Raw genomic sequence first — 57,671 nt, 5'->3', positions numbered from 1 at the left:
TTTCTCTTGTAACACACGATACGTCCACTGCTCTTCCCCGAATTCGAGAGCGATGGCATCGGGTGACTTTCTCACCTGCGCTTCAAACCGTTCAGTGATGAGAAGCGGGCCTGCAGGCTGATCTGTTTTGCCGCTCCATTCATAGAGCAGTTGATGCTTCTCTTTTTCTGGCAGGTAATTCATTTGTCTAATCGGCTGTGCTGGATTTTCACAAATACGCTCAAGCAGCTGCTCGTAGTACCGAAGGAACCGGTCCATCGTATCGTCAGAAAATAAGTCCACATCATACTCCAGTTTTAGTTGAAGACCCTCCGCTCCTTCAAAAACAAACAGGGATAGATCGAATTTGGCGGTATCGTTATCTTCAATGGCTAAAACAGATGTCGCCTCCCCCATCGGAGAAGCCTCAAGAGGAAGATTTTGCAAAACGAACATGACCTGAAACAGCGGCTGTTTGCCAGCCTCACGTACAATATTCAGCTCATCTACGACCATCTCAAACGGCACATCCTGATGCGCATAAGCGCCCATTGTTGTTTCTTTCACCCGTTCTAATAGGTCAGTGAAAGCAGGATTCCCGCTATGATCGATCCGAAGTGCCAGCGTATTGACGAAAAATCCGATGAGATGCTCCATCTCCGTCCGATTTCTCCCAGCAATGACTGACCCAATCACAAACTCATCCTGTGAAGACAAACGGTGCAGCAAGGTAGAAAAGGCGGTCAGTAGCGTCATATAAAGGGTGCTGTCTGTTTTTTTAGAAAGAGCTGCCAGCTGCTCAGACAGCGACTTCGACAGGTGGTATTTTTTCGTTTTTCCCTTGTAGGATTGAACGGCTGGCCGCGGGTAGTCATACGGCAAAACCAAATCTTCTACAGGGACAGCAAATTGCTCCTTCCAATAGGAAACCTGCTTTTGGAGCGTCTCTCCAGTCAAATACTCCTTCTGCCATAGGGCGTAATCCGCATATTGTATTGGCAGCGGCGAAAGATCAGGCTCTCTCTTGTCAATCATCGCTGTATACCATTCAGACAGCTCTCTTGCGGCAATCCCAACCGACCAGCCATCTGACACAATGTGATGAATGGACATTAGCAACAAATGATCTGTGTCCGACAACCGAATTAGTTTTACCCGAAAGAGCGGATCATGCTCTAAGCGGAAAGCTGTGCTTGCCTCTCTTTTTGCCCACTCAGCCGCTTTTTGTTCTTTTTCTTCCTGTGACGTCAGATCTGATAGATCCACCACTTCAAGCTCTGGAAGGGTCATATGCTCATGGATGATCTGCACCGGTTCATCGCCGTTCATGGTAAAGGAAGTTCTAAGCGCCTCATGCCTTTGCACCATTTGCTGTAGACTGCGCTGAAGCACCTTCACATCTAAAGATCCATTCACCCGAAAGGAAATTGTATTATTGTAAAATGGCAGATCAGGCTGTAATTGATAGAGAAACCACTGTCTTTGCTGGGCATAGGACATCGGAATCTTCTGACCCTTTGCCATTTTCCGCACCTGTACCGCTTCATCCACTTTTGCATGCGAATCGATCCATGCCGCTAATTCCCCAAGTCTCGTATGCTCAAAAAGAACAGCGAGAGGCACATCAAACCCCATTTTTTGTCTCACCGCAGACAGCATTTGCGTCGCCTTGAGTGAATGACCCCCGAGTAGAAAGAAATGATCACCACAGCTGATATTTGAGACATCAAGCAGTTCGGACCAAATGCTTGCCAAAAGTTTCTCCGTCTCCGTTTGAGGCGCTCTGTCCTCGGCTTCCTGGCCACTTTCCTCAATGAGTGCTTTAAAATGCGCTTCATCCGGCATGCCATCCTCTGATTCTTTCCAATATTCCTCAGGAAATAGATGGACGGAATATTCACCAGATAGATGAGACTGCAAAGACGTATAAATGGACTGATACAGCCGTTCTTCAATGGCTTTTGTTTTGTCGGTTTTGAAAAAGACATACACGGCTTTCTCTGTTCGGCTCTTCGCATGGAGCATCTCTTGAATGTCCTGCTTCGACCGATCTAATCCCATATAAATGAGAGGTGCATCTGTCATCAAACATGCCAGCATCGTCTGCAAGCCTGCCCGCTTCGGAATCGGAAGATAGCCTCTTTCTTTTAACATGCCTTTGATCATCGAACCCTCGCTCATGCCGATCTCATCCCACATGCTAAAGCTAAAGCAGTACGGCTTCACGGTAGAAGTCAGCCTCTGATAATGAGCAAATTGTTCAACGAAATCATTGGCAGCGCAATAAGCGCCTACGGTCATCCCGCCCTTTAACGTTCGTGCTGATGAGCTAGAAAGAAATAAGACATTCTGCCGTTTAGAAGCCGCTTCATGAAGCGCAATCGTGCCATATACCTTTGCTTCGTACATCGCATGTAAGGACGCAGACGACATGTCCGCAAGCAGCTCTTCTTGAATGATGCCAGCGAAATGAATCACACCATGCAGCCTTTTTCCATGAGCCACCTCTTGTCTCGAGATAAGGGCTTCAAGGGCTTTTGCATCCGTCAAGTCCACTTCTTCATAATGAACAGTGCCGCCGCGTTTTTCCGCTTGTTTCTCAAGTGAGGTCAATACGTCTTGCTGCTCCGCACTTAAAGCTTCTCGTGCCTTTCTTCCAAGCAGCACAAGATGCGCGTGATAGGATGTTAGAAGATGTTCACTTAGCATCCGTCCTATTCCGCCAAGCCCGCCCGTCATCACGTAAAGCCCGGATGATTCAAATGGCGGTTTTTTCCTCTTTTGTTCACTTTCCAGATGAAGCGGCGCTATAAGAGGAATATAACGAACACCTTCACGATAAGCAGCGACATGCTGACTTGTGCCATGGATGAGCTCTGTCATGATCGCCGATACATGAGAATGACCAACCGATTCTGTGAGAGAAAAATCAAGACATCGCACCTTGATAAACGGCCATTCATGCTGAACAGCTGTCATCAATCCCGCTGTTGTTGCTTTTTCCACATGATGTACTTTGTCTTCTGGCAAATTCATCGCATGAGCGGAGACAAAGGTCATCTCTACAGGTTCCTCATAGGCGGCGATCGCTTTTGTTACATACAATGCACTCATGCTGCCAGCTTTCTGTGCTTCCTTCGCTATTTCCGCCTGTAATGTGTCTTTCTTGTTTGTGTAGTTCCAAAGGTGAATGATTTGTTTCACCGAAACGCCATACGAACGGAGCGTCTCAAAGAGTTGTTCGTAGTCTGACGGCCGATTCGGGTGGATGATGAAGTGAGTGGGTGTGAGTTGTGTGAATGCTTGACCCGGTTCAACCGTGATATAGGTTTGTTCATGGTTTGAGAGGAATTTCAATTGATCTGCCAGCCCTAACTCATCTGCAAAGATCACCATGTCCCCTTCTGTTTGCTTTTCCGTTTCATGAAGCGGAGCGGGTGTCCACTTCTTTTGATAACTCCAATCAGGCAAGGTGTGTTCATTTTCAAGTCTGATGTCCAGTTCCTTGATGATTTCGTCGAATTCACCTTCCTGCCACCTTGTCTTGAGCTGTGCCCTTTCTATTTTTCCAGAGCTTGTTTTCGGAAAGGCATGCTTCTGGACAGGAATAATCCTTGATGCATAAAGACCCATTTTTGTCGCAATATGGGTTTTAATGTGCTGGCTAGCCCTCATAATATAAGCAGGCTCATACAGCTTCGGTGTAAAAAAGAGAATCAGTTCATCGGATGCAGATGCCTCCATCCGAACGGAGCAAGCTGCCACAAAGCTTGTTTCTACGCCGGGTACTTCCTCTGCCATGGCTTCAATTTCATAGTTGTGATAATTTTTCCCGTTGATGATGATCATGTCTTTTTCTCTACCGGTTAATGTCAGTCTTCCTTCATGCAGAAAACCTAAATCACCCGTGTGGAACCAGCCCTCTGTTTGAAAAACCTCTTGATTCGCTTCGTCATTCTTGTAATAGCCCTTCATTGTCGTCGGCCCTTTGATTTGCACGCTGCCAATATGATCTTCGGGAAGAAGCTCATGCTCATGGTTGACGATACGAATCGTGATACCCGGAATCGGTTTCCCGAGCTCTGTAAAGCTGACGGTTCCAGTTTCGCGTGCCTCTGCTGGTCTTAGCTGCTCTGTCAGCGATGTTTCCTCAAAGGTCAGAACCCCGCTGTTTTCATCTCCCCGCTCAATCGCAAAAGAGAAGACAACGGCTGATGAGATTTCTGACATGCCGAAAGCTGGTCTGATGACGTCTCCTTTTAAGCCGTGCGGTGCGAGCAGGTGTAAAAACCGGTGAATCGTCTTCGGCACAACCGCTTCTGCCCCATTGATCATACAAGTCATAGCAGAAAGATCCCACGATCCCGAAGAGATTTCTTTCTCATAATCATTGATCATCGCAAATGCGAAGTTAGGTGCCCATGTCTTCGTTGCACGATAACGGTCCATCCAGTCAAGCCAGCGCAGCGGCTGAGCGATGAAGTCATCTGTTCTTGCTCGAATTTGCTCACAGCCTGTGTACACATTGACAAGATGGAACATGACAATGCCGCCAATATGATCTAATGGCATCCAGTCTAACGAGACATCCTCTTGTGTAAACCCATTGGCTGCCACTGTTCCTTTGACATTCGCCAGCACACTTCTATGAGAATGCTCTACGCATTTAGGCATCCCCGTACTTCCAGACGTTAAGATAAAAAAGACGGAATCATCGGGCGTGACTGGGTGTGCTTCTAGATCTCTATCTAAAGTAAGCATTGGTTCAACGGCTGCCACACGTAATTGATCTGTATGCCACAGTAAAGCCAAGCCTTGCACCTCATCAATCAGCGAGTCATCCGTGAGAATGAGCGGATGCTCCAGCAGGTCCCAAGCGTGATGAAGCTTCTTCACTGAGGCATTCATTTCCCGATAGGTCGGGGCTGCCGACACAAGTGTTGGGACAAATCCGCCTAACACACATGCCCAAAAAGCCGTGACCATCGCATGATTCGATGAAAATTGAAAGAACACAGGATCTCCTGGCTCAAGCCCTAGTGCCCTTAAACCCGTCAACACCCGCTCGGCATCCTCCTTTAACTGCGCGTAGGATTGCGTGAGCTCGTTTTCACTATTGATGATATAAGTCAGCCCATTTGTTGTTTTGGCTGCCTCAGTTAGAGCGTCCTGCAAGGTTTGAGCTCCTGCACGAACATCTATATCCCCTCCATAGGAAATGGCTGGGGGCATGTCCGCTAAAGCAGGTGAAGCCATTTGCGTTTGTATCCATTCAGTTGCGGCCTCCTGCTCCATGTGTTGGTCTAGAAATAAATGAGAGAGGTGATATGGCCGTGGTCGAATGGTTTTTTCACGAGAAAAAACAGCGAAGCGTTCGATTTCGTTGGTTTGTAAAATGGTTTTCTGTACATCTTGTAAAATCGTATCCATTGATTCATGTACATTCGATTGATTAATGGTTGATGGTTTCATATGAGTTCCTTCCCTTTTTTGTCAGGCAGGGCTGCCAATGTGCACCCCTGCCTCATCTAAAGTTCACAAGACTGTTTCTCTATTTTTATGATGGACTATTTCTTTAATTAGCTGTGCATTTCGGGCGGCACATTCTTTGTTTTTGAACATGTCGGCGTGCTGACCATAGCCTTGATATTGTCGATAAGCGCCGGTCGTCGCAGTTTCCCAATGTTCCATCCATTCTGGTATCGCAATGTTTTCTTCGGATTGGATGAAATCAATGTTTGCTTGTATCTCTCCTTGGTTCACCCCCTTAACAAAAGTTTCATAGTAAGCCCTCGTTTTTTGAGCAAGCGCGTCTTGAATGAGCTCCGCTTGGGCAAGTTCGCTTTGCTTCGACTGATGGACGATCGCTGCAATATCGTCATCAATGGATCGTCCTTCTAAATCACTTTCTCCTATTTTCTTATAGGAATCGATCATGATGACTTTTTCGACGGTCCGCCCTGCTTGTTCGAGCGATTGAACAAGCTCAAAGGCTAGGTAGCACCCGCCAGAGTAACCCATCAAAGTCAGCGGTCCTTCAGGCTGAAGGTGCTGGATATGCTGAACGTATTGCGTGATTCGGTGATCAGCTTCAATAAAGTCAAAGGCGATCAAACGAACACCATCGAGCGTTTTTGCGGCTTCCTGATAGATAAAGCCATAGCCTGGTAATGGCGGTAGAGCAAAGACTGTTGGCGTTTGAGATTCATTGAATACAAGATAGCCGGCTGCTTCCTGATCCTGCTGTTGAATATAACGGCTGATTGCTTCAATGGTAGGCGTCTCAAACAGCAAGTGAATAGGCACCTGAACATCGAATTCCTTCGACATCTTGGATAAAAGCGACATCGCTTTTAATGAATGCCCGCCAAGCTCAAAGAAATGGTCATCTGTGCTGATATCTTCTCGTTCAAGCACTTCCCGCCACATCACAAGTAGCTTTTGTTCTACCTCATTTACCGGAAGCTTCACATGACGGTTTCCTTGAGGCAACGCTGGCTTTGGCAGCTGACGTTTATCAACCTTTCCATTTGGCGTAAGTGGTATTTTCTCAAGTCTGATCAGGTCATGAGGCTGCATGTAAGCCGGAAGTTTTTCCTTCAGCCCTGATTTGATCACATCCAGTTTATCCTTCCACTCCTCCTCACACGTCATATAGGCGAGCAGCCTTGTATGCTGCGTGTTATGCTGATCAGCTATAAGAGCCGCTTGTTTTACACCTGGATGCATGAGAAGGTGGGCTTCAATTTCTGACAGCTCAATTCGGTGACCGCGAATTTTCACCTGATCATCCACTCTGCCTGCATACTCAATCAAACCGTCCGTTCGAAAATAAGCCAAGTCTCCTGTACGATACAGCCTTTCTCCCGCAGCAAATGGATGCGCGATAAAGGCTTGTTTTGTCAGATCAGGACGATTCAAATACCCCTTCGCAAGCCCTTTGCCGCTCAGACAAAGCTCTCCGACCATTCCAATCGGCTGAAGCTGCCTGTGCTGACTCAATATATAAGCACCCGTCTGGTTGAGCGGCTTTCCGATTGGAATCGAACGGGCTTCCATCGGCAGAGCCTCATCGACTGGATAATAAGTGGCGAATACTGTTGATTCGGTTGGGCCATAGACATTGATGAGTCTGCCTTTCCCCATGACAGCAAAGGCTTTCCTCACATGCTGTACCGATGCTCGCTCTCCTCCGAATAGCACCTTGCGCACACTACGCATCCAGTCGGTTTCTTCATCAACAAGGAGATTAAATAATGCCGTTGGAACAAACATGACAGAAATGTTTTCCCTTTTAATCAATCCCGTCAGCTCGCCCATGTTTAAAATGGTCTCTTTTTTCGGCAAGACAAGCTTCGCTCCGTTTAAAAGTGCGCCATACACATCAAATGTAAAGCCATCAAATACGCTGTTGGATAATGACAGCAGTGTATCTGTTTCTGAAATGGTTAAGTAGTTTGTATTTTTGACCACCCGGGCAATATTGGAATGGGTCGTCATGATGCCTTTTGGCTGACCTGTTGTACCAGACGTATACATGATGTAAGCCGTATCGTGTAAGCCTGCTTCAAGCGGCAGATTCTCTGAGCTCATCAGTGAAATTTCTTGATCATCTGCAAACAGATACTTTCCATCAAACGCAAGTCCCTTCACTTGACCGATAAAGGATGAGTGAGTCAGTAGATGCGTTGCCCCGCTGTCTTTAAGCATGTATTGAATGCGGCTTTCTGGATACTCGGGATCAATTGGCACATAGATTGCACCTGCTTTTAAGACAGCAAGTAGACTGACAATCAGTTCAGGCGTGCGGCCCGCTAAAATGGCGATGACCGTTTGATGCGTGACCCCATTTTTTTGCAAATGTCTTGCCAATCGGTTAGCTTGTTCATTCAGCTCCGCATATGTCATCGTGTGCTCACCTGCTGATAATGCGACCGCATTCGGCTGTTTGCGGACATTATGCTCAAACCATTTCGACAAATATAGCTGGTCATGCTCAAGCTCGGGCGCATTCCATTCCTCAAGAATCAGCTGCTTTTCCTGTTTCGTGACAAGTGTAAGTGTATGAACCGATTGATCAGGATGCTTGATCGCCTCGCTCATCAATAAACTCAGCTGCTCCTTTAACCGTTGAACAAATTGAGGATCAAATGCTTTTTTGTTAAAGGCCAGCTTCAATTGCAATTGTTCTCCTGGTGATGCCAGCAAATTGAGATCATAGTTCGATTTTTCATACACATTCATGTTTTCCACAGTAAATCCTAACCGCGCCTCTTGCTCGTCCTTCTTTGCGGCTGGGACATTTTCAAACACGACAATATGATCAATGAGTGGCTGATGCCCTGTCTTTGCCTGAATATCATAAATCGGAATATATTGATGCGGCTCGGCTGCAAGGGACTGCTGCTGCGTTTCTGACAGAAGAGAACGGAATGTCATGTCATCTGTCAGCTGAATTCTTCTTGGGATGACATTGATGAACAAGCCAACCATTCTGTCAACACCAGCCAAATCTGCCGGACGCCCCGACACAACCGTGCCAAACAGCACATCATTTGAACGCTGATATCTGCTCAGCAGAATTGACCAGACCGATTGCAGCACACTGCTTAACGTTGCATTTTGCTGGAACGCTAACTCTGATAAAGCAGCTGTTTCTCCCTTGCTCATCGACCATTCCAATTCGCCTAATTCATGTTCATTCGTTTGCTTTCTCTGTTCTTTAAAGGTAGATTGCCCATCAAACCCGGCTAATGATTGCTGCCAATATTGAAGTGATGCTTGTTTATCTTGTTTTTCAAGCCATTGAATATATTCTTTGTACGGTTTAACCGGTTCCAGTTTGTAAGGGATGTCATGTAAAAGGGCATGATAAATCGCAAATAACTCCTGCACCACAAGCCCAAAGCACCAGCCATCAAGAAGGATATGATGATAGCTCCATATCCAGCGATAGCTGGCAGGGCCCGTTTGGAAAACAGTTGCCCGCATGAGAGCATCCTTCGAAAGGTCAAATCCTCTCAGGCGATCCTGTTGTTTAAATGTCTCAAGACGTACAAGCTGTTCGTCTTCAGAAAGATTCTGCATGTCCACCACATCAAGCGTAAAAGGACGTTTCTTCAGCACAACTTGGACAGGGCGCTTCACTTTTTCGTGGAGAAATACGGTACGAAAAATATCGTACCGCTCCACGATGACATTCATGCTTTTCTCAAGTAAGTCATGACGCAGTGTGCCCTTTACGTTCATATCCATTTGCTCTACATAAAAGCCCTTTTCTTGGTGATGGAGGGTATGAAACAGCATGCCTTCTTGCATCGGTGACAAATAATACATGTCTTGAACTTGATCCCTTTTAAATGAACTCATCTATTTCATCCTCCCTTCCCGTTTTTATGACTGATCTCATGTTGTTAGGTCAATTTCTCCTCAAGCATGTCAAATATATCGTCCATTTCATCCATTTCAAGGTCACCAGCAGAGAAATCACTTGGCGTAAATTCTCGTTCGTGCTGCGCTAAACAATGAGTCATGATGGATTGGATTTTTTCTTTTAGCAATGCCATGAACTGCTGTATCGTTTGTTCTTCATATTCATCTGTACAATAGGAACACGACATCATGAATCGATTATGTTGAACAAGACCACTGAGATTCAGCTTATAGACAGCTTCTGAATCAGGGCTTGCTTGTCGTCCCATATCATAGGCGGACGGTCTAAAGAGTTCTGTCGTCACTTCCTGATCAATCTGCCCCAGATAGTTCAAGCTGATTTCAGGCTGTACATGCTGTCCTGACGATTCGGTGGCTGTGAGGTATTTTAAAATCCCGTAGCCGATCCCTTTATTCGGGACACGCCGCAGCATCTCTTTCGTTCCTTTAATAGCCTCAGCTACGGTCTGATCCGGCTTTGCTTTCAGTACGACTGGGTACATACTCGTAAACCATCCAACCGTGCGGGAGACATCCAGCCCTGATAAAATATCCTCTCTTCCATGACCTTCAAGCTGCACATGTACATGGGATTCACCTGTCCACTCCTGAACGGCAAGACCGAGCGCACATAGAAGAATATCGTTCATTTCCGTTGTGTACGGTAGATGAATGTCTGTTAAAAGATGCTCGGTTTCAGACTCTGAAAGCTGCATCTGTACTGCTTTTGTTTGAGCCACTTTTCTTTTCGTTACTTCATGATCAACAGGTAAAGTGGTCATTGGCGTCCTGTCAATCTCATTCCAGTACTCACTTTGGCTTTTTAACGGCTTGGACTGTGCGTATCGTTCGATCGCCTCTGCCCATTCTTTAAAGGAGTGGGTTTTAGGCGGTAGGACGAGCGTTTGTCCTAGGGCTGCCTGTTGATAAAGAGACATAAAGTCCTCTAGTAAAATTCGGCATGAGACACCATCAATCACAAGATGGTGTGTCACGATAAGTAAGTGATCGCCATCTTTTGCACGGAAACAGATCACTTTCATGAGCGGACCTGTTTCGAGGTTCAGCTGACGCTGATACTCGTTGGCATAGGTGGAAATGGCTTTTTTCACGTCGTGCTCTTTAGAGACATCATGAGAAATAACCGCAATCGGTTCAGTGAGCTCCCGCTGATTGTATTGCAGGATGCCGCCATCCTCTTGCCTGTATACCATGCGCAGTGCATCATGATGTGAAAGTAATTTTTGCATCACTTGTTCTGTCATCAAAAGGTCAAATCCATTTAGCGCATGAAGCATCATCGAGAGATTCCAATGATGCTGGTCAGTGAATGTTCGTTCAAAGAACCAGCGTTGAATTGGAGTCAACATGACTTCCCCTTCAACCGATGATTGGTCGGCTGTCAGTTGATCAGCTTCTTCGATATATGGGCGCAGCTCGGCAATGGTTGGATACTGGAATAATAGCTTCATATCGAGCTTCCAGCCCGCTTGTGTGAGTCTGCTTGCCATTTGAATGCCTTTAATCGAATCTCCGCCAAGGAAGAAGAAGTGATCGTGAATGCCGACTTGGTTGACGCCAAGCACGTCTTCCCAAATGCCGCATAGTAGTGTTTCCACTTCGTCTCTTGGCGCTTCGTATGCTGTTTGGTTCGCTTCCATATCAGGTGCTGGCAATGCTTTCAGATCGACTTTGCCATTTGCCGTCATCGGCAGTTGGTCTAGCTTGATGATCCATGAAGGCACCATATAGTCTGGCAACGTTCGTTTTAGACTTTCTTTTAGGTCGGTCGTTTCTTCATCTGTGATGACGTAAGCGGCAAGGGCATCCTGTTCACTGGCATCTTTGACCGTTGTCACAACTGCTTCTTTGACTTCTGCCAGCGCAAGGAGCTGCGCCTCAATTTCTGACAGCTCAATCCGGAAGCCGCGGATGTTGACCTGATGGTCTTTTCTGCCGAGATAGATTAGCTCGCCATCCTCTGTCCATTTCACTAAGTCGCCTGTCAGGTACATACGCTCACCTGGATAAAATGGATCTGGGACAAAGCTTTTCTCTGTTTCCTCCGGAAGATTCCAGTACCCTCTTGCCAGTCCTTTTCCTGCGATCACAAGCTCACCCGGTACGCCTGGCGGCGAGAGGTCATATAACGAACCCATAATGTAAAAACGGGTATTGGCAATCGCTGTTCCGATCGGAAGCGTGCCTTGATCTGGATCGATGATCCCGCTTGTCGCCACGACGGTGTTTTCTGTCGGACCGTAGTTATTCACGAGTTGATATGGAACTGGTTTTACCTGTTTCAGCTTGTCTCCTCCTGTTAGTAAGTAACGCAAGGAGTGATTGTCCATCGACATAAACTGCTCGCATAGCTGAGTTGGCAGGAATGCAATGGTGATATTTTCGTCATTGAAATACGCATTGAGCTTGATCATATCGAGACGAATCGCTTCATCAATGATGTGCAGCTCTGCGCCGGCAATCCATGTCGGGAACATTTCCCAAATAGAGGCATCAAAGCCAAAGCCGGCATATTTGGCGGTTCGATCCGCATTTGTCACTTGAAAGGCATCATTGTGCCAGAACGCAAGATTCACAAGGGACTGGTGCTCGACCATGACACCCTTCGGCTGTCCTGTCGTTCCCGATGTGTAAATCATATAGGCGAGATCTGTTGGTTTGACATGAACCTGAATTTCTTGCGCTTCGCCTTCTACGGCATCTTCTATCAACAGGACATGACCTGCAAAGGAAGTTGGTGCAGTTAATCCTTTTTGCATGAGAAGAACCTCTGCCCCGCAGTCTTCCAGCATGTAGGCAATACGCTGATCCGGATAATCCGCATCAATTGGAACGAATGTCGCACCTGTCTTGAGGACGCCAAGGACGGCTGCCGTCATGTCAAGGGACGGACGGGTGAGAATGCCGACGCGGTCTCCTCTTTTTATGCCGTTTGAGATGAGCCTTGAAGCGACTGTATTTGCCCGATTGTTCAGTTCCTCATACGTCCAGCTCGTTCCGCGGAAGGTCGCCGCTTTTTGATGAGGTGTCTGGTATGCCTTAGCCTCAATCAGTGCATGAACCGTTTGATCTGACGGTACATGTAGCACAGGGCCTGACCATTCATTGATCAGCTCTTGTTTTTCCTCTTCATTTAAGATCGAAAGCGATGAAATTGGTTCATTTAGCTTCGCCAGCATCTCGTCTATGATTTGTTCATAATATCGACCCCAACGCTGAATGGTCTTCTTTTTAAACAGCGCCGTTGCATATTCAAAGCGTAAGCCCACTTTGTTCTTTTCTTCGAATATACCGAGCGTTACATCAAATTTTGCATGAACTGTCTCTTGCTGTTTTTGCGAAAGCTTGAGTCCATTTAGTTTCGGTAACGTCATATCACGGTCATCCGTTGTCAGCATGACACTAAACAATGGGTTGCGGCTAGTGTCTTTCGGAAGATCTAACTGTGCTACCAATTCCTCAAACGGAAATTCTTGATGTTCATAGGCTGATAGACTTCGATCTTTCATTTTTTCAAGCAATTGTGCTGTCGTTTCCTCGAGCTGCACTTCATGTCGAAGAGCCAGTGTATTCACAAACATGCCTGGAACCCGTTCGATTGAAGCATGTGTACGTCCTGCTGTGACAGCGCCTATAACGATATCTGTCTGCCCAGTTAATTTGGAAAGGAAAATAGCAAATGCCGTTTGCATGACCATGTTCATGCTTACACCTTTTTCAGCCATGAGTGCTTTAATGGTCTGCACCTTCTCAAGAGATAACCATCTATCGACTCGGTCTCCTTCAAATGACTGGACATGAGGGCGCGGAAAATCAAGTGGCAGTGCCAAATCTTCAGGTGGCTCTGCGTATTGCTCCAGCCAATATTGACGCTGTTTCTGGAGCAGCGCTTGCTGCTTTTCTTCCTGCTGCCACACCGCATAATCCTTGTAGTGCAGCTGAACTGGCGGTAACGTCTTTTTCTCATACAGCTCTGCCAATTCTTGAATGAGCAGACTGCGTGTGACACCATCTGCGATGATATGGTGCATATCCATCATGAACACATATTTTTCTTCAGAAAGCTTCGCCACCTTTGCCCTCATTAATGGTGCTTGATGTAATGAGAATGGGGTGATGAATGCGTCTATGACAGGTTGCTCATGACCTTTCTCTACTTCAACAACCTCTAACGTAAACGGCACTCGGCGATACACTTTTTGAACGGGTACGCCGTCAATTTCTACAAAGGCAGTCCGCAATGATTCATGTCGTTCGATCAAGGCTTGCAGTGCTTCTTCTAGCTGCTTTACATCTAGACTGCCTTCCATCATCAATACGGCAGGCATATGGTAAGTCACCGCTTCTGGATGCAGCTGCTGCAACACATACATCCGCTTTTGAGCAGAAGAGACAGGATAGAAATCTTGCTTCTCCGCCGGCTGAATGGATGTCATGTCCGAGGAACCCACTTCTTCTAAATAAGCTGCCATTGCGCGTATCGTTGGCTTTTCAAAAAGGGCTTTGAGCGGCACATGCTTGTTCAGCTTGGCTTGCATTTTTGAAATGAGCACCATGCCTTTGAGGGAATGACCTCCCAATTCAAAGAAGTGATCATGCACACCTATTTGTTCAACCGCAAGTACTTCTGACCAAATATCGCAAAGCGTCTGCTCAAGTGCCGTTTTTGGTGCTACATGCACCGCGCGATTCATATGCACCTCGTGCGGAAGCGGCAGAGACTTCGCATCTACCTTTCCGTTTTGCGCGAGCGGGATGTGGTCGACTTTGACAAAGTACGTTGGGATCATATAATCCGGCAGTGTCTCCGCAAGCTTTTCTCTAAACGTCAGTGTTCCAATCGGTTCAGGCGCCTTGTAATAGAGTGCAAGCTCTGGTAAACGGGACATATGAAGTACTTTGACATACACCTCTTGAATGGATAATCGTGCACGTGCGGCATGCTCAATTTCCTGCTTCTCAATACGATAGCCGCGGATTTTCACCTGATCATCTATTCTTCCGAGAAATTCAATGTCTCCATTTGCCTGCTGTCTGACCAAATCTCCTGTACGATACATCCGCTCTTCAGAAAAATACGGATTTTCTAGAAAACGCTCTGCCGTTAATTCAGGCTGATTCAAATACCCTCTCGATACGCCTTCTCCTGATATATAAAGCTCTCCAGGTGCGCCATAAGGGACGAGGCGCTGCTGACGATTGAGTACGAGCGCTCTTGTATGAGCAATTGGCTGCCCGATCACAGAGCGATCCTTGAGTGTGCCTAGCTCTTGTTTTGTGATCAGCTTGGTCACAGTTCCAATGGTTGTCTCTGTCGGGCCGTAGTGGTTCATCACAGCCACACATGGATGCTGCTCCATAAATGTCTCAACGTCCTCAGAGACAATCGATTCTCCTCCAAGTATGACAAGGCGTAAAGCGTTAAATGCATGATCCTTCGAATCTGCCATCATATGAAATAAGGATGGTGTCATTTTGATATAAGTCAGCTCTTGTTCATCAATTAAACGCATGAGTCGTACCGGGTCTGTATACACATCTTCACGAGGCACATACAGGGTTCCTCCTGCCTTTAAGACAGGGAAAATGCTTGTGTAACCAAGATCATATGCATAAGAAGAAAGCAGTGCCGTCCGATCGCATTCTTGCAATGTCACCTCATTTGTGAGCCAGTTAACGTAGTGTGATAGATTACGATGCGTGAGCTGAACACCCTTCGGTTTTCCTGTTGTCCCAGATGTGTAAATCACATACGCAAGTTGATTGGCTGATGCTTCCGGTAAATCTAGCGTGCGGCTTTGAAGTACTGCTTTTTCAACCTGCACGACCTGAATCGACTTGTGATGTTGATAGGCCCCTGCAAGAGACTCATTTGTTACGATCACTTGTGCACCTGAATCTTCTAATGTGTAGTTGATACGTTCCGCAGGGAAGGCCGGATCAATTGGCACAAATGCACCTCCTGCTTTCATCACACCAAGCATTGAAACGATGACATAGACAGAGCGATCAAGAATCAGCGCTACAGTCTTTTCTTTCTCGACGCCGCGTATCTTCAGTTCACTGCCAAGCGCATTTGACATGTCTTCCAGCTCGCCGTAAGTGAGCTTCCGTTGATCATCCATCACCGCAATGGCATCTGGTGTTTCCTTTGCCTGACGTGAAAATTGGACGTGGAAAGGCTCATGATGATTTGTTTGCACTTCGTCTTTTTTCTCCAACCGCTCTATTTGCTCATGCTGTTCAAGAATAGGGAGCAAGCCGATCTGTTCCTCCGGGTGTTGGACCGCTTCATGAATAATCGCCAGAAGATGCGTTCCAAATCTGCGGACCGTCTCTTCTTTAAATAACGCCGCTGCATAGTCAAAGCTCAGCTTTAATGCTCCCTCTCGTTCAAATGCTTCTAGAGACAAATCAAATTTGACTGAGTGATGCTGTATGGCATAAGGCGAAATGTGCAGGTCGCCGAGCTTTAGCGCGGGAACCTCCATGTTCTGCATGTTAAATGACACGCTAAAGAGCGGGCTTCGGGTTGTATCACGATCTAACGGAAGACGTGCAATTAACTCTTCAAGCGGATAGCTTTGATGAGCAAAAGCATCAACACTCGTTTCTTTTATTTCTTCAAGCAGCTGTAAAAATGTCTTTGTTTGCTCTGGTTTTCCGCGCATCGCAACGGTGTTGATAAACATCCCCGGCATGTCCTGTATATCAGGATGTGTCCGTCCTGCAACAGGGGAACCAACGATGATATCTTCCTGACCGCTATAGGTGGCAAGCAGCACCTGAAAAGCAGATAACAAGAACATGTACATGGTCGTATCTGTTTTCTGAAGCAGGTCATGAATCCGCTGAGTCGTCGCTTGATCACAGCCAAACATGAATCGTTCTCCTGAAAAATCACGTTCCGCTGGACGCGAGAAATCAGTTGGCAGCTCTAATACTGGCAAGGCTCCTTCGAATTGCTTCAGCCAATAGGCTTCATGCTCCTTCTGTTTCTCCGTCTCTTCTTCACTTAACTGCCAGACAGCGTAATCTTTATAATGAATGGCTCTTTCTGCAAGAGCTTCGCCATCATAGGCCTTCGCCAAATCTTGTATGAACGTCTTCATGGAGCTGCCATCTGTAATGAGATGATGTGCTTCCAAGACGAGAAGATGACGGTTTTCACTGATCTTCAACAACTGGGCTCGTAATAAAGGCGCAGCTGTTAAATCAAATGGTGATTGATGTTCAGAAAGAAATGCCTCCGCCTCTTCTTCCTTGATATCATGAACAGGAAGGTCAAATGCCGTCCATTCATTCACTCTTTGAACAATGTCTTCTCCATTCATATGAAAACTCGTTCTTAGAATTTCGTGCGTTTGGATCAACTGATCGAACGCTGATTTGAGCCGCTGATATTCGAGTGTTCCTTCAAGCGTTAAGACGATTGGAATATGATAATTCGTGCTGTCTGGTTCAAGTGTCTGCAAAATGTATAAACGGCGCTGAGCTGGTGATACCGGATACTCGTCCGCCTGCTCTGCTGGTAAAATCGGATGCCCCATTTCTTCTTGACCATCCTGATCGATATATGCCGCTAATGAACGAATCGTCGGCTTCTCAAAAATCACTTGAATCGGCATTTCCTTTTGAAACACCTCTTGAATCTTCGCAGACATCATCATCGCTTTAAGAGAGTGCCCGCCAGCCATGAAGAAATGTTCATCTACTCCTACCGTTTTTCCAAGAAGCTCCTCCCAAATTTGAGCGAGTGCCTTTTCTGTCTCCGTCTCAGGCGGAATGATTTCCTTTTTCTCCTGAGACGCTTCGTCCGGCTTTGGTAAAGCTTTTCGATCTACCTTGCCGTTCGATGTGAGCGTAAAAGCATCCAGCTTCATCACATGGTGCGGCACCATATAAGCTGGGAGCTCTTGATTAAATAAATCTCGCACTTCTTCTTCTGTCATTGTCCCTGTGAAGTAAGCGGTGATTTCCTTTTCATCTGAGGAAAACGAATGGACAAGCACAACCGCATCATCTATGCCCGCTTTTTGCTGAAGCACTGATTCAATTTCACCAAGCTCAATACGGAAGCCTCGAATTTTCACCTGATCATCTGTCCGGCCGAGGAATTCGATTTGGCCATCCGCGCCATACCGAGCCAAATCCCCTGTTCGATACAAACGGCCTGACGGCTTAAAAGGATTTGCCATGAATACTTGATTGGTCAAATCTGGACGATGGAGATACCCTCTTGCGACACCATCCCCGCCAACATACAGCTCTCCTGGCGCTCCAATTGGCTGCAATCGTTGATCATCATCTAAAATATAAGCCGACGAATGGTTAATCGGCTGGCCAATTGGAATTGGACCCGTTTCATCTCCTCTTACTTCGTAAATGGTCGAGATGGTTGTATTTTCTGTTGGACCATAGGCATTCAGCAAAACAAGTGCTGGATGATGCTGTTTCACAAGCTCCGCACTCTTCACATTGATCACGTCACCGCCTGTAATTAATGTGGTTAATCCTTTGAACATTTGTGGCCGCTGCTGAGCGAGCTGATTAAATAATCCAGTCGTTAAAAAGAGCGTCGTGATCTGATGTGTTTGGATAAATTGTTCAAATCGATGAATATCCAATAAAGTATCGCGGTCAACAGGATACAGCGTCGCCCCACCCAGCAGCGTGGTAAAGATTTCAAAGGTAATGGCGTCAAAGCTGACGGCCCCTGTATGAGCCATACGATCCGACTTATTCAAGCCTAATTTCTCCTGAGAGCAAGCCAATCTCACAATATGCTGATGCTCAATTTGAACCCCTTTTGGCTGTCCAGTTGATCCCGATGTATACATGATATACGCCAAGTGAGATGGAGACGTCCTGACTGATACATCCATGTGTGAGTGATGAGGCTGACTCGTCACATGTACAGCCTTGATCTGTTCATCAACTGGCGGCTGACTATCAGCATGAAGCAAAATGGATGCGCCACTGTCCTCAAGCATAAATCGGATTCTTTCTTCAGGCTGCGAAGGATCAATCGGCACATAAGCTGCCCCTGCGTGCAGAACTGCTAAAATGGCAATCACCGCATCAGCTGATCGGTTCATATACACTGCAACAGCATCTCCTGGCTGTACGCCTTTCTCAATAAGACTGCCAGCTAAACGACTGATTTCTTGTCCGAGCTCCTCGTACGTGAATGTTTGATCGCCTTCAACTAATGCCAGATGGTCAGGCTGCGCCTTCACACGTTCATTGAGCAGCTCAGGAATAGACAGATGCTTCGGATAATCTCGCTCCGTCTGATTCCACGCTTTGATCTGCTGCTTCTCCTCTTCCGTGATACACGTCACGTCCTGAAGGCGTACTTCAGGGTTTTGGATGATTTGCTTCATGAGATTGGTTAGATGTTTCGATATGTTTTCAATGATCTTTTCTTCAAAAGCTATGGCGTTGTATTTGATTTTCAATGTCCATGTTTCACCTGGATACACAAGGATATTTAGGTCGAAATTCGTTTGTTCAAATCCGTCCTTTACATCAATGGAAAAACCAAGACGTGCAGACATGGTGTCACCAGACAGCTCCTGATCTAAAGGATAGTTCTCAAACCCAACCAAATGATCAAAAAGCTGCCCTCCAGCAGCTGTCTTCTGCTGAATGTCATAAAGCGGCATAAAATTATAGTTTTCCGCTTCCAGTGCGTGCTGCTGAACCTTTTGAAACAGCTGTTTAAACGTCTGTTTCTGATCCAATGTCACTCGAACGGGTATCGTATTGATAAACAGCCCTGCCATGCGCTCAATTCCAGATACACTTGGAGGTCTGCCCGATACAACGGTGCCGAATGTGACGTCATCAGCTGCATGATAGGTGCCTAAAAGAACAGACCAGACAGCCTGAAACAGGTTCGGGGCTGTCACTTGGCATTGTCTTGCTACATTTTGAATGGCTTGTACCGTTTGAGCATCCCATGTAAACGTCCATTCCTGATGGTCGTATTGTCCGTTCGCTTCTTTTTGCTGCAGCAGCCCTTGATTCTGAACCGCTCCATCTAGACGCTCCTGCCAATAGCTTTCCGCTTCTTGTTTATTTTGCTTTCCAAGCCACTGGATATAATCTGCATAAGGCTTACCCTGTGAGCGATCCGGCGTTCGACCGTTCCGAAAAGATTCATAGTAATGAAACAGTTTTTTCATTAAAACACCCATGGACCAACCATCCATGATGATGTGATGGTTGCTCCAAATTAGATGCCAATTTGTTTCATTTAGTTGAAAAACAGCGACCTTCAATAACAGATCATTTGTTAAATGAAATCCTTGCTTTCTCACTTGTTTTTTATATTGATCCAATACCTTTTGCTGCTCTTGATGATTCAGATGTGATAGATCCTCTCGATACACATCGAGATGACGTTCAGCAAGTACAACCTGACGAGGCTTTTGTAATTGTTGATAAACAAAGGCTGTACGGAGAATGTCATATGTCCGTATGAGCTCATTGAGACTTTTTTCAAAAAGAGCGTGATCAAATTCTCCGCTTATTCCAAGCTCAAGCTGTGTGAAATAAGAGGAGGAATTAGGGTCTAGCATGGCATGATACAGCATGCCCTCCTGCATGGGTGTTAAAGGATATACCTTTTGAATCTTCTGCTTGCTCATATGTCCACCTCTTCGTTTGCTTAAAATATATCCATTAGCTTTTCAAGTTCATCCATCGTGAGATCTTCATCCCCTACATCACTAGGTGTCATCTGGGTTTCCTCCTGTGATACGCAATGTGAGATCAGCGCCTTCACATTCTTTTCAAGAAGGTCCTTGACTTGTTCCATCGTACGTTCTTCAAATTCAAGATGATGATAAGAAATCGTCACATGGAGCATGGCTTGTTCGACGAAACCAACAATATCAAGTGCATGAGGTTTCTCTGATTCAGGACTCAGCGATTGTCCTGGATGCCACGTTGAGCGGCTTAACTCGCCGCTGATCTGTTCATCAAACTGACCAAGATAGTTAAAGCTGATATGTGGCGCGAGTTCAAATGAGATATCGTCCTTCATCTTGTCAGGGGTTAAATATTTTAATATGCCATAGCCGACTCCCTTGTTCGGGATGTGCCTGAGTTCCTCTTTTAAATGCTTGATCTGATAAGAAAGATCGTCTGCATGCGACATATCCAGTAACACAGGATACATACTTGTAAACCAGCCAATCGTCCGTGATACATTGACCGCAGGGAGGATGTTCTCTCTTCCGTGTCCTTCAAGATGAATAAAGTGTCTGTCTTCACCAGTCCACTCTTTCATGGACAATCCGAGTGCTGTCAGCAAAATATCATTGATGTCTGTTTGATATGCTTCATGTACATCTGTCAGCAGACTGCGCGTTTCCTCCTCAGACAATGTAAAACGAATGGTCTGTGTATGAAGCATCCGCTGATCCTCCGTCACATGATCCTTTTGAAGCGGTGTAACAGAATGCGCAAGTACCTTTTTCCAATAAGCTCTTTCCGACAGCAACTCATCTGACATCGCGTATTCCGTCAGCTTCTGGGCATATTCTTGGAAAGAGTGTGTTTTTTCAGGAAGTGTCAGGATTTCCCCGCGCTTCGACTGTTCATAAAGAGCCATAAAATCTTCAAGGAAAATACGCCATGACACACCATCGATGACAAGATGATGTACAGCGAGCAGTAAATGATCCCCTTGATCCGTTCGGAAAATGGCTGGCTTTACTAAAGGTCCTTCCGCTAGCGATATACTCGCCTGCACTTCATTTGCCAGGTTTTCTACCTGCTGGATTTGCTGCGACAGTTCCCCTTGTACTTCTACCACATCAACAGCCACCAAGTTTTCTTCGATTTTTCGATGACGCTGGATTACACGTCCTTCTTCAAGCGAATACACCATTCGCAAGGCATCATGATGAATCATGAGCTGCTCCAACACTTGCTGAACGATGGTTTCATCCAAGCCATTTGGCGCTTGGAGCATAACTGATTGGTTCCAATGATGCTGACTCGTAAAGTTTCGTTCGAAGAACCAGCGCTGAATCGGTGTGAAAATGACTTCTCCTTCGACTGGTGATTGGTCGGCTGACAGTTGATCAGCTTCTTCGATATATGGACGGAGCTCGGCAATGGTTGGGTACTGGAACAAGAGCTTCATATCAAGCTTCCAGCCCGCTTGTGTGAGTCTGCTTGCCATTTGAATGCCTTTAATCGAATCTCCCCCAAGGAAGAAGAAGTGATCGTGAATGCCGACTTGGCTGACGCCAAGCACGTCTTCCCAAATGCCGCATAGTAGTGTTTCGACTTCGTCTCTTGGCGCTTCGTATGCTGTTTGGTTCGCTTCCATATCAGGTGCTGGCAATGCTTTCAGATCGACTTTGCCATTTGCCGTCATCGGCAGTTGGTCTAGCTTGATGATCCATGAAGGCACCATATAGTCTGGCAACGTTCGTTTTAGACTTTCTTTTAGGTCGGTCGTTTCTTCATCTGTGATGACGTAAGCGGCAAGGGCATCCTGTTCACTGGCATCTTTGACCGTTGTCACAACTGCTTCTTTGACTGAATTCAGTTCAAGAAGCTGAGCTTCAATTTCTGACAGCTCAATCCGGAAGCCGCGGATGTTGACCTGATGGTCTTTTCTGCCGAGATAGATTAGCTCGCCATCCTCTGTCCATTTCACTAAATCGCCTGTCAGGTACATACGCTCACCTGGATAAAATGGATCTGGGACAAAGCTTTTCTCTGTTTCCTCCGGAAGATTCCAGTACCCTCTTGCCAGTCCTTTTCCTGCGATCACAAGCTCACCCGGTACGCCTGGCGGCGAGAGGTCATATAACGAACCCATAATGTAAAAACGGGTATTGGCAATCGCTGTTCCGATCGGAAGCGTGCCTTGATCTGGATCGATGATCCCGCTTGTCGCCACGACGGTGTTTTCTGTCGGACCGTAGTTATTCACGAGTTGATATGGAACAGGCTTTACCTGTTTCAGCTTGTCTCCGCCTGTTAGTAAGTAACGCAAGGAGTGATTGTCCATCGACATAAACTGCTCGCATAGCTGAGTTGGCAGGAATGCAATGGTGATATTTTCGTCATTGAAATACGCATTGAGCTTGATCATATCGAGACGAATCGCTTCATCAATGATGTGCAGCTCTGCGCCGGCGATCCATGTCGGGAACATTTCCCAAATGGAAGCGTCAAAGCCAAAGCCGGCATATTTGGCGGTTCGATCCGCATTTGTCACTTGGAAGGCATCATTGTGCCAGAACGCAAGATTGACAAGAGAATGGTGCTCAACCATGACACCCTTCGGCTGTCCTGTCGTTCCAGATGTGTAAATCATATAGGCGAGATCTGTTGGTTTGACATGAACCTGAATTTCTTGCGCTTCGCCTTCTAACTCATCCTCTATCAACAGGACATGACCTGCAAAGGAAGTTGGTGCAGTTAATCCTTTTTGCATGAGAAGCACCTCTGCCCTGCAGTCTTCCAGCATGTAGGCAATGCGCTGATCCGGATAATCCGCATCAATTGGAACGAATGTCGCACCTGACTTCAGGACGCCAAGGACGGCTGCCGTCATGTCAAGGGACGGACGGGTGAGAATGCCGACGCGGTCTCCTCTTTTTATGCCGTTTGAGATGAGCCTTGAAGCGACTGTATTTGCCCGATTGTTCAGTTCCTCATACGTCCAGCTCGTTCCGCAGAAGGTCGCCGCTTTTTGATGAGGTGCTTCAAATGCCTTAGCCTCGATCAGTTCATGAACCGTTTGATCTGACGGAACGTCTAGGACAGGACCTGACCATTCGTTGAGCATTTTTTGCTGCTGCTTCGATGATAATAGCTGCATTTGATCTAGCGATTGATCTGGCGCTGATACCATTTGTTCCAATAAATGAAGGAAAAACTCCTTCCACTTTTCAATCGACGACTGTTGAAAGATAGAAGAATTAAAATCGAACACAAGCTCAATGTGATCAGCCGATTCGTTTCCAGTTAAGGTCAAATCAAATTTGGCGATATTCTCTTCGAATGGCTCCGGAACAATATGAAGTCCATCCATCGTTAAATTACGGATATCCGCATTTTCCATCGAGAACACCACATCAAAGATTGGATGACGGCTAGTGTCTCGAACCGCTTGTACTCGGTCTACCAATTCTTCAAATGGGTACAACTGATGCTCATTTGCCTCTAACACAAGCTGATGAACATTTGACGCAAATTCTGCGGCTGTCAGATGTCCTGCTGGCTTTGTTCTAAGTGCCAGCGTGTTCACAAACATACCAATGACAGATTGAATATCAGGATGAGTTCTGCCTACAATCGGCGAACCGATGATGATATCTTCTTGTCTCGAAAGCTTGCTTAAAAGGGTACTGTAGCAAGTGAGTAGCACTGTATACGTCGTACTGTTGAGTGCTCTGACCAGCTCATCCAATTTCGCTTTAAGCGGCCCATTGATTGTAAATGAGACACGATCTCCTGCGAATGTTTGCACTTTTGGTCTTGGCAAATCTTCTGGGAGTGCCAGTACAGGCAGTTCTCCTTCTAATTGCTCCAGCCAAAACGCCTCTTCAGCTCTTTTTTGTGCAGCAAACGTCTCGCTTTTTGACCAAACCGCATAATCCTTATATTGAACAGGTAATTCCTCTAGCTTGTCTCCTCGATACAAGGCTGAAAGCTCTTCAATTAAAATGCCCACAGATGCACCATCTGAAATGATATGATGCATATCAATCAGTAAATAATGGACATTTACGGAAGCAGAAACTAGACCTACTCTGAGTAGAGGCGCCTTTTCTATATCAAAAGGACGGATAAAATCATTCATCAATTCCTGTATGTCTCTTCCGTTCCCTTCGATTGTCTCAATGTCTACGGAGATGTTTGGTTCAATCCGTTGAACAGGTTCATTCTGAACAAAATCAAAGCTCGTTCGGAATGCTTCATGACGATGGACAAGCTGTTCAATCGCTTTTTTAAATCGTTTTTCATCAAAAGCACCTTCTATTTTTAAAGCAGCCGGCATATGATAGCTTTGCTCCGCATCGGTCATTTTCTCCAATACAAACAGTCTTTTCTGAGCAGATGTCACTGGATAATAGGCCGCTTCTTCTGCGATCTCCACTCGCTTGATCTCCATTTGATCCGCTTGATCAACCGCCAAGGCAAACGCCTCTAATGTCGGGGATTCAAATAAAGACTTCAAAGTGAGCTCCACATGCATCTCTTCATACAGCTTGTTCAGCATTTTCATGCCGCGTAGCGAATGGCCGCCGCATTCAAAGAAATGATCGTTCCTGCCGATTCGCGGCACTTCAAGAACTTCCTCCCAAATGCGCGCTACGTGATGCTCTGTTTCGGTTTGAGGAGGGAAATACTCATTTATCCCCTGCTCACTTAGGTCAGGCACCGGCAACGCTCGCCTATCTACCTTGCCGTTATTCGTCAACGGAAGCTCGTCTAATTGCATGAAGAATGACGGCATCATATACACAGGCAGTTCACGTCCTGCTTGCTCGCGCAAATCAGTTAATGAGACAGACCCTTCAGCTGTAAAATACGCACATAATGTGTCATTTGGGGCTGCAATGACGACAGCTTCCTTTAATTGCGGATGGCGCAGCAGCTGATGCTCAATTTCTCCAAGTTCAATACGCTGACCTCGAATCTTCACTTGATGATCAATTCGTCCAATGAATTCAATCTCTCCATTTGAAAGCCAGCGGGCAAGATCACCCGTTTTGTACATGACCTCACCAGGGCGGAAAGGATTTTCCACGAATTTTTCACTTGTGAGTTTTGGCTGCCCATAATATCCTTTTACCAGTCCATCACCAGCGACACATAGCTCTCCTGCTACACCTGGCGGTTGCAGCTGTCCAAATTCATCTACAATATAAACAGCCGTTTGACTCACTGGCTTTCCGATTGGAATGGATAACGCCTGCTCCTCAATGTGATTCACTGGATAATACGTAGTGAAAATCGTACTTTCAGAAGGACCGTACATATGAACAAGCTTGCCTTCCCCTACCGTTTCAAGTGCAGTCATGACATGAGGTACGGAAGCACGTTCTCCGCCAAATAGAACTTTTCTGACGTTCTTTAGGCTGTCTTTTTTCATATCGATAAGTAAGTGAAAAAGAGCTGTCGTGATCATTAAAATACTGACTTTCTCCTTCTCAATCGCTCCAGAAAGCTCATTCATGTTTAAGATATGATCCTTTGGCAGAACAATCAGTTTCGCACCGTTTAATAAAGCACCAAACACATCGAACATAAAAGCATCAAATACATAGTTTGATAGGCTCATCACCGTGTCTTCATGATGAATGGCAAGATAATTTGATTGCTTCACTGTTCTCAAAATGTTCCGGTGTGTCACCATATTTCCTTTAGGTTTTCCAGTTGTACCAGATGTATAGGTCAAATTCGCCAAATCCTCTGGCAATACCCGAATGTCTATATTGCTGTCTGATTGCTGAACAATTCCACGATCTTCTGTTTCGATGATGGTTCCCTCGAAAGAAGCAAGCACCGAACGATGGCGCAGCACTTGATGTGTCAGTAAGAATTGCGCACCGCTGTCTGTTAAAAAGTGCTTCACGCGTTCATCAGGGAAATCAGGATCAATTGGTACATAGACGCCGCCCGCCTTAAGTACAGCTAGAACAGAGAGTACCATCTCATTAGACCGTTCAAAGAATAAGGCTGCTTTCATCCCTCTTTCAAACCCATGTTCACGTAAATAATGAGCTAGCTGATTCACACGGTCATTTAGTTCTTGGTAAGAAAGAATCACACCTTCACATTGGAGGGCAGACTTATGACCGTGCGCCTGCACCTGTGCTTCAAACTGCGTCACAATGGTTTCTTCTGACGGATAAGGCGTCGGTAACGGATTCCACAGATTCAGTTGAGCTTCTGCTTCTTGTTCAGACAGTAATCGATAAGATCGAATTGCCTCCTCCGGCGCTTGAACCATCTGCTTCAGCAAATACATATAATGATGAAGCATCTGCTCGGCTGTACTTCGTTTAAATAGCGCCGTACTGTAATCGAGGACAAAGGATAACCCTTGATCTGACTCCATCGCTTGCAGCGTTAAATCGAACTTTGCAATATGGAAATTGGTTTCTTCGATTTCAACTTGCATTTCTCCTATATGCTGGGCTGATTCATGATCTGGCATGAGTGTAAAAACGGTATCGAATAATGGATGACGGCTAAAATCCCTTGGCACATTCAGTTTTTCAAGCAGTCGTTCAAATGGATATTGCTGATGCTCAAATGCATGCATCGTCTTTTCCTTCACTTGCTCGATCAACTGCGACATGGTTCCATTCGGATCAACCTCGGACCGCAAAGCAAGTGTCTGGACAAACATGCCAATCATGTCATCCAAGTCTGCATGCACACGCCCCGCCGCCGGTGTTCCAACCACGAATTCCTTTTGACCCGTGTACTTCGCAAGCAATGTATAGTAAGCAGAAAGCAGAACCGTATACAGTGTCGTATGGTGTTTTGCCGCTAGCTCCTGTAATTGCCGCTTTAACGTTTCATTGATTTCTTTGATCACACGATCCCCTGCAAACGACTGGACCGCTGGGCGCTGATAATCGGTCAGCAGCTGTAAAGCAGGAAGATCACCCGAAAATTCCTGCAGCCAGAATGCTTCTTCTTTTTGAAAATCTTGTTGTTCTTGCAAAACAGCATAGTCCTGATATTGAAGCTTCAATGGGTCTTTGACCGATCCCTCGTAAGCATCTGACAGCTCACGCAGCATCAAATCAATCGAAAGACCATCTGAAATCAGGTGATGCATATCGAAAAAGAGCAGGTGCTCCTGATCATCTAATGACTTCAGGCCAATGCGAAGAAGTGGTGCACACCCAAGGTCAAAAGGTCTGACAAATTGCTGCATATTTTCTTCCATCGTACCGCCTGTTAGCTGCTCTATTTGAAAAGGCACGGATGGAGCTACCCGTTGACGCGGAACACCTTTCAACGTATGAAAAGACGTACGCAGCATATCATGACGTGTGATGAGTTTTTCAAAGGCTTCCGTCAGCTTCTCTTGCTGCAGTGTTCCTTTTAACCTCACAACAGCTGGCATATGGTATGCAGTGCTTTGCTCTAATTGACTCACCATATAAACGCGCTGCTGTGGAGGTGACAATGGGTAATGGTCTAAGGCAGGTGCTTTAGGTATCACCGTTTCAGAAGATGTTTCCGCTTGCTCAATGTAGGCAGCCAAAGCGGCAATGGTCTGCTGTTCAAATAAAACGGACAGCGGCACCTCCACCTGAAAATCTCGCTTCACATGTGTGAGTACAGTCATTGCTTTCAGTGAATGCCCCCCTCGTTCGAAGAAGGAATCATATATACCAATCTTCTCTTGACCAAGAATTTCTTCCCACAAACGTACAAGCTTCGTTTCGAGACCGTTTCTAGGCGCAGCATAAACAGCTTGAACGGCTTTATCTCCTTTTAGGGCAGCAAGTGCACGACGATCAACTTTGCCGCTGACTGTGAGTGGAAATGCATCGAGCTCTTTGAAATAGAGCGGCATCATGTAAGCTGGTAGCTGATGTTTGATAGCGGCTTGAAGTATGTCAACTGACACATTTTCATGACGAGCTTGATAGTAAGCACTTAACGCCTTTTCCCCGTCCGCTTCTTCGACAACAAGTACGACAGCTTGATCCACTCCATCTACCTGCTCCATCACTGCTTCAATTTCGCCTGTTTCTATGCGGTAACCCCTTATTTTCACTTGATCATCCATTCTGCCAAGATAATCAATTGTGCCATCCGGAAGCCATCTGACTAGATCCCCTGTTCGATACATCCGCTCACCTGGAGAAAATGGATCTGCCGTAAATACTTTCTCCGTCAATTCAGGCTGATTCACATAGCCTCGTCCAACACCTATCCCTGCAACGCACAGTTCTCCAGCAGCCCCCTGTACCTGTAATTGATCATGGTCATTTAAAATGTAAAGACGGTGATGACCGAGCGGCTTTCCGATTGACACATAACGCTGCTGTTCAGAGGATTCGCGCAGCTCACTTAGTTCTAGGCGATGAACCGCCGCATCGACACACGTCTCAGTCGGACCATACACATTCCACAAAGTAAAATCAGGCTCACTCATCCGAACCGCTTCGATAAGAGAATATGCTGCTTTCGCAGGCAATGCTTCTCCCCCAACTAACATATGCCTCAAGGACAGCCCATCTAATTCCGTTGCAAGTAAAAGCTGCACATGCGCCGGTGTTCCGTCCGCTGCCTCAATTTGATGTTTTTTATAATAAGCCGCTAATTGAACACCATTTCTCGTTGTTTCTCGCGGGATGATATGAAGCGTATGCCCAAATAATAGCGCAGCAAAGATTTGTTTCACCGATGCATCAAAATGGAATGGTGCAAGAAGCGCCATTTGAAGCTCACTCGCCTCTTCATAAATCTCATGATGCAAGGCATGGACCAAATGATGCAGCTGAACATGCTCAATCATGACGCCCTTCGGTTTTCCAGTCGTCCCCGATGTATAAATCATATAAGCCAAATCCTCTGGTACCGACTGATCTACAAGCTGAGGCAACAGTTCATCATCTAATGCGATTTGCTGCTGCACGACCATTTTTTCCGAGAGAGCACGGTATGTTGAAACGAACGATTCCTCTGTTAACACAATGGAAGCACCAGAATCCTCCACAATATATTGAATACGCTCCTCAGGTAATGCCGGATCAATCGGTACATACGCCCCGCCAGCCTTTAATATGCCGAAGATCGACACCATAGCCTCTGCCTTCCGATCCATTAGGACAGCAACAGGCACATCACGCGAGACACCTTTCATTTGTAAAAAACGCGCCAGCTTTTCTGCCTTTTGAAACAGTTCTCCATAAGTAAATGCTCCATTTTCTGCTACAACAGCTGTTCGCTCTGCATACTTATTGGCTGTCTCATCAAACAGGTGGTGAACCGGCTTTTCAGCTGGCTTTTCAAAAGGTTTTCTCTCAGATAATTGAAGCAGTTCCTTTTGTTCATCTGGTGGAAGTAAAGGGAGTTTCCCGATCAGCTGGTCAGGCTGGGAGACTGCCGCTTCTAGTATGATTAAGAATCGATCAAACATCTTACTGATTTCTTCTTCGGTGAATACATCTGTACGGTAGTCCAAATCAATGGTCAATGTATCAGTATCCCAGCGGTCCTTTACATGAATGGAAATATCATTCATTCCGCTCCCGCTAAAGATCGGTTCAGTAATGAAAGACAGATTCTCTTTTTTCTGCCACTGCATGACCTGGTATTCTAAAGAAATATCAAAAAGGCGTCCTGTAAACCCTTCTCTTTCTCGCAAATCATTCATGAGGAGATTGTAAGGGTACTTTTGGTGACGCAAGATCTTCATTTGATCCGCCATGACCTGTTTGACAAAATCAAGAAATGTTTGCGACCCCTGAACAGATGCACGCATCGGAATCGTGGAAACAAACATACCAATCATCTTTTTTTCTTTGGCGTTTGTTCGGTTGCCCATAAAGGTTCCAAGAACAACATCCCCCATGCCGCTAAAACGATGTAAATATACATAAACAGTGGACATAAACATCGAGAGCATACTGACTTTCTGCTCCTCACAAAACGCACGAAGTTTCTCCTTCAAAGAATCTGGAATATCCCCTGAAAATCGCTCCGCATGTAAACTCATCTCGTATCCCTTATGCGGTTTTAATGAAGCGAAATCTGGAATATTGGCAAATTGCTCATTCCAAAAAGCTTGGTCTTTTTGAAATCGTTTAGAAGTTTCATAGCTTTGCTCACTCATGATGTGGTCAACGAAGGAAATCTCCTCAACCGGTGAGACGTCTACCCCCTGCAGCATGTCCTGGTATAAGTCGATGATGCGATTTCCCATTAAGATAATGGAGATGCCATCCGCCACAATATGATGTGCTTTACAAAACAGCCAGCACTCTTGATCACTGATTTGAAAGACCGTAAATTCAATCAAGGGACTGTCAATCAACGGCATCGGCTCACGGATTTGCTCATTCGCCCAAGCCCTCACTTTTTCTTCACTCCAGCCCTTTTCCATGCGAATCGGCTGTTCTTCATAAGGCTTGATATATTGAACAGGCTCCTCCTGCTCATGTCGATACACCAGCCTCAACCGAAGGGAGTCAGTTTGGCGAATGTACGCTTGAAGCACGTCAACGACCAAAGATGGATCTAAACCTGATACCGATCTCAATCTGGCGAATCCACCCAAATTAGAAATACTTGTACCTGGATAAAATCTTTCCGTGTAGAATACTCGCTTTTGCGCATGTGTTAAGGGGTAATATACTGTATTCATTTTCATCCTCCGCCTCTTCTATGTTTTCTCCACCAATGTGACACCCAGCACCCTCTATATCAAAAGAACCAAGTCTATTTCATTAAAATAGACAGAATACGGAAAGAAGCCCACCCCGAATAAAACGGAGGGACTCCCATTTTGATTCGGTAACCTGGCGACCTTAGTAAAAAAGCAACATTTACCTTAGGACATGGCTTTGCGTCTCTACGTTTCCATAGATTTGCCTTTTTCTTCTTTTCTTTTTAAATATTTTCTATATTACGTCCACTTTATATGAAATTATTGTTTTTTTCACCGAAAAATGGGTGTAAAGATTCATGCGTTATGCCGAATGAATCACATAATAATTTACGATATTTACCGAAAATAACTAATAATAGTTGCGTTCAACCGAAAAGAATCGACTAAATACCGCAAAAATTTCATGTTTTCCCTTAAATTTTGCAAATATGACCGAAAATGTAGGATAGAGGTCTCCTTCCACCCTCCACAATTTCTTAAATCTTAAGAACTATATTCCCTAAAAAATTGAAAATATTTACCGTAAAAACAACACAAAAAGAGCTGCCATTTCAAATGACAGCTCCCTTGTTTCTTCATTATATTTACATCACCTTAGACAGGCCAATTGTTTTTTCAATAACGAGCAACGCAATGATAGAAATGATAATAAATATGACAGATATCGCATTGACACTCGGATCAAAGGTTTGCTCAATGTAATTAAACGTCCTGACGGGAATCGTAATCGTTTGGGGAGAGGAAACGAACAAACTGATCGATATTTCCCCAAATGACGTCACGGCAGAAAATACCCCACCTGCAATAATTCCTGGCTTTATCAAAGGCAGCGTCACTCGAAAGAATGTGCGAATGGGTCCTGCGCCAAGATTCATTGAAGCTAGCTCAAGCCGCGGATCCAAATTCGAGACACTGACACCTACTGTTCGAACCACATAGGGAAAGCCAATGATGACATGACCTATGACAAGCGCCCACAAAGATCCCGTAAACCCCATAGCCGTAAACAAATAGAGCATGGCAATCCCTAACACTACTTGAGGAATCATAAGAGGTGACAAAATGAAGGCTTGAATCGCCTCTTTTCCCTTAAAGGAAAGCCTTGCTAAAGCATACGAAGCCATCGTGCCTAAAAGAACCGTGAGAGGCGTTACGATGAATAGCAAAATCACACTGATACGCAGAGACTCCATCCATTCTGGATTCGACACGACCTCTTGAAACCAACGAACAGAGAACGAAGTCGGCGGAAATTCAGGAAAGGCATTTGGACTAAAAGCAGATAGGACAATGACAAGAACAGGTATGGTCAAAAAGAGATAAACCAATGACCCAGCAGTCCAAATCAGGATGGAAAGCAAGCGATCACCTAATGATTTTTTACGCATGCATCCTCGCCTCCCAGCGCTTCAATAGATAGCTTAATAAACTGACCACCACAAGCACACAAACCAATAACGTAAAGGACATCGCTGCAGCAAGAGGCAAGTTATACACCTGCATGACCTGCTGATAAATAGACAGCGGTAGCAGCGGCTGCATTCTTCCGCCGACTAAGAGCGGAGTGATATAGCTCCCAGCCGCCAGCGAAAAGACAATAATAGCCCCAGTCACCATCCCTGGAATGGTCAATGGAAAGGTCACATGAAAGAAGGTTCGAATTCGTCCAGCTCCTAGACTCATAGAAGCCGATCGTAAATGACGATCCATATCAGTTAAGCTCGTCGCAATAGGCAGCACTGCAAAAGGCAGCATGACCTGAACATAAGCAATAATCACCGCATTCATATTCCACAGCATAGAGAGCGGCTTCTCAATCACATGTAAATCTAATAACATGCCATTGATCAGACCATTTTGTGAAAGAAGGACAATCCATGCAAATGTCCGAATCACAACGCTTGTCAAAAGCGGCGAGACAAGTAAGATATAGAAAAATGCCCGCAGACGCGGATGAGGTGCCTTGACGAGCACGTATGCTGCAGGGTATGCCATCAATAAACAAATCACCGTTGTCTGCAAGGCTACCCACACTGTACTTCCAATCGCCTTCACATACGCATCTGTCGTGAACACATGAATATATTGAGAAAAGCTATACGTTTGTAATGTGTTCATCATTGAATCCACATCACGAAAACTGAGGACGAACATCATCACAAGCGGCGCTAGAAGAAATACAACAAGAAACAAACACGCTGGCAGCAGCATGAACCAATGAAATCGCTGATTCTTTTTCTTGATACGCATCACGTATGCACCTTCGAATCTAGGAAAACGATATCTTCAGGCTGCCAATTGATATGAATAGCTTCTCCAGCTTTCGGCAGCTCTGGAAATGCTGCATCAGAAGCATGAACAATCATTTCACCGCTATCGAGCCCCACCACCAAACGTAATGAGTGACCAATATAACTGACATCAGTCAGCACACCTGATACATGGTTGGACTGAATGTCTTCCCGCTCAGAAGATATGTTGATTCTTTCCGGACGGAGCATGAGTAAATGCTTCTCCTTCTTCTCTTGGTGTGCCACTGCCTTTAATTGAACTTCCTGCCCGTTTGACTGGATTAAATGAGGAACGATAAAAGCAGCTTTCACTTCATCATAGACCGCCTCAAATAGGTTCACTTGTCCGATAAATTCAGCAACAAATCGATTGTTCGGCTGGCGGTACACCTCTAAAGGCGTCCCAATCTGCTGGATTTTCCCCTCTCCTAAAATCCCAACCCGATCAGAAAGACTTAATGCTTCCTCTTGATCATGGGTCACGAGAATGGTGGTAATTCCGACATTCCTTTGAATATTTCGAAGCTCTGTCTGCATATTTTTTCTTAGTTTTGCATCTAGGTTGCTGAGCGGTTCATCAAGAAGAAGAACAGATGGCTGAATCGCAAGCGCCCTTGCAATCGCTACCCGCTGCTGCTGTCCACCACTTAATTGATGCGGCATACGTTTCGCAAACGCTTCTAATTGCACAAGAGACAAACTCTCCATTACCTTCTCTTTAATTTCTGCCTTCTTTTTCTTTTGAACCTTTAACCCATACGCCACATTATCAAATACGGTCAGATGCGGAAAGAGTGCATAGCTTTGAAAAACCATACCCGTTTTTCTTTGATAAGGCGGTAAATTCGTCACATTCTGATCACCAATATAGACGACACCTTTTGTTGGCTCTAAAAAACCGCCAATGATGTTTAATAACGTTGATTTCCCGCAGCCACTAGGACCAAGAAGGGAGAAAAACTCTCCCTCATTCACCGTAAGACTGACATCGTTAAGAGCAATCTGCTCGCCGAAATGCTGGCTAATATGTTCTAAATGGATTCCACTCATACGATCACCTATTTTCCTCCGCCTAATACTTCGTTCCATCGATTTGTCCAATTGCCCAGCTCCGAAGTTGCTGTTTCGTAATCTACCCAAGTCAGCTTGCTATAATAATTCTCTCCAACCTTGACCTTCCCCTTAATCTTGTCACCGTATTTCACATCAGAATTCGACATACCATAATAAGATACTGCCGAGAAAGCCTCTTGAGCTTCTTTTCCACTTAAATAGTTTAATAGTTTGTAAGCCGCTTCTTCATGCTGACTTCCCTTCGTTAAAGCCCAGCTCGCAACTGCTGCAACAGCGCCTTCTTTCGGGTATGAGAAACCAATATTCATTCCTTCTTCTTCAAGTGCAAATGCTCGTCCATCCCAATATGGAACTGCTGCGACGTCACCACGTTCTAACAAGGTTTGAATAGACCCTGGATTGTCTGGAAAAGCAGCTACATGCCCTTTTAATTGCGAAAGGCTTTTAAAGGCTTTATCAATATCCTTAGGATTTGATTCTGTCCCCCCTTGAGCATGGACAAGCGCAGAGAAAAATTGCAGCCCGGCTGAATAAGTCGGGGATGAAATCGCTACCTTCCCTTTTAGCTGACTGCTCCATAGGTCTGTCCAGCTGTTTGGTTCCTGCTTTACGAGGTCTTTTCGATAAGCAATTCCAAGCTGACCCATACTAAAGCCTGCTGCATATTGTTTTCCATCAACAGTGAGCTTCTTTTGGACAGAACGGTAAAGTTTTTTGACATTCGGTGCTTGATCTTCATCGATAGGTGCAAGAACGTTTGCTGCAATGCCTCTTTGAATCGTATCAGGCTGTAAAATAAGCAGGTCATACGGTGGATTTTTACCATTTGACGCTTTTAATTTTGTAAACCATTCAGAATCCGCACCAGAGACGGTTTGGACTTTAATTCCCGTATCTTTTTCAAACTTTTCGAGGATCGGTTTGATATTCTTTTCCCAATCGCCTCCGTATACGCCAACGATTACAGTCTGCTGCTGTTTACCTTGATCCTGTCCATTCCCACCGCAAGCTGTCAGCAGTAGAATCATTGACAGAGCACCTGCAAAAATAGTGATTAATCTTCTTTTCATGATTCATTTCCCCCTTTTTGTCCATCCATATGACGAAGTGCTTGAATAATATCTTTCTTTGTTAACGGCTTATTTCTATGACTGAAATATTGATGAATTGCATGTTTATAATGTGTACGTTCGTTAGCTGGATAGGAGCGCAGCCGCACAGCAAGCTCGCTGCTGGCTTCATCCGTCCATACTTTCTCATAAGCTTCTCTGTGTTCTCCAACATCCCACATGGTATTAGCAGGATGATTACCCTTTTCACGAAGCTGATTCGTTTGCTCCTCATCAATCTTCCATTCATTTTGGTCTACATACACTTTAACGCCATATTGCTGCAGCGCTCTTTCTTCACTTAATAAACCTGCTTCCACTTCATGAAGGACTTTTTCTTTCTCTCTTGCAAATGGATTTCCCCAGCCGCCTCCACTTGGTGATATCAATTGCACAATTTCGCCTTTTTCAAGACGTAGAACATCTATTTTCGGCTGGTCTTGTTTTTCACCTTTTGCTGTGACTAGCTTGACCTCACCGATAGCTCCCGCGCGGCCGCCCATTAGCCCCCAAGGCTGAAACTTCATCCGTTCCATCCCTCGTGCGGTCACCATGGATTCAGGCTTGATCATTTCAAATTCCAAACCAATCGCATGTCCGCCTCTGTTTTCTCCTGCTCCGCCTGTGTTTGGCAAAAGCTCATATCGGTGAACATGAATATCAATATGCTGTTCTAAGCTCTCAATGGGTGTATTCTTCAAAAAACCAGACGAATGATCGATGCCATCTACTCCATCCGTTCCATTTTGAGCACCGCCGCCTCCGCCTAATGGTTCAACAACAGACATTTTCCTGCCACCTGTTTGATTATCAGGAACGGAGAGAACAACAATAGCTGATTGACCTGCACCTGCTGCCGGCACCGCCTCAGGTAACAGCTTACCAATGGCGCCTAGCACGACATTGAACAGCCGCATCGTAATTGAATGCCGAATACCAACAGAAGCCGGGTATTCTGGATGCACTAACGTCCCTTTAGGTGAAATCACTTCAATCGGATATGTGATTCCGCCATTAATCGGTATAAAGGGATCTTTACTAATAATGTAATTAATCAATCCTTGATATAGGAAGGAATGCTTCTGACCATTGGTGACAAGGTTAAAAGCTGTTTTCACTTGCGGGTCACACTCAGAAAAATCAAGTGTCAGCCGCTTTCCTTTCACCGTTAACTTGATTTTCAACCGGATCGGTACATCCGAGATCATATCATCATCTAAATAATCAGCGAATTCACTCGTTCCGTCCGGAATGGCTTCAATGACCTTTCCTGCACGAACCTCAGATTGTTTCAGGAGGTCCATCATTCCTTGTTTCACTTCATTTATTCCAAATTTCCCGATCATTTCTTTTAACCGAATTTCTGCTGTATTTACTGCAGCAATCATTGCATTGATATCCCCATCATTTAAATGACTGGCTCGGCTGTTGGCTCTTAAAAAAGTACGAACGACCTGATTCTCTTTTCCGCCTTCATAAATTTTCACTGGCGGTATTCTTAATCCTTCTTGATGAACATCTGTCGCTGTCGGTGAAATACTTGAGGGCACAAGTCCGCCCACATCACTTACATGAACAAAAGACCAAGCATAGCTGACAATTTCACCATCTACGAAAATCGGCTTAATGATATGGACATCTGGCAGGTGAGTTGCTAAACCATCTGTCGTATAAGGGTCATTTGTGATGATAATATCTCCTGGCTGCATCGGTCCGCTCTCTTCAATCGCTTTCTTAAGACTCAGCCCTAAAAAGATCGTGACACCCACTGTCTTCGGATAAACAAAGAAATCTCCAGAAGGCGTGGCTAACGCTGTCGCAAAGTCAGCTGATTCTTTGACGAAAGTCGTAAAAGACGTCCGCTCAATGACATGTCCCATGCCAGATGCAATTGCATTAAAATAACTACGCATCATCTCAAGCTTTGCTGGATCAGTTCTCATGTAAAGCCGCCTCCCTTGAAATCACCAAGTTCCCTGATTGATCAATGCTGCCTGCCCAATTTGGCAGAATCAATATTGTCGTATCATCCTGCTCAATGATGGCAGGTCCATTAATGACAGAGCCTACTGACAAAGTATCTCTGTAATAAATAGCTGCTTCATATTCTTTTTCTTCCATAAAGATTCGCCTAAATTCATGTGGCTTCAAAGATTGTCCGCTGCTTTCATGAACAGTTGTGAAAGGCAGCGGCGGCGTCTCGCCTATGACTCGAACTCGTAAATGAGTAAACTCGATGTTCGCCTGATCATCTCTATGACCATATTGACGCTGATGTAGTTTGTGAAAGGCTTCAATGAGTTGATGGATATCTTGTTCTTGCTTCAGCCATTCAGCTGATAATGGTAATTCAATCTCAAAGGCTTGTCCTTGATAACGTGCATCTGCCAATAATAGTATGGATGTCTGTTTAATATGCTGAATGTTCTGCTGACTGAACCAATCAGTCGCTTTTCGAGAAAGCATCTCATAATCTTTTTTTAGTTGATCTATCGAGTAGTCTTGTAAACATATTTTCTTCGACAGTACCGCATCATGAATAAAGTCAGCGTTCAGGGCACCTAATGCACATAATGTTCCTGGACTTGGAGGAACGACCACGTTTTTCGCATGAATTTCTCGCGCAAGGAAATTCGCTACAACCGGTCCTGCTCCGCCAAACGCTAGTAAACTAAAATCTCTTGGATCAAACCCTTGCTGCTCCATGACATTGCTTAATTCTGTGTACATATTGGCGACAGCTACTTGAATCAGCTGGTCAGCCGCTTCTTCTACCGTTTTGTTGAGCTGATCAGCAATTGGCTGAAAGGCCTTTTCCGCCGCGGACAGCTGTAGTTGTAAATGTCCTCCGGCAAAACGCTCTTGATTGAGATAACCACATATGAGGAACGCGTCAGTTAAGGCGGCTTTCATTCCCTTTCCATACGAAGCTGGTCCCGGCTGTGAGCCAACTGATTCTGGTCCTGCTTTGAGAAGCCCTCCCTGATCAATCCATGCAACAGAACCCCCGCCTGCCCCTATTGAATACATCGCAACAGATGGAAGAATGATCGGAAAACCTGAAAGCTGATTTGACTGAGCCATTGTAGGCTGTCCATTTTGAATAATGGAGATATCTGCACTCGTCCCTCCCACATCAAACGTGATCAGATTGGATTCATTTGCAGCGGCTGCAATTCTTGCCGCACCAATGACACCAGCTGCCGGACCAGAAAAAAGTGTTTTAACAGGTGAAGTTGCTGCACTTTCTGCATCCATTAAACCACCATTTGATTGTGTAATGTATGGAGAAATTGGTACACCTTCTTCTTTCAACCGGCTTTTCAATGTTTGTAAATACTGTTTCACCTTTGGTTGGATATACAAATTGACAACAGACATCACAGTACGCTCGTATTCTCTCATTTGGGGCCATAATTCAGATGAAGTAAGGACTTCTAATTGCGGATAATGGTGTTTGATATAGGCTTTTGCCTGTAATTCATGAACTGGATTTTGATAGCTATGTAAAAAAGAAATGACAATACCTGCTAGCCCTTTAGACATGACCTGCTGGACAGCCTGATCTAATTGCTGCAGATGGAGAGGTTTTTTGATCGTACCATCGTGTATCAACCTTTCAGAGATTGGATATACATGCTTTCGTGGTATCAATGGTTCTGGCAAACGAGAATTGAAGTCATAAGGAATGGGTAATCGTAAACGCTGTAGTGACAATATGTCTTGAAAGCCTTCCGTCACAAAAAGGGCCAAATCTGCTCCTTTTCTCTGTAATAATGTATTAAGACCGATTGTCATGCCATGTACGAGATATTGGATTTTAGCTAAATCAACACCTCTGTCTTTTAGAAGTTTTAGCCCATTGATAATTCCCTGAGCTGGGTCGTCAGTCACTGTGGGTGTTTTGAGTTCAGTTAGCGCCCCTGTTGCTTCATTCATCAGCGATAAGTCAGTAAATGTTCCGCCTATGTCTATGCCAAGCCGATAAGAGACATCCGCCATTTGTACTTCCCTCCTACAATGTAAATAGAACGATATTTTGATAAATTACGACATTTTTTGATATTTGACTCCATATTATTAAAGCATATCGGTCTAGTCAATTTTATTTTTTTAAAATTTCTGTGTGTTAAATTCTTGAAATTAGCCCAAAAAGCAGTGATAAAGCCATTTTGATAAAGCATAATCTTTTTATGAACTGAAAAATTAAAATTTTTATGAATTTTTACAAATGTGAAAAGCAAGAAAACGGATAAAAACCGTTTTTCGAACTTTAAAAGGCGTTTTTTCAAAACCAGGAGAAATTGGTAAGTAATTCTGCTATACTTCTGTTTACAAAATACGCAAACAAGAAAGAGAGCTATCATCTATGAAACTTCTTAAAATCATTCTCTTGCTTTTACTGATCGTCGTTGGTGTAGCAACAGGCTATATTCAGCTGGAGCAAAGTAAACAAGAGACGACGAATTCATCTTATGACAAGACCATTCACTTCCCATCAGAACGTTACCCTGAAACCGCGAAGCACATAGAAGAGGCAATTGATGAAGGGCATTCATCCGTATGCACGATTGACCGTAAACATAGCGATGAACAAAGAGAACAATCACTTCATGGCATCCCAACAAAGCGCGGGTATGATCGGGACGAATGGCCGATGGCGATGTGTAAGGAAGGAGGAACAGGAGCTTCAGTCAAATATATTAGTCCTTCAGATAATAGAGGAGCCGGCTCATGGGTCGGTCATCAATTATCGGATGATCCTGACGGCACAAGAATACAATTTATCATCGATTAACGCCATTTCCCTTTTCTATCTAAAAAAATTTCCTCGTAACTGCATTCAGGTATTTCAAACATTTTTTTCATGCCGATAATCCTTAAGGAGGTTTATCCTACCTTATACCTAAAGGAGTAAAAAAGCATGAAGAAAAAGGGAAAACTGAGGCTTGGTGCCAAAATTTTGCTGATCTTTTTAAGTGTCATCATCATCTTTTCAGCAATTGTTGGTTATGTGGTGAATCGCGAAATGACAGAAAACATCAAGCACATGGCCACTGAAAAAGCAAAAGGTGATTTAAAGCTAGGCTATGCCTACCTAGATGAAAAAGTAGCAGGCTCGTGGCAGATAAAAGATGGAAAGCTTTACAAAGGGAATACCCAAATCAATGATCATGATACATTGGTCGACCATTTAGCAGAATACACTGATGATACCGTCACAATTTTCCAAGGAAATACCCGTGTCGCAACAAATGTCATGTTAAACGGAAAACGAGCTGTCGGTACACAAGTTTCACCAGAAGTGAAGGCCACTGTATTAGATAAAGGTGAAAACTATTACGGCACAGCAAATGTTGCAGGGAAAGACTACCAAACGGCTTATATGCCGATCAAAAATGATGCAGGCGAAACGATCGGTATTTTTTATACTGGCGCCAACCAAAGCATGATTTCACAAATGCTTCAGTCATTCTACATTCAATTTTTCATAGTTCTGTTGTTAAGCCTAATCGTTGCTGTGATCATTATTTCTATTTTCACAAAGCGGATTCAAACCCGTCTCAAGCGTATGGCTTCTGCCATTAAAAGTGCAGGTGAAGGAAATTTAACCATCAATGTGACAGATACAGCAGGCGACGAACTGTCTGATCTGGCTGATCATTTCAATAAAATGCGGGAAAAACTAAATCACACCATTCTTAATGTGATGAACACGTCTGAATTAGTGGCAACTTCATCTGAACAGCTGTCAGCTAGTGCAGAAGAAACAAGTGCAGCATCCGAAAAAATCACCCATAGTATTCAGGAAGTCGCTCAATCATCAGAAGAACAGTCAGCTCAAATGACAACAAGTGAGCACACGATGATTCAAGTATCTAACGAGTTGGCAAACATCACGGAAAATGCGGGGCAAATGGCTTCAAGAAGTCAATTTGCACAAGAAATCGCCCTAAAAGGTGTACAGAATATTGGGGAAGTAAACTCACAAATGACATCTATTGCAAAATCAATAGAGGAAAATGGGACAGCCATTCAAGCATTAGAAACACGTTCGGCTGAAATTGATCATATTTCCCATGTTATTACAGACATCGCTAACCAGACCAACCTGCTTGCTCTTAACGCAGCAATTGAAGCAGCACGAGCAGGCGAGCATGGGAAAGGATTTGCAGTTGTCGCAGACGAAGTAAGAAAGCTCGCTGAAGAATCTCAATCATCATCAAATATGATTTCCCATCTCATTTCTGAAATCCAAAAAGAGATGACTCATTCAACTAATGCGATTAAACGAGTAAAAGAGGAAGCGGCTCAAGGGACTGTACTTATTTATCATACAGAAGAATCATTTATTGATATTCAGCAGTCAATGAGAGAAATGGCAGATGGTATCAAGCATTTATCTAGTGCATCACAAAAAATCGCAGCTTATACAAACGATGCGAAACGATCCTTTGCCACTATTACAGAAGGGGTTAAACTAACAAGTGAACATTCACAGCAAGTAGCCGGTTTAACAGAAGAACAATTTGCCGCAATGGAAGAAGTAACTGCTTCATCAGAAGCTCTTGCCCATTTAGCAGGAGATTTAAAAGCAATGGTTTCACAATTTCACATCTAGATTCCTCATATAGAAGCGCAAGACGGCGACAATCGTCTTGCTGCCTAACATTCTCTTCAAGAATCACTCTTTCAACCATTCACATTCCAACGAAAATCTATGTATAAAGGAGTTTTTTAAATGAATAACTTAAACCAAGCCTATTCCCTATCTATCTCCTATCACCAAATCACCGTATACACCGGAAGCAAAACACCACCTGTGATTGACTGGTCAGATGATGACATTCTTCAAGGTTTCGCCATAGGAGATCACGGTGTATCCTTTGAAGGGGTCAACAACGGAAAAGCATCTGTTACCGTAACTTTAAATAGCAATATGCCCCCAGCTTCGGCTGATAGAACGGTCACAGTGTCTTTTACGCATGCAAGCGATCAAGTTTATATCACAAGCGTCATGGCTCAGGTGCTGTCTTTCCCTATTCCAAAGGGAGACTATCAGCTCACCTGCTATACTTCTCAGCAGGCTGATCAAGACCTTTATCATATGAATTTCCAAACGGTGTAGGTCACGACTGATCGTACAAATCAAGCCACTTTTCCGCAAAGTCTACTGATTCTCTCACCGGTAATAAATATGAACTGGCAAGCCCGATTTGACCGTGATGATGAGTGCCTCCTGATAGAAGAAAGTCACGGCCGATCTGCTCAAATAATTCTTCTCTTGTGATAATATCTTGGTATTCTTTCCATACCCTCCATCCATTTTCTAAGATGGGAGCTCCTCTTGTCATGAGGTCTTGCTGAGGGATGCGATATTCAGCCAGATGGAAAGCTGTCAGACTTTCAAAAGATGTACCAATCAGCAGCACCTGAGCCTGAACATCATACATGCGGGCTAGAGGCGAATGTTCTCCTAATCCAAAAGAAAGTGCGTGGTGTTTCAGAAGCTCATGTTTCTTTTTCCCCCAGGCCGTGAATGAAAAATGAGGATGATTGCTTCTCGCCACGCCCGGGTATTTCCAAAACGTTTCTGCTACCTTTCCCATTGCTGTTGGCATCGAGTAAGCTGGATCAAATGCAGGCATCGTGTCTTTGATCGATTTCCACCATGAAAAAGGAACAGGCGGATCGATCCAATCAGCGGGCTCAGAAAGCTCTAACGTTTGTGCCGGCATGATTAGTGTCCCCTCTTCTGTTAAGGTTTCCATCAATGCTTGTATGAGGGCAACAGCGCCTCCGTTTACCCATCCAATAGATGATAAAGATGAGTGAACACATAAAATCATGCCTTTTTTCACACCAAGTTGAACCAAGTCGGCTTTGATTTTTTCCTTTGTCACCGGTTCAGCTTGATTTTCGATTAATTTTTTCATCGTTTCCTTATCCTCCTGCGTCTCTTTTCTTACTGCTGAATGAGACGCTTAACCGCAATAGACAGTTTATAATTTGCGTAATTTGTCAGCTCCGTTAAAAACAGATCCAGTTCATCATGACTGGAGAAATGACCTTCAGCCATATAACAGCCCTCACCACTTATTTTAAATAAATTCTTGATCTCTTCCTGTCGGTCGAGAAAGGACAGAAGTGGTTCGTGATGATGACTGCGGGTATAGAGCTGCATAAATGTTTGAATGGTCTTTTGCGTCCGCCAGTCAATCGAAATGGTATATGCTTCAATCACACCCTCTTCTTCAAGCTTTAACACACGATTTGCAACAGCTTGACCCGTTAAATGAACTTTTTCACCTAGCGCTTTCATAGTTAATCGGCTGTTTTTTGAGAGCTCTTTTAATATATCCAAATCGGTTTGGTCTAACATTGGCTCACCTCTTTCAAAAATCAAGTCCTTCTGATGAAAGACTTTCATTACCCTCTGTCACATGGAACTCTTTTAATATACTGTAAACTTAAGCAGAAAAAAAGGAGGCCTTTTCATGAAAATCACACTCATTCGGAATGCTACTTTCTACCTTGAATATGGTCAGGCAACTTTCTTCATTGATCCCTTTTTAGCAGCAAAAGGAACATATCCACCGTTTCCTCATACAGCCAATCAACATTTGAACAATCCGATTGTTGATTTGCCTGTAAACATTGACATAGACAACATGCTACACCCAGATGCTGTCTTACTCACTCATTTGCACATGGATCACTTTGATGACGAGGCGAAACAAAAATTAGACCAAGACCAACCCATTTATACGCAATCGGATAATGACAAAAAAGAAGTTGAAGAGGCTGGTTTCCAGCATGTCACATGCATTGAAGATGAAATAGACATTTATGGTGTTCATATTCAGCGGACAGGTGGACAGCATGGGACAGGAGAAATTGCAAAGCGGATGGGACAGGTCAGCGGTTTTGTTTTCTCTCACCCTGATGAACCTACCCTTTACATTGCAGGTGATACCATTTGGTGTGATGAGCCGAAGGAGGTTATCAATACTTGCAAGCCAGATGTCATTGTGGTCAATAGCGGAGCTGCTCAATTTTTAGAAGGCGATCCGATTACGATGACGAAGGAAGACATTTTAGACGTTCACCGTTCTCACCCAACTGCACAAATTGTCGCTACTCACCTTGAGGCAGTGAATCATTGCTTACTAACAAGAGCCTCTTTACAAGCTTACATTCAGGAGCATCAAGCAGCACAAGCCATTTTTGTCCCTAACGATGGTGAAAGTCTCTCCTTTTGAATAGATTGATAAACAATAAAAAACCGGCACCTCGCTGCCGGTTTCATCCTTATGGTCGATGGTGCTGTGGTTTTTTCAGCAATGGCACAAATCCGTTGTTTTTCAAATGATTGTAATGCTCATCCATCCGTTTCGTAATATGTGTACCTTGTTCCTTTGTTAACACACCATATTGAACGTACTTCTCAATCACTTCTTTTCGTTTAGAAAGAATTTGCTGCTCAAGCGTTTCAATTTGTTTTTGTTGTTCTGTCGTTAGTTTTACTTGATGCGTTACTGGACGCTTTTCCATTTGGGGTGTTTCTCCATGAGCTGTTTCCATATAAAAACCAGACAACAGCATCATCGATAATATGATCAATCCACTTATTCTTTTCATCATTTTATTCCCTCCTTTATTCGCATTTATTTTGTGCACACTTTCCTTTTTTATACATATTCCATCACACAAATTGCACATAATATTCTTACTTTTTCGCTTTTCTTCTGAAAACGTTGTCCTAACAGAAAAAGCGTGCTATGTTTTGTTTTGTATAAAAAATAGAGGAGGATTCTTAAATGAGTCGTTTTTATCATAGAAAATCGATCTGGGTAATGCTTGTTGTGTCTGCTTTCATACTTGTCTTGTCTGCTTGCAGTCAATCAGGCTCTTCTCAGTCTGGAGATTCAAAGTGGGATGAGATTCAAAAGAAAGGGAAAATCGTGGTTGCTACTTCAGGCACCCTTTATCCAACGTCATATCATGATACCGCTAATGGCAAGGATCAATTGACTGGTTATGAAGTGGAAGTGGTCAAAGAAGCATTTAAACGCCTTGATGTGAAAGTAGAATTTAAAGAAATGGGCTATGATGGCATGCTGAGCGCCATTAATTCTGGTCAAGTGGATGCCGCTGCAAATGACATTGACATCACAGATGACAGAAAAGATAAGTTCGCCTTTTCAACTCCTTATAAATATTCTTATGGCACGGCGATCGTAAGAAAAGATGATTTGTCTGGCATTAAAACGTTAAAAGATTTAAAAGGAAAGAAAGCAGCTGGTGCTGCCACAACGATTTACATGGAGGTCGCTCGCAAGTACGGTGCGAAGGAAGTCATTTATGATAATGCGACAAACGAGCAATACTTAAAGGATGTCGCTAACGGTCGTACAGATGTCATTCTAAATGATTATTACTTGCAGACACTAGCTCTAGCTGCATTCCCGAAATTAAATATTACGATTCACCCTGACTTAAAATACATGCCAAACGAACAAGGTTTTGTGATGAAGAAAGACAACACAGAGCTTCAAAAAGAATTAAATCGTGTCTTAAAAGAAATGAAAAAAGACGGAACCATGAAAAAGATTTCCGAAAAATTCTTTAATCATGCAGACGTCTCAAAGAAAATAAATGCTGATGTCGAAGATGTCGACATTTCTAAATAAGGAGCCGCAAGCGTGGGAGATATTCATTTAGAATATATATTTAATCCTGCACTGGCAAAGGCGTCATTTCCATTTGTCATGAAAGGCATCTGGCTGACGCTGCTCATTTCCTTTGTGAGCATGTTTTTTGGCACCATTCTTGGCTTTTTTATTGCGCTTGCCAGAATGGCGAACACGTGGATGCTTTGGCTGCCTGCACGGCTGTATATCTCATTCATGCGTGGCGTGCCCATCCTGGTGATTTTGTTTATTCTTTATTTTGGATTTCCTTATATCGGCATTGAGTTTACAGCGGTCACTGCTGCCATTATTGGATTCAGCTTCAATAGCGCTGCCTATATTGCAGAAATCAATCGGGCGGCCCTCTCATCTGTTCCAAGTGGACAGGTGGAAGCTGCCAAATCACTAGGGCTCAGCTATTGGCAAACGATGCGCGGTGTCATTTTGCCTCAATCCGTCCGCATCGCACTGCCACCATTGACCAATGTCATGCTCGATTTAATCAAAGCCTCCTCACTGGCTGCAATGATTACTGTACCCGAGCTTTTCCAGCAAGCAAAGATCGTAGGTGGGCGCGAATTCGATTATATGACCATGTATATTTTGGTCGCCCTCATTTACTGGGGCATTTGCAGCGTAGTCTCATTGCTTCAGGACTTTTTAGAAAAACACTATGCAAAATATCTGTAACAAAAAAGAGCAGATCCAATCGACCTGCTCTTTTTTAGATTCAGCTTTAATGTATTAGCCATAACCAAGCATATAACCCCAGTAAAGTAAGGATCAAGGTTGGGATGGTCAGGATGATTCCGGCTTTCATGTATGCACCCCAAGAGATATGGACGCCTTTTTTCTTAAGAACATGAAGCCACAGCAATGTCGCCAATGAGCCGATAGGGGTCATTTTCGGACCAAGGTTGGAGCCGATGACATTGGCATAAATCAGTCCGTCTCTCATGACGCCTGCTGTATCTGTATGACCGATTGCTATCGCATCAATCAATACGGTAGGCAGATTGTTCATGACAGAGGACAGCACTGCGGCAAGCACGCCCATAAACATCGTTCCCGCAAGCAAGCCATGCGATGCTCCTTGTTCGATCCATGCTGCCAATATTTCTGTGAGACCGACATTCTTCAGTCCATATACGACGACATACATGCCGATTGAGAAAAAGACAATGGACCACGGTGCTTCTTTTACGACACGTTTTGTCGCCACTTGCGGACTTCTTCTCGCCAGCCACAAGAAGACAAGGGCAATACCGCCCACAATGATGGAGACCGGAACCCCAATGAGTTCCCCTGCAAAATAACCGACAAGCAGACAGCCAAGTACATACCAAGACAAGCGGAACATGCGGATATCCCGGATCGCTGATGCCGGTTCCTTCGCCTGTGATACATCGTATGTTTTTGGGATAAGCTTTCGGTAAAACACATAAAGCACTAGCATGCTCGCTCCAAGCGACACAAGGTTTGGCACGAACATGTTTGCTGTATATTCTAGAAACCCAATATGAAAATAGTCGGCTGATACGATATTGACCAAGTTACTAATAACAAATGGCAAGGAGGTTGTATCTGCAATAAAGCCGCTCGCCATCACAAAAGGCAGGATCATCCGCTCATCCAGCTTTAACGCTCTCACTACAGACAAGACGATCGGGGTCAAAATCAGTGCCGCTCCATCATTCGCAAAAAAAGCAGCCACGACAGCGCCGAGCAATGTTAAATAAATAAACATGCGGACACCGTTCCCTTTTGCGGCTTTTGCCATATGCAGTGCAGCCCATTCGAAAAACCCAATTTCATCTAAAATTAACGAAATAATAATGATGCCAATAAACGCAAATGTTGCGTTCCATACTATCTGCGTCACTTCCCACACATCGCCCAGATGAACGACACCAAAGGCAAGTGCAAGAATGGCGCCTCCACATGCTGACCATCCAATGGTTAAACGTCCTGGCTGCCAAATGACAAGGACGAGGGTCAGGATGAAAATCAAAATGGCCAAGGTGACTGCTCCCAAAGGTGGCCCCCCTTTCATAAAATCCTTATCTATCATACAACGAAACACGGCCGTTGTATGCCATTTTCACATGAAAACCCGCAGGTGATCCCGGGCACCTGCGGATTCGATGACTATTGATCTTTTTTCATCAGCATTAATTCAATAAATAACTCACATCGCTGGCTGAAGTGACTTAAATCGATTGAGGTCATATCAAAGATTTGTTTCATTCGATAATTTAATGTATTTTGATGAATAAACAACTGCTCTGCGGCTGGCTTTAGCTTACAGTTATTCAATAAGTAGACTTCAAGCGTTTTTAAAAATGAGGTTTGGCTGTCACGGTCTTTTTCTTTCAAACGTAATAAATCTGGATTGAAGTCATTTTTCTTTTTTTGATGACTGTAAATTGAGTCTAAGAACCGGAAAACCCCCAGATTCTCGTAATCATATGGAATCAGCTCTTGTCCCCCCACAATTTTCACAGCCTTCACGACCTCTATCGCTTCAAATCGACTTGTGCTCATTTTCATGACATCTCGATATTCTCTTCCCATTCCAATATACAATGGAGAAGGATGGGCATGCGCTTTCGATTGCAGGTGAGCGATGACGTCAGCCGCAGTCGCTTTCGGTGAGTGCCGGTCTGACAAGCTGCCCAATATCACGACAATGTCGGCTTGAACGGAGTATACGTGATTCACCTTGTCTTCTAGCTGCAAATACGTCCGAATGACGTCCTTTACATCTTCTGCCGTCTCACTTTTGTTATCGGCAGCGTGTACGACCATGACAGTAAATACCGCTGGCAGCGGGATGCTTAAATTCTCAGCCTCCCACTTCAGTTCTTCTTCTGTATAAAAATGATCATCCATGACCTTTTTGAAAAATTCTTCAATCTTGCCTTCCTTTTTCTCCAGCTGTTTCTTATTCTTATAAATCACTTTTCCCACTTGAAAGGAAGCTTCATGCAAAAATTGCAGCTCCTCCTGCGTGAGGGAATCCTCAATGTCCTGCACCCAAATAAAGCCTACAACCTCTTGTTTATGCTTGGCGCTCACAGCCACCCGCCGATTAAACCCGAGCTCGTCATGACCGCTCACATAAAAAGGCTTTGACTCCTTGTGAAGCCGCTCGATGACCCCTGTTTTCTTTAACCAATCGACTACAGACCCCGGACATTCCTTTGAGAAAATCGTTTGCTGATTGACTGGGTCAAACTGCTGAATGCTGTAAGAATTATAAGCAAGGAGCTGACACTCTGTACTTTCTAAAATGACTGGTTTTTTTAAATACCCGCTAATAAATGCAATTAACTTATCGACATCAAAAAATGTATGAAGCTTTTCTAATATCTCTTCCATCCCGATTGCTCCCTGATTAAGTAATACATTTATCATACTTCTTTCCGGACAGATTTGCATAGAAACAAGTCGTAGACAAGCAAAAAAAGCATGAACCCGTGTGCACAGGTTCATGCTTTTCCAACTTAAAACATTTCACTAATCGTTTTTGCCTGCATGTGTAGAGCTAGGTAATCTGGACCGCCTGCTTTTGAATCGGTTCCTGACATTTTGAATCCGCCGAATGGGTGGTATCCCACGATGGCTCCTGTGCAGTTACGGTTAAAGTAGAGGTTTCCTACGTGGAACTCCTGCTTCGCACGGTTGATGTGATCACGATTATTGGTAATGACAGCACCTGTCAAACCATATTCTGTGTTGTTGGCTACTTCAAGTGCCTCATCAAAGCTAGATACTTTCGAGAAGGCCAAGACAGGTCCAAAGATTTCTTCTTGCATCAAGCGAGATGTTGGCTCAAGATCTGCAAAAATGGTTGGGTGAATGAAATATCCTTCTGAATCATCACTCGTTCCGCCAGTGACTAAGCGGCCTTCCTGTTTGCCAACCTCGATATAATCCGTGATCTTGTCAAAGGACGCTTGATCAATGACAGGTCCCATGTAGACATCCGCAGAAAGAGGGTTCGCTGTTGTTTTCGTTTCTGTGATTTCCTTCACTCGCTTGATCACTTGGTCATACAGCTTCTCGTGGACGACTGCCCGAGATCCAGCTGAACATTTCTGACCTGAAAAACCGAAGGCTGATGTGAAAATGGCATTAGCCGCTAATTCGACGTCTGCATCCTCATCTACAACCACTGTATCCTTACCACCCATTTCAGCAATGACACGCTTTAAATGCTGCTGACCTGGCTGTACTTTTGCCGCACGTTCAAAGATACGTGTCCCTACTTCTCTTGAGCCAGTGAATGTAATCAGGCTTGTTTTCGGGTGATCGACTAAGTAATCTCCAACTTCAGCTCCGCTTCCTGGTACAAAGTTCACCACACCCTTTGGAAGACCTGCTTGCTCAAGCTCTTCCACAAAACGTGCCGCAATGACAGGAGTTGCACTTGCAGGTTTTAAGACAACTGTGTTCCCTGTAACGATTGGTGCTACTGTTGTTCCTGCCATAATGGCAAACAAGAAGTTCCACGGCGGAATGACGAGCGTCACGCCAGTTGGTGTGTATACGTATTGATTGTGTTCCCCTTCGCGGCTGTTCACTGGTTTGCCTTTCGCCAGCTCCAGCATTTGACGAGCATAATATTCAAGGAAGTCGATCGCTTCTGCTGTATCTGCGTCCGCCTCGTTCCAAGGCTTACCTGCTTCTTTGACAAGAAGGGCTGAATACTCATGCTTTTTACGGCGAATGCTTGCCGCAGCACGGAATATGACGCTGGCTCTTTCTTCTGGAGACGTATAGCGCCAAGTTTCAAATGCTTTCGCCGCAGCCTGAACCGCTTGTTCTGCCTCTTCTTTCCCGGCCTTTGATACGGTTCCAACAACTTCATCCTTTTTCGCTGGATTGATCGAGACAATTTGGTCTTTCGTTTCGATTCTTTCGCCATTAATCACGAGCGGATAGGTTTGACCCAGTGATTCTGTTACCTTTGCTAATGCTTGTTCAAACGCTTTACGGTTTTCTTCCTGGCTAAAATCCGTGAATGGTTCATGTTTGTAAGGTGTTGTCATCTTTGTCACGCTCCCGTTTCAAATTATTTTTTCGTCATTCCTTTTAAAGCAAAGGCAATGTTTGCCGGCCGTTCTGCAAGACGTCTCATGTAGTAGCCATACCACTCTCGTCCATACGGGGTATAGACCCTCATTTGATAGCCTTCCTTCACAAGTGCCTGCTGCGTTTCTGATCTCATGCCATACAGCATTTGAAATTCGAACTGACTTGTCGGTATATTGTGTTTTTTTACAATATTTTTCGTGAACTCGATCATTTGATCGTCATGTGTCGCAATGGCTGTATAGTTCCCTGTAAGTAATTGCTTTTCGATCAGTTTCTTGTAATTCTGATCAACGTCTTTTTTGTTCGGATACGCCACTTCGGCGGATTCCTTATAGGCACCCTTTACAAGTCGTAAAAATGGTTGCAGCTCATTGAGGTCATCAAGATCCTTTTCTGTTCTGTACAAATACGCCTGCAGGACCGTACTAACATACTCATATTGAGATTTCATCTCTTTAAAAATGTCCAGCGTTTTTTGACAGCGCTGTTCATCCTCCATATCGATTGTCACCATGATACGGTGTTTTTCTGCCGTATCTAAAATACGTTTCATATTGCGATACACAAGGTCATCGTCAATATCCAGTCCGAGTGATGTCATTTTGAGTGACACGTGGGAATTGAGCTTGGCCTCTGCAATCCGCTGAATGGTTTGAATACACTCATCCGTCCGCTCATTTGCAATCTCTGCCTTTGTGACAAACTCACCAAGGTGATCGACTGTTACAGCCATTCCTTGATCATTTAATCGTTTAATGACAGAGATAGCGCTCTCAAAATCTTTCCCACCGATGATTTTCTTAGATGCAACAGCACTTCCCCAATTACGAGCAATATGGTTCAAGAGACTGCTTTTTGACAAAAACAAGAAGAAATTTCTTGTGACCGACTCCATAAAGGGCACCTCCCACTCTTTGTAAGCTATGTCTTTATTGTAAGGCTCATAAGCTGTCCGCTACAATATTTGAAGATGACAAAAATTCTGACTTTTTTTGTGGTTTTATCACAATAAGAGATAAAAAAGAGCCTGCCGCTATCCGGCTGGCTCTTCCCTCCTACGCCCATACCTCATCAAGGGTAGACTGCAGCAGCTCATTTAATTCTTGCATCAGATTGTCTTTCGGTTGATTGTAGCTTTTCACCAATTCATCAAAACGCGCCAGCTCTTGATCAATAAATGGATGGACATGAGCGAGACGGTTCTCTACATCCATTTCTTCTCCGTCCATTTTACGTTTGAGCAGTTCGTGAATTTCTGCTAAAAGCGGGCCTTCCTCCACTAGCTCTTTGAGCAATTCATGAAAGTCCATTGGTGGAACTGTCCGGTAACGCTCAATCCACTGACAGGCAAGCAGCGGACGAAGCACATAGAAATACTTCTTGATTCGCACCTGCTCTCCTCGTAAATGCCGACTCTCATTCCGCTTTGCCATATTGAGGTAATGATACATCAAAGCCGCAGGGTAAAACGCTCGATCTTTTAATTCTCTTAGCTGCTTTGCCAAAGAGAAAGATTCAGCATAGATGATATCAGAAGACAGCCATTCCATAATGGACGGATTTGATTTATTGAATAGGCGCAGTGCCTTTCTAAGCTCCCAGCCGCTGATATCAAGCATGTCATCAATCGGCCGTTCAATGACATCACGATGCTCTTCCATCGCCCAATACCATTCTTTCCGGGGAACATATAAAAAGCGAACATCATAATCACTATCGGTCGAGGGAAATCCCCATGCCCTGCTGCCTGATTCGACCGCGAGGCAAATCTTTACGTCATACGTTTTTTCAATGTTTTTCAGCTCTTCCTTAATTCTCTCTCTCAAGCGTCCATCAACTCTTTCTATAGAATTCTGCATGACTTCTTCACGTTTTGGGAAAATACGAATAAGACATATATGAAAAAGGAGTTGGATCTGATGTCTATATCTCGCATTATGAAATGGATCACTGGGATTTTTGAAGCCTGCCTTGCTATCCCTGTGATCGGAGGTCTATTCGTTATCAGTAATGGCTATTCACCGCTCATGGTCATGCTTATTCTGCATATTATCACACTCGTCTTATCGAAGCGAGACCAGGGACCAATGATTGGAAGTATCATTGGAATTGTCACATCCTGTCTTGCATGGATTCCGATTCTCGGATTCATTCTTCATATCATCACTGCCCTTGCTCTCATTATCACCGCGTTAGTGCCTGATGAAAAAACGAGACAGAATACGAGCTATTAAAAAAGAGGCCTCCTAGAGAGTGGCCTCTTTTCTTTTAATTCGTTAAATGCTTTTGTAAGAAGGCAAGCTTCTCTGTTTGAAAAGCCGGGATGTACTCGTGTCCAAAATAGCGGTACACCTTTAAATCTTTATCTGTTTCTAAATGGTTGTATACCGCAAACACAGTAGATGGGGGGGTGATTTGGTCGATCAAACCGATTGCCATCAACGTGGGCTGTTTCACCCATCCGGCTAAATTGATTAAATCAAAATAGCTTAACGTCTCAAATACCTTTTCTTCCGCTTCTGGATCGCTGTTTCTGCGAAAGTATGAATTGATTTCTAAATAAGGCTGCTCCAATGCCACATCTACCGCACGTTCGAAATTTGATAAGTACGGATAATCTGCCACGACGACCTTCGGAATGTCTGAAAGTGCTGCAGCTGCAACCGCTAGTGCACCACCCTGGCTGCCGCCCACCACGCCGATTCGGTGTTCATCCACTTCTGGGAAGGACTGAATCACGTCGAGCGCTCGAACCGCATCTAAATAAACACCCCGATAATAGTAGGTCTCTTTCGATAAAATACCTTTTGTCATCCATCCCAGAGACTGCCCTGCTGGTGTCACTGTCTTATCTTCACTGCCGCCTTGACCGCGGACGAGCATGCCAAATGTCGCATAGCCATGCAGTGCCCAATTGACGATGTCATGAATGTCGCCGTCATAGCTTGCATTATAGCCATGAAAACGAACGAGTGCTGGATGCGGACCTGTTTGATCTGGTACCGCATACCAGCCTTCAATTTGAGATTGACCAAAGCTTTGAAACGTCAGGCGGTACACCTTAACGCCCTTTACTGGATAATCATAAGGTTCAAGTGCTGGCTCTGCCTCCACTTGGTTCAGTTCTTCAAGCGACGCCTTCCAAAAGTCTGAGAAATCAGGACGTGCTGTTTTCTTCGGTTTATACTTTTTTAGCTCATCTAACGGTAAATCAAACAATTGCATATCCTACTATCCCCCTTTGTTTTATTAGTTGTGTGTATCATATCACTGTTTTCTTGACGAAGAAAGACATTTTCATTACAAAAGACAAAACCTTCTGACATTTCTATTGGCAAAGAAGATTGAAACCTTTATGATAAAGAAACTGGCTTGAAAACTAGAGATTCTCAGTCAAAAAAATCGATCGATCCATTCATGGATTTCATATTTGCAATCATCGAATAAAGGAGGAACCTGTATGAAAATCGCCCTTGTCCAGATGGACGTACAAATTGGAGAACCTGATGTGAACTTTCAAAAAGCAGAAGCATTTTTAGAAGAAGCGATCCGCGAGCAGCCTGATCTGATCATTTTACCCGAAATGTGGAATACTGGTTACGCTCTTGAAAAAGCCGATCAGCTGGCGGATGTAAACGGTGAACGAACAAAACAGCTTTTCTCTTCCTTTGCCCGTAAGCACCAAGTCGTTCTCATTGCAGGAAGTGTATTGAACAAGCGTACAGAAGATGAGAGGATCACCAACACGATGTATGGATTTAACCGCCAAGGTGAGCTTTTAATCGATTATGACAAAATTCATTTGTTCCGCTTAATGGATGAGCACAACTATTTAACCGCTGGTGATCAGCTTGGTTTATTTGACTATGATGAGGATGTGAAGATCGGGGCGATGATCTGCTACGACCTTCGCTTTCCGCAGCTTTCCAGAACACTTGTCAACAAAGGGGCGAAGGTGCTTATCAATACGGCGCAATGGCCGTCAGCAAGAGTGGATCATTGGCGCAGCTTGCTCATCGCAAGAGCAATAGAAAATCAGTCATTTATGATTGCTGTTAACAGAACAGGCACAAGCAGAGACACTGAATTCCCTGGACACTCCATGGTGATTGATCCACTTGGCCGTGTTCTGCTTGAAACAAGTCATGAGGAAGACATTTATTATGCGGACATTGACCTTCAGCTAGTGGATGAAGTGAGACAGCAGATTCCTGTGATGACAGATCAGCGTCTGGATATTTATTAAAAAGCAGGGTGCTCCCCTGCTTTTTGCATTTAATTAAACGTTTGTTTAAGCTTTTTGATAAAGGTCCATTAGGGCTTGAGCTGCTTTCGTTAAATACCTTTCTTCCACATATGCAAACACAAGAGTGCGGGTTGGGCATGAATCAATTTTCAAATAAGTGACTTCGTTCCTGTCCTCTTGTGCCACCATTTTCGGCACAACTGTCACACCTAGTCCATTTTTGACCAATGCCTGCGCTGTTTGAATATGACTTGTTTCAAAGGTAATCTTCGGCTGAAAACCATGATGAAGACATAGTTCCGTGACCACTTGCCGAAAGCCGTATCCCTCTTTCAGCATAATGAATGCTGCGTCTTCCAGAAGGCGAAACGGAACAGCCCCTTTCTGATTTGCTTGATTGATGATATCGTTCAATTCCGCCTGTAACCAAGGCTGAGCAGATGGCGGTACTGCAAGAAGAAGCGGCTCTGTCAGCATGTGTTTCGTTTTCAATGATTCATGCTCAACCGGCATAGATAAAATAGCCAAATCCAGCTGACCAGCCAATAGAAGTTTTTCTAGCTCACGAGGTGATTCTTCTATTAGTTGAACGTGAACATGGGGATACGTTTGACAAAAGGTTTTTAATAAACCAGGCAAGACATATCCCCCTGTGACAGCTGGCGCTCCAATGTTCAGCTCTTTCCCCACCTCATAAGCTGCTTCTCCCATTTCACGCAGCAAATCATCTCTTTCCTTCAAAATGTTCTCAGCCCTTTTAATGAACCGACTCCCTTGAGGGGTGGGTGTGACTTGTCCATACTTTCGAATAAATAGGGGGGTGTCTAATTCCTCTTCCAGTTTCTTTATTTGTTGGCTTAAAGAAGGCTGTGCAATGTGAAGCTGGTCCGCTGCTTTTGTAAAACTTTTCTGCCGGTACACTTCCATGACATATTCCATCATTCGTATATCCACTTACATCACCTCATAGGTTTTAACTATTCATGTCATATCTTTTATGTCTTAGACAAATAACAAAAGGAATTTTACGATAAAGAGACAACAAAAGGGGGAGAAGAAATGAATCCATATGCTAAAGCTGAAAACCAATTCTCACAAAATGCCGAGAACTATCGAGATTCACCTATATTTTCAGCCGGAGAAGAGCTGGAATGGATGAAAGCGACAGCAAATGCGAAGGGTCATGAGCATTTACTTGATATCGGCTGCGGGGCAGGTCATACCGTTTTTTCCTTTTCAAACACAATTTCTAAAGGCATCGGCATTGATGTCACGCAAAAAATGATCGAGGTTGCAGCAGCACTTGCAAAAGAACGCCAGCTGGAACATATTACTTTTGAACGGGCAGCCGCAGAAGCATTGCCATTCGCTGATGAATCATTTGATATCGTGACGTGCCGGTTTGCCGCTCACCACTTTCCAAACCTTCCCGCAGCCATGTCCGAAATCAGCCGGGTCTTAAAAAAAGGCGGCGCATTTCTGCTCGTCGACCATTATGCACCTGAGAATGCGGCACAGGATTCATTCATTAATCACTTAAACAGACTTAGAGATCCTTCTCATGTGCGAGAAAGCTCTTTATCAGAATGGGAAGAGCTTTTCGCTGCCAACAAACTGACTCAAAAAGAGGTTCGTTACTGGGATCTGCAAATTGATTATCAGGACTGGATCACACGTGGACGCACACCAGAAAATGTCCAACAGGAGATCGTTTCCCATCTTCAAGCCGCAGACCCTGATACAAAGCAGCTATTTCAGCTTCAATTCGATGCACAGCAGCAGCCTATTTCCTTCTGCTTAAAAGCTGCACTCATTCAAGGAATCAAGAATTAAACTGATAGAAAAAGTCTACCTTCGTCGGTAGACTTTTTTATTTCGAATATACATCTTCACTGTCTCACAGGTATTGCTTTTCATGTTTGTGACACGTCCCTCCTCACAACAAGGAGTGCTACATCGTGTTTCTATTATAAGATAAAAGAACGGAGATAGGTTAGGCATTTTAAAAATTGTACGTAGATCCTCTGAATAAAAAAAGAACCTACCCTCTTTGGAATAAGTTCTTCACTGCGTGCGTCAATCACGGTGCAATATCCTCTAATACTTTCTCACGCGTTTCGATCATTTTAAAAGCAAGAATTGCTCCCACTACAGTCACACTTGCGAAAAGAATAAAAATAGTTGAAACACCGCTCACCTCTAAAATAAAGCCTATCATAATAGGAGCAATCGCTGAGGCCAGCCTAAGCCAAGCAGTAGCAAATGCCGTTCCAATCACCCTCATACGTGTTGGATAAATTTCAGGTGTATATAAATAGA

The 57,671-nt window shown here is 44.4% G+C and carries 30 protein-coding genes and 1 riboswitch (2 of these 31 cut by a window edge); of the genes, 9 read left to right on the top strand and 21 right to left on the bottom strand.

Annotation, left to right across the window (positions count from 1 at the left end):
• The 10 genes from MHH41_RS02000 to MHH41_RS01955 form a co-directional block, all read right to left on the bottom strand.
• A protein-coding gene (locus MHH41_RS02000; RefSeq protein WP_340865501.1) for a non-ribosomal peptide synthetase crosses the window boundary here: on the bottom strand, window positions 1-5,451 show its 5' portion. The gene continues 4,680 nt to the left of window position 1, outside the view; the window shows 5,451 of its 10,131 coding nt (coding positions 1-5,451); the start codon lies at window positions 5,449-5,451; its stop codon lies beyond the left edge, outside the window.
• A gap of 63 nt (window positions 5,452-5,514) precedes the next feature.
• Entirely contained in the window at window positions 5,515-9,348 is a 3,834-nt protein-coding gene (locus MHH41_RS01995) for a non-ribosomal peptide synthetase (RefSeq protein ID WP_340865499.1), read from the bottom strand.
• 44 nt (window positions 9,349-9,392) lie between these two features.
• Window positions 9,393-20,087 carry a non-ribosomal peptide synthetase gene (locus MHH41_RS01990; RefSeq protein ID WP_340865498.1) on the bottom strand — a complete coding sequence of 3,565 codons (10,695 nt, stop codon included), beginning with the start codon at window positions 20,085-20,087 and terminating at the stop codon, window positions 9,393-9,395.
• Window positions 20,088-20,107: 20 nt separating this feature from the next.
• The gene (locus tag MHH41_RS01985) at window positions 20,108-30,814 is read right to left on the bottom strand and encodes a non-ribosomal peptide synthetase (protein WP_340865497.1); all 10,707 of its coding nucleotides are present in this window, start codon (window positions 30,812-30,814) and stop codon (window positions 20,108-20,110) included.
• Between the two features lie 145 nt (window positions 30,815-30,959).
• Window positions 30,960-31,052, bottom strand: a riboswitch (cyclic di-GMP riboswitch).
• 370 nt (window positions 31,053-31,422) lie between these two features.
• On the bottom strand, window positions 31,423-32,226 hold the full coding sequence (locus MHH41_RS01980) for an ABC transporter permease (protein ID WP_340865496.1): 804 nt from the start codon (window positions 32,224-32,226) through the stop codon (window positions 31,423-31,425).
• Complete coding sequence (locus tag MHH41_RS01975; protein WP_003214329.1) at window positions 32,219-33,088, bottom strand: ABC transporter permease; 870 nt, start codon at window positions 33,086-33,088, stop codon at window positions 32,219-32,221. The genes MHH41_RS01980 and MHH41_RS01975 overlap by 8 nt, the downstream gene beginning before the upstream one ends.
• The gene (locus MHH41_RS01970; RefSeq protein WP_340865495.1) at window positions 33,088-34,179 is read right to left on the bottom strand and encodes an ABC transporter ATP-binding protein; all 1,092 of its coding nucleotides are present in this window, start codon (window positions 34,177-34,179) and stop codon (window positions 33,088-33,090) included. Before MHH41_RS01970 ends, MHH41_RS01975 begins: the two co-directional genes overlap by 1 nt.
• An 8-nt stretch (window positions 34,180-34,187) precedes the next feature.
• Window positions 34,188-35,273 (bottom strand): ABC transporter substrate-binding protein, encoded by a 1,086-nt coding sequence (locus MHH41_RS01965; protein ID WP_050943226.1) that lies wholly within the window; start codon window positions 35,271-35,273, stop codon window positions 34,188-34,190.
• Window positions 35,270-37,255 carry a hydantoinase B/oxoprolinase family protein gene (locus tag MHH41_RS01960; RefSeq protein WP_310427497.1) on the bottom strand — a complete coding sequence of 662 codons (1,986 nt, stop codon included), beginning with the start codon at window positions 37,253-37,255 and terminating at the stop codon, window positions 35,270-35,272. The genes MHH41_RS01965 and MHH41_RS01960 overlap by 4 nt, the downstream gene beginning before the upstream one ends.
• Window positions 37,245-39,314 (bottom strand): hydantoinase/oxoprolinase family protein, encoded by a 2,070-nt coding sequence (locus MHH41_RS01955; RefSeq protein WP_050943229.1) that lies wholly within the window; start codon window positions 39,312-39,314, stop codon window positions 37,245-37,247. Before MHH41_RS01955 ends, MHH41_RS01960 begins: the two co-directional genes overlap by 11 nt.
• Window positions 39,315-39,681: 367 nt before the next feature.
• On the opposite strand from MHH41_RS01955, the gene MHH41_RS01950 reads away from it, so the two are divergent.
• The 3 genes from MHH41_RS01950 to MHH41_RS01940 all read left to right on the top strand — a co-directional run bounded on the left by MHH41_RS01950 (window position 39,682) and on the right by MHH41_RS01940 (window position 42,441).
• The gene (locus tag MHH41_RS01950; protein ID WP_003214307.1) at window positions 39,682-40,110 is read left to right on the top strand and encodes a NucA/NucB deoxyribonuclease domain-containing protein; all 429 of its coding nucleotides are present in this window, start codon (window positions 39,682-39,684) and stop codon (window positions 40,108-40,110) included.
• 126 nt (window positions 40,111-40,236) lie between these two features.
• Complete coding sequence (locus MHH41_RS01945; protein WP_340865492.1) at window positions 40,237-41,934, top strand: methyl-accepting chemotaxis protein; 1,698 nt, start codon at window positions 40,237-40,239, stop codon at window positions 41,932-41,934.
• 120 nt (window positions 41,935-42,054) lie between these two features.
• Window positions 42,055-42,441, top strand: a complete 387-nt coding sequence (locus tag MHH41_RS01940) for a competence protein ComJ (protein WP_340865491.1) — start codon at window positions 42,055-42,057, stop codon at window positions 42,439-42,441.
• Between the two features lies 1 nt (window position 42,442).
• Here MHH41_RS01940 and MHH41_RS01935 read toward each other — a convergent pair whose 3' ends face one another.
• Window positions 42,443-43,249, bottom strand: a complete 807-nt coding sequence (locus MHH41_RS01935) for an aminoglycoside N(3)-acetyltransferase (protein ID WP_137055254.1) — start codon at window positions 43,247-43,249, stop codon at window positions 42,443-42,445.
• A gap of 29 nt (window positions 43,250-43,278) precedes the next feature.
• Window positions 43,279-43,695 (bottom strand): Lrp/AsnC family transcriptional regulator, encoded by a 417-nt coding sequence (locus tag MHH41_RS01930; RefSeq protein WP_003214483.1) that lies wholly within the window; start codon window positions 43,693-43,695, stop codon window positions 43,279-43,281.
• Between the two features lie 115 nt (window positions 43,696-43,810).
• Between MHH41_RS01930 and MHH41_RS01925 the strand changes: the two genes are divergently transcribed.
• Window positions 43,811-44,575: an MBL fold metallo-hydrolase gene (locus tag MHH41_RS01925; protein ID WP_340865487.1), complete on the top strand. Its 765-nt coding sequence runs from the start codon at window positions 43,811-43,813 to the stop codon at window positions 44,573-44,575.
• Window positions 44,576-44,624: 49 nt separating this feature from the next.
• Here MHH41_RS01925 and MHH41_RS01920 read toward each other — a convergent pair whose 3' ends face one another.
• Window positions 44,625-44,954 (bottom strand): YckD family protein, encoded by a 330-nt coding sequence (locus MHH41_RS01920; protein WP_050943461.1) that lies wholly within the window; start codon window positions 44,952-44,954, stop codon window positions 44,625-44,627.
• A 179-nt stretch (window positions 44,955-45,133) separates the two neighbouring features.
• Here MHH41_RS01920 and MHH41_RS01915 point away from each other — a divergent pair, with 179 nt between their 5' ends.
• Both MHH41_RS01915 and MHH41_RS01910 read left to right on the top strand, forming a co-directional pair.
• Window positions 45,134-46,006, top strand: a complete 873-nt coding sequence (locus tag MHH41_RS01915) for a transporter substrate-binding domain-containing protein (protein ID WP_340865486.1) — start codon at window positions 45,134-45,136, stop codon at window positions 46,004-46,006.
• Between the two features lie 12 nt (window positions 46,007-46,018).
• Complete coding sequence (locus MHH41_RS01910; protein ID WP_003214368.1) at window positions 46,019-46,696, top strand: amino acid ABC transporter permease; 678 nt, start codon at window positions 46,019-46,021, stop codon at window positions 46,694-46,696.
• A 46-nt stretch (window positions 46,697-46,742) separates the two neighbouring features.
• Here MHH41_RS01910 and MHH41_RS01905 read toward each other — a convergent pair whose 3' ends face one another.
• The 5 genes from MHH41_RS01905 to MHH41_RS01885 form a co-directional block, all read right to left on the bottom strand.
• Entirely contained in the window at window positions 46,743-48,041 is a 1,299-nt protein-coding gene (locus MHH41_RS01905; protein ID WP_065098769.1) for an arsenic transporter, read from the bottom strand.
• Window positions 48,042-48,154: 113 nt separating this feature from the next.
• Window positions 48,155-49,387: a PucR family transcriptional regulator gene (locus MHH41_RS01900; RefSeq protein WP_003214110.1), complete on the bottom strand. Its 1,233-nt coding sequence runs from the start codon at window positions 49,385-49,387 to the stop codon at window positions 48,155-48,157.
• 125 nt (window positions 49,388-49,512) lie between these two features.
• A complete protein-coding gene (gene pruA / locus MHH41_RS01895) occupies window positions 49,513-51,060 on the bottom strand; it encodes an L-glutamate gamma-semialdehyde dehydrogenase (RefSeq protein WP_050943245.1) in 1,548 nt (515 codons plus the stop codon).
• Between the two features lie 23 nt (window positions 51,061-51,083).
• The gene (locus MHH41_RS01890) at window positions 51,084-52,001 is read right to left on the bottom strand and encodes a proline dehydrogenase family protein (protein ID WP_012008867.1); all 918 of its coding nucleotides are present in this window, start codon (window positions 51,999-52,001) and stop codon (window positions 51,084-51,086) included.
• A gap of 160 nt (window positions 52,002-52,161) precedes the next feature.
• Window positions 52,162-52,965: a nucleotidyltransferase domain-containing protein gene (locus tag MHH41_RS01885; RefSeq protein ID WP_268459590.1), complete on the bottom strand. Its 804-nt coding sequence runs from the start codon at window positions 52,963-52,965 to the stop codon at window positions 52,162-52,164.
• Between the two features lie 60 nt (window positions 52,966-53,025).
• Between MHH41_RS01885 and MHH41_RS01880 the strand changes: the two genes are divergently transcribed.
• On the top strand, window positions 53,026-53,340 hold the full coding sequence (locus MHH41_RS01880; RefSeq protein WP_012008865.1) for a hypothetical protein: 315 nt from the start codon (window positions 53,026-53,028) through the stop codon (window positions 53,338-53,340).
• A 34-nt stretch (window positions 53,341-53,374) separates the two neighbouring features.
• Here MHH41_RS01880 and MHH41_RS01875 read toward each other — a convergent pair whose 3' ends face one another.
• Window positions 53,375-54,331 (bottom strand): acetylxylan esterase, encoded by a 957-nt coding sequence (locus MHH41_RS01875; RefSeq protein WP_050943250.1) that lies wholly within the window; start codon window positions 54,329-54,331, stop codon window positions 53,375-53,377.
• Window positions 54,332-54,566: 235 nt separating this feature from the next.
• Here MHH41_RS01875 and MHH41_RS01870 point away from each other — a divergent pair, with 235 nt between their 5' ends.
• The gene (locus MHH41_RS01870) at window positions 54,567-55,352 is read left to right on the top strand and encodes a carbon-nitrogen family hydrolase (protein ID WP_340865483.1); all 786 of its coding nucleotides are present in this window, start codon (window positions 54,567-54,569) and stop codon (window positions 55,350-55,352) included.
• Between the two features lie 45 nt (window positions 55,353-55,397).
• On the opposite strand, the gene MHH41_RS01865 is transcribed toward MHH41_RS01870, so the two are convergent.
• The gene (locus MHH41_RS01865; protein ID WP_253621874.1) at window positions 55,398-56,294 is read right to left on the bottom strand and encodes a LysR family transcriptional regulator; all 897 of its coding nucleotides are present in this window, start codon (window positions 56,292-56,294) and stop codon (window positions 55,398-55,400) included.
• A 117-nt stretch (window positions 56,295-56,411) separates the two neighbouring features.
• On the opposite strand from MHH41_RS01865, the gene MHH41_RS01860 reads away from it, so the two are divergent.
• Window positions 56,412-57,185, top strand: coding sequence for a class I SAM-dependent methyltransferase (locus MHH41_RS01860; protein ID WP_268459583.1), 774 nt, complete (start codon window positions 56,412-56,414; stop codon window positions 57,183-57,185).
• A 247-nt stretch (window positions 57,186-57,432) separates the two neighbouring features.
• On the opposite strand, the gene MHH41_RS01855 is transcribed toward MHH41_RS01860, so the two are convergent.
• Window positions 57,433-57,671, bottom strand: partial view of an MFS transporter gene (locus tag MHH41_RS01855; protein ID WP_106035951.1) — the final stretch only. Its footprint extends 1,135 nt past the window's final position; 239 of the gene's 1,374 nt are visible here — the last part of the coding sequence; its start codon lies beyond the right edge, outside the window; it ends in the stop codon at window positions 57,433-57,435.

Source organism: Bacillus sp. FSL K6-1145 (assembly GCF_038003425.1).
Classification (GTDB): domain Bacteria; phylum Bacillota; class Bacilli; order Bacillales; family Bacillaceae; genus Bacillus; species Bacillus pumilus.
The sequence above is the reverse complement of the archived record's forward strand: the minus strand, read 5'-3'. Positions and strand labels throughout refer to the sequence as shown.

What these genes read in the sequence shown, in the direction of transcription:
- MHH41_RS01995 (WP_340865499.1), bottom strand. Translation starts at nt 9,348, where the DNA reads ATGAGTTCATTTAAAAGGGATCAAGTTCAAGACATGTATTATTTGTCA.
- MHH41_RS01990 (WP_340865498.1), bottom strand. Translation starts at nt 20,087, where the DNA reads ATGAGCAAGCAGAAGATTCAAAAGGTATATCCTTTAACACCCATGCAG.
- MHH41_RS01985 (WP_340865497.1), bottom strand. Translation starts at nt 30,814, where the DNA reads ATGAATACAGTATATTACCCCTTAACACATGCGCAAAAGCGAGTATTC.
- MHH41_RS01980 (WP_340865496.1), bottom strand. Translation starts at nt 32,226, where the DNA reads ATGCGTAAAAAATCATTAGGTGATCGCTTGCTTTCCATCCTGATTTGG.
- MHH41_RS01975 (WP_003214329.1), bottom strand. Translation starts at nt 33,088, where the DNA reads ATGCGTATCAAGAAAAAGAATCAGCGATTTCATTGGTTCATGCTGCTG.
- MHH41_RS01970 (WP_340865495.1), bottom strand. Translation starts at nt 34,179, where the DNA reads ATGAGTGGAATCCATTTAGAACATATTAGCCAGCATTTCGGCGAGCAG.
- MHH41_RS01965 (WP_050943226.1), bottom strand. Translation starts at nt 35,273, where the DNA reads ATGAAAAGAAGATTAATCACTATTTTTGCAGGTGCTCTGTCAATGATT.
- MHH41_RS01960 (WP_310427497.1), bottom strand. Translation starts at nt 37,255, where the DNA reads ATGAGAACTGATCCAGCAAAGCTTGAGATGATGCGTAGTTATTTTAAT.
- MHH41_RS01955 (WP_050943229.1), bottom strand. Translation starts at nt 39,314, where the DNA reads ATGGCGGATGTCTCTTATCGGCTTGGCATAGACATAGGCGGAACATTT.
- MHH41_RS01950 (WP_003214307.1), top strand. Translation starts at nt 39,682, where the DNA reads ATGAAACTTCTTAAAATCATTCTCTTGCTTTTACTGATCGTCGTTGGT.
- MHH41_RS01945 (WP_340865492.1), top strand. Translation starts at nt 40,237, where the DNA reads ATGAAGAAAAAGGGAAAACTGAGGCTTGGTGCCAAAATTTTGCTGATC.
- MHH41_RS01940 (WP_340865491.1), top strand. Translation starts at nt 42,055, where the DNA reads ATGAATAACTTAAACCAAGCCTATTCCCTATCTATCTCCTATCACCAA.
- MHH41_RS01935 (WP_137055254.1), bottom strand. Translation starts at nt 43,249, where the DNA reads ATGAAAAAATTAATCGAAAATCAAGCTGAACCGGTGACAAAGGAAAAA.
- MHH41_RS01930 (WP_003214483.1), bottom strand. Translation starts at nt 43,695, where the DNA reads ATGTTAGACCAAACCGATTTGGATATATTAAAAGAGCTCTCAAAAAAC.
- MHH41_RS01925 (WP_340865487.1), top strand. Translation starts at nt 43,811, where the DNA reads ATGAAAATCACACTCATTCGGAATGCTACTTTCTACCTTGAATATGGT.
- MHH41_RS01920 (WP_050943461.1), bottom strand. Translation starts at nt 44,954, where the DNA reads ATGAAAAGAATAAGTGGATTGATCATATTATCGATGATGCTGTTGTCT.
- MHH41_RS01915 (WP_340865486.1), top strand. Translation starts at nt 45,134, where the DNA reads ATGAGTCGTTTTTATCATAGAAAATCGATCTGGGTAATGCTTGTTGTG.
- MHH41_RS01900 (WP_003214110.1), bottom strand. Translation starts at nt 49,387, where the DNA reads ATGGAAGAGATATTAGAAAAGCTTCATACATTTTTTGATGTCGATAAG.
- pruA (WP_050943245.1), bottom strand. Translation starts at nt 51,060, where the DNA reads ATGACAACACCTTACAAACATGAACCATTCACGGATTTTAGCCAGGAA.
- MHH41_RS01890 (WP_012008867.1), bottom strand. Translation starts at nt 52,001, where the DNA reads ATGGAGTCGGTCACAAGAAATTTCTTCTTGTTTTTGTCAAAAAGCAGT.
- MHH41_RS01885 (WP_268459590.1), bottom strand. Translation starts at nt 52,965, where the DNA reads ATGCAGAATTCTATAGAAAGAGTTGATGGACGCTTGAGAGAGAGAATT.
- MHH41_RS01880 (WP_012008865.1), top strand. Translation starts at nt 53,026, where the DNA reads ATGTCTATATCTCGCATTATGAAATGGATCACTGGGATTTTTGAAGCC.
- MHH41_RS01875 (WP_050943250.1), bottom strand. Translation starts at nt 54,331, where the DNA reads ATGCAATTGTTTGATTTACCGTTAGATGAGCTAAAAAAGTATAAACCG.
- MHH41_RS01870 (WP_340865483.1), top strand. Translation starts at nt 54,567, where the DNA reads ATGAAAATCGCCCTTGTCCAGATGGACGTACAAATTGGAGAACCTGAT.
- MHH41_RS01865 (WP_253621874.1), bottom strand. Translation starts at nt 56,294, where the DNA reads ATGATGGAATATGTCATGGAAGTGTACCGGCAGAAAAGTTTTACAAAA.
- MHH41_RS01860 (WP_268459583.1), top strand. Translation starts at nt 56,412, where the DNA reads ATGAATCCATATGCTAAAGCTGAAAACCAATTCTCACAAAATGCCGAG.